Here is a 57,671-nt window from a genome sequence, read left to right on the forward strand (position 1 = left end):
CCGCAAGACCTGCGCTCGGCCTCCTGAAGTCGCAATCGGCGGCGCCTGATCTACCGTGCGCTTAGAAGCAAAAGCAAAAGCAAAAGCAAAAGCAAAAGCAAAAGCAAAAGCAAAAGCGCCAGGGCTTCGCTTTAACGTGGTTTCAGGTCCAGCCTGCGTAAATGGCACGTCACTTCCTCACGGTCGTGATACAGCTGTTTACAGGCAATCGACACCCTGACTTTACGCGCCTTGAACGTCGCCTCCATGCGATCCAGCAACCGCCGTACTTCAGCGTAACGCTGCTTCATCGGCAACTTCAGGTTGACCACCGCCTCACGGCACAACCCCTCCCCCAGCCACGTCTCGATCAATGACGTCGTGCGCGCCGGCTTCTCGACGATGTCACAGACCATCCAGTCCACCGGCTGCTTCGGCTGCCAGGTAAAACCATCGGCCATCAAGTGCTGCACAAGCCCCGTGTCCATCAGGCTCTCGGCCATAGGGCCATTGTCGATAGCCGTCACCAGCATGCCTCGACGCACCAGCTGGTAAGTCCAACCACCCGGCGAAGCCCCCAGGTCCACCCCGGTCATGTCGTCACCCAGGCGCTGTTCCCACTGCTCGCGCGGGATGAACTGGTGCCAGGCCTCCTCAAGCTTGAGGGTCGAGCGACTCGGCGCCTCCCGCGGAAACTTCAAACGGGGGATACCCATCGGCCACAGCGCGCTGTTGTTCGCCTCGGCCACGCCCGCAAAAACCCGCCGGCCGCTGATGAAGGTCAGCAACAACCGAGGCAAACTCGCGTTGTCGACCAGCCGCCCGCTCTTTTCCAACGCCTTGCGCAATGGCACCTCGAATTTACGGCAGAACGTCGACAGCTCCTTGCCCTCATTGCTGTCGAGCACCTCAAGCCACAGGCTGCCAAACACCGGCTGCCCCGCCAGGTGTTCAAGCAACACACTGATGCGATCGCTTTCCGGTAACTCGATGTAACTGCCACGCGCCCACTGCCGCGGGAAGATCAGCTGCGCAAAGCGCAGTTGCGCCATCAACCGTTCGGCACCTTCGGCATCGGCACAGACAAACTCGGCGCAGGCACTCTGCGGCTTGCCTTTGGCATAGCCAGCAACACCCAGGCGCGCGGCATGTTCGCTGATCTCGGCGCACACCTCGCCCTCGAACCCGGGCCGGCAATGCATGAACAGGGTATTCATCTCTCACTCCACTACGGCTGGCGCGCCAAGGGCGCCGGCAGGGCGGCGATGATAAAGGAAGATCGGAACCTGCGACATGCCCCGCCGGTCCAGAATAGGGTCAGGGCCGCCAAACCGGTCTAACCTGACCATTCAGCCAGGTCCGTACCGTGCGGGCCGAAACAGAGCGGTGATACCGGCATCCTTCCAGCAAATGCCGGGCACCGGTGCAAAAGGAGTAGGCAATGCCCTCGCTCGATAGCCTGAACACCCTCAAAACCCTCAAGGTAGCCGATCACACCTACCACTATTTCAGCCTCCCCGAAGCTGCCCGGCAGCTTGGCGACCTGCAGCGCCTGCCCATGTCGCTCAAGGTGCTGCTGGAAAACCTGCTGCGCTGGGAAGACGGAGAAACCGTCAAGGGCGAAGACCTGCGCGCCCTGGCCGGCTGGCTACAGGAGCGTCGCTCCGATCGCGAAATCCAGTACCGCCCGGCGCGAGTACTGATGCAGGACTTCACCGGCGTACCAGCGGTGGTCGACCTGGCGGCCATGCGCGCGGCAATGGCCAAGGCCGGCGGCGACCCACAGCGGATCAACCCCCTGTCCCCGGTGGACCTGGTGATCGACCACTCCGTGATGGTCGACCGCTACGCCACACCCCAGGCGTTCAGTGAGAACGTCGATATCGAAATGCAGCGCAACGGCGAACGTTACGCCTTCCTGCGCTGGGGCCAGAGCGCGTTCGACAATTTCCGTGTGGTGCCGCCGGGGACCGGCATTTGCCACCAGGTCAACCTGGAGTACCTTGGGCGCACCGTGTGGACCCGCGAAGCAGACGGCCGCACCTATGCCTTCCCCGATACCCTGGTCGGCACCGATTCACACACCACCATGATCAACGGCCTGGGCGTGCTCGGCTGGGGCGTGGGCGGCATCGAGGCGGAAGCCGCCATGCTCGGCCAGCCAGTATCGATGCTGATCCCGGAAGTGATCGGCTTCAAGCTCACCGGCAAGCTGCGCGAGGGCATCACCGCCACCGACCTGGTGCTGACCGTGACCCAGATGCTGCGCAAGAAAGGCGTGGTGGGCAAGTTCGTCGAGTTCTACGGTGACGGCCTGGCCGACCTGCCCCTGGCCGACCGCGCCACCATTGCCAACATGGCGCCAGAATATGGCGCCACCTGCGGCTTTTTCCCGGTCGATGAGGTGACGCTCGACTATTTGCGCCTGTCGGGCCGCCCCAGCGAGACCGTGCAACTGGTCGAGCAGTACTGCAAGGCGCAAGGCCTGTGGCGCCTGCCAGGCCAGGAGCCGCTGTTCAGCGACACCCTGGCCCTGGACATGGGCCAGGTCGAAGCGAGCCTGGCCGGGCCGAAGCGGCCTCAGGACCGGGTCGCCCTGGGCCAGGTCAGCCAGGCCTTCGACCACTTCATCGAGCTGCAACCCAAGCCACTGGCCAAAGAAGTCGGCCGCCTGGAAAGCGAAGGCGGCGGTGGCGTGGCAGTCGGTAATGCCGACCAGGCGGGCGAGATCGACTACAGCCATCAAGGCAAGACCTACACCTTGCGCGATGGCGCCGTGGTGATCGCCGCGATCACCTCCTGCACCAACACCTCCAACCCCAGCGTGATGATGGCGGCTGGCCTGGTCGCCAAGAAAGCCCTCGAAAAAGGCCTGCAACGCAAACCATGGGTCAAAAGCTCACTGGCCCCAGGCTCCAAGGTGGTCACCGACTATTACAATGCTGCCGGGCTCACCCGCTACCTGGACGAACTCGGTTTCGACCTGGTCGGCTATGGCTGCACCACATGCATCGGCAACTCCGGGCCACTGGACGAAGCCGTCGAGAAAGCCATCAGCAGCGCCGACCTTACCGTGGCCTCGGTGCTTTCGGGCAACCGCAACTTCGAAGGCCGGGTCCACCCACTGGTCAAGACCAACTGGCTGGCATCGCCCCCCCTGGTGGTGGCCTACGCCCTGGCTGGCACCGTGCGCCTGGACCTGACCCAGGACCCGCTGGGCACCGGCAAGGACGGGCAGCCGGTGTACCTGCGCGACATCTGGCCCAGCCAGCAGGAAATTGCCGAGGCGGTGGCCAAGGTCGACACCGCCATGTTCCACAAGGAATACGCCGAAGTGTTTGCTGGCGACGCCCAGTGGCAAGCCATCGAGGTGCCGCAGGCCGCCACCTATGTGTGGCAGGATGACTCCACCTACATCCAGCACCCGCCCTTCTTCGACGACATCGGCGGCCCGCTGCCCCAAATCGAGAACATACAGGGCGCGCGCATCCTCGCCCTGCTTGGTGACTCGGTCACCACCGACCACATCTCCCCGGCCGGTAACATCAAGGCCGACAGCCCGGCCGGGCGCTACCTGCGCGACAAAGGTGTTGAACCCCGTGACTTCAACTCCTACGGTTCGCGGCGCGGCAACCATGAGGTGATGATGCGCGGCACATTCGCCAATATTCGCATCCGCAACGAGATGCTCGCTGGCGAGGAAGGCGGTAATACGCTGTACGTGCCCACAGGCGAGAAGCTGTCGATCTATGATGCGGCCATGCGCTATCAGGCTGAAGGCACACCGCTGGTGGTGATCGCCGGGCAGGAGTATGGCACCGGTTCAAGCCGCGACTGGGCCGCCAAAGGCACCAACCTGCTGGGGGTCAAGGCGGTGCTGGCCGAGAGCTTCGAGCGCATCCACCGCTCCAACCTGGTGGGCATGGGCGTGCTGCCGTTGCAATTCAAGGCCGGGAATGATCGCAAGCAGCTGGGGCTGACCGGCAAGGAACGCATCGATGTGCTGGGGCTGGCGGGCGTGCAACTGAAACCGGGCATGAGCTTGCCACTGCGGATTACCCGCGAGGATGGGCAGCAGCAGGAAATCGAAGTGCTGTGCCGCATCGATACCGTCAATGAAGTGGAGTACTTCAAGTCGGGCGGGATTCTGCACTACGTCTTGCGTCAGTTGATTGCCAGCTGATTGCAATGACCCGGGGCGCCTTGCGCCCCGCTTCCACGACCAGAGGCTGGCTCTTGGCCAGCCGATGAGTCATGATCTGACTTTCACGTCATGTGTTAGCAAAAAAACGGTCATAATGACGCCTACATCAGTAAATGGACGGTGCTGCTAACGCAACGCCGGTGGCTAGCTATTGCCCCAGATCAAGCAAGTTAAATATTCATTCAATAAAAACACTGGCTTGCCGATACCTGTGGAAAGCCTTGCGGATTACTCAGCCCATGCGTAACAACCAGCCGATTACCCAGAGAGAACGGACTTTCCCTGCCCACCAACGGTTGATCTCCACCACCAATGCCAAGGGTGTGATCACCTACTGCAACGATGCCTTCATCGAGATCAGCGGTTTCACCCGCGAGGAGCTGACTGACGCGCCGCACAACCTGGTGCGCCATCCCGATGTGCCATCGGCGGTGTTCGCCCATATGTGGCAAACCCTCAAGCAAGGCCAGCCCTGGATGGGCATCGTCAAGAACCGCTGCAAATCGGGCGACCATTACTGGGTCAACGCCTACGTCACCCCGATTTTCGACAACAACCAGGTGGTCGGTTTCGAGTCGGTGCGGGTCAAGCCTACCGCCGAGCAGATCCGCCGCGCCGAAGCCCTGTACCAGCGTATCAATCAGGGCAAGACCGCCATTCCGCGCCGTGACAAGTGGCTGCCGGTGCTGCAGGACTGGCTGCCCTTCATCCTGGTCAGCCAGATTGGCTTCCTGATTGGCAACTGGCTGGGCCACTCCTGGGGCTTCGCCCTGGCCGCCGCCCTGTCAGTGCCCCTGGGCCTGCTCGGCCTGGGCTGGCAGCAACGCGGCCTCAAGCGCTTGCTGCGCCTGGCCGAACAGACCACCTCCGACCCGCTGATCGCACAGATGTACACCGACAGCCGCGGCGTCCAGGCACGCCTGGAAATGGCCATGCTCAGCCAGGACGCGCGCATGAAGACTTGCCTGACCCGCCTGCAGGACAGTGCCGAGCACCTCAGCGAACAGGCCCGGCAGTCTGATGTGCTGGCCCACAAGAGCTCTTCGGGCCTGGAGCGTCAGCGGGTCGAAACCGAACAGGTTGCAGCCGCCGTCAACCAGATGGCCGCCACCACCCAGGAAGTGGCCAACCACGTGCAGCGCACTGCAGACGCCACCCAGGAAGCCAATCGCCTGACCAGCCAAGGCCGCCAGATCGCCGGGGAAACCCGCGACGCCATCGAACGCCTTTCGGCTGCCGTGGGCGAAACCGGCGAGACTGTGACGCAACTGGCCAAGGACAGTGACGAGATCGGGGGCGTGGTCGATGTGATCAAAGGCATTGCCGACCAAACCAACCTGCTGGCACTCAATGCCGCCATTGAAGCGGCCCGCGCCGGGGAAATGGGCCGCGGCTTTGCAGTGGTTGCCGATGAAGTACGCCAACTGGCGCAGCGTACCGCCGAGTCCACAGGGCAAATCCATGGCCTGATCGCCAAATTGCAGCAAACTGCCAACACCGCCGTACTGACCATGGAGACCGGTCATCGCCAGGCCCAGGAAGGCGTCGACCGCGTCATGCAGGCGGACCAGGCACTGGTCGGTATCAGCGAAGCCGTGGCCAATATCACCGATATGGCCACTCAGATTGCGGCGGCCACCGAAGAGCAGACCGCTGTGGCCGATGAAATCAGCCGCAACATCAGCACCATCGCTGAACTGGCCGACCAGACCGCAGAGCAGGCCCAGCACTCGGCACTGCTGAGTGAAGAGCTGACCACTACTGCGGGTGGCCAGTACTCGCTGGTGGAGCGTTTCAACCGTTAAGGCCGCCTGGCCTCACTGCCGGTAACCCGGCGATGAGGCCAGATGCCCTACCAATCCAGGCTCAAACGGCTCTCGAAATAGCGCCCCTCACCCGTCAGCGGGTCAGCAAAACGCAAACTGTGCGCCAGCAACTTCAACGGCCGCTGATAATCATCCTCTTCGTTGCGCAAGTCAGGATAGAACGGGTCATTGCAGATCGCCGCCCCCAACGCGGCCATGTGGACGCGTAACTGGTGGGTCTTGCCGGTCACCGGCGATAAGCCATAGCGCCACAGCTCACCGTTCTTCTCCAGCACCTCGGCGAGGGTTTCGCTGTTGTCGGCCCCCGGTACTTCCTGCATTCGGAAAAACGGTTCGCCATGTACCAAGCGGCTGGTATGCACCAGGGGAAACTCACGCTGGGGCAACGCAGCGGCAATGGCTTGATAACGCTTGTCGATGCGCCGTTCAGGAAACAGCCGTTGGTAAGCGCTACGCGTTTGCGGGTTGGCAGAGAACAACACCAGGCCTGCGGTATGCCGGTCGATCCGGTGCAGCGGCACCAGGTGCGGGTTGTCCAGGCGGCGAATCAAGCGGCGCAGCAGTGTCTGCTCGACGTACTCGCCGGTCGGCGTAACGGGCAGAAAGTGGGGTTTGTCGGCCACCACCAAGTGCTCGTCCACATGCAGGATGGTTTCCTGTACCGGGATGGGGCGTTCGTTGGGTACTTCGCGAAAGTAATGCAGGCGCATGCCGCGGCGGTAGGGCAAATCGGCGCTGATGGCCTTGCCGGCAGCGTCGAGCACGCGGCCGCGTGCAAAGCGGTCGAGCCACTGCGCACGCTCGATGGCCTTGAAATGGTCGCACAGGCAATCGAGAACCGTTGCCCAGTTGCCGGGGGGCAGGCAGACCGTGCTGGCTTGCTGGTGGGCAGGATCGAAAGGCGTGGTCATGGCAGGCTCGGAACACTCAAGGCTGCGTATTATCCCCCAAGCCCAACAGCTCAGCCAGCCTGCACTACCCGCTCACTGCGCTCTTTCAGCCAGCGCAGTACCTGTACGGCCTCCCAGCGCCCGGGGTCGTAGAGCGCGTAGAGCAAACCCTGATAACCCACCACATCCAGCCCGCGGTGGTATCCCGCCCGCTGGAACAGCGCCTCGATCTCGGCGAAACAGGTATTGAAATGTACTTTGCCAAAAGGCGTACGATCATCGGTAACCAGGCCTTCGAGGCGCAGTTCCAGCACCGCATCGTAGACCCGCTCCACTGGCATGCGGTTGACGCTGTACTTGAGTTGCTCGACGTTGAGCATGAACCTATCTCTATACTGTATTTATATACAGCATACGAGCATACCTGCCCCTGCGTCAATTCGCCGACCCTTCACTTCAGCCCCGACATGTAGCCAGTACCTCTGCGAATGGTCAGCACCTCCCGGCGCGGCGCGCTGGGCGAGACCGAGAGATGAACCCAACTGTCGAACTCCAGGATCAGCTGGTCGAACTCCACATTGCTTTTACTGATCCGATGAACCACCTCGCGATGGCTGATGCCCACCACACCGAAATCCGCAGCCAGCCCTGTCATGTGCTGGCTGCGGGACGAACCGCCGATGCGCGCGTTCAACTCCGCGCTGCGGTAGCCGCTACTGACGATGACCGGCCGGGCGAACAGCGCACGCACCTGCTCAAGCGCCTGGCATAACAGGTGCAGGTTGGTGATGACCTGCGGCGTAGGTGTATTGATCAGCCCTTCTCTGGAAGCGATTTGCGAAACGATCATTTCTTGCAGGGTGAAATGTGGGGTAATGCGCATGGCTACAATCTCGAAAACGATGATGAGGTGGTGGTGGCTGTGACCAGCACGGCATCATCGTTCAGCAACACAGCTAACGCAGTCAGGCGATGTTTCCCTGGGCCCTCACTGCCCCAGAAAGGCAACCACCTGTTCTGCATCGAACGGCCAGTGCAGTTCGGCGGCGGTATCGCAGCGACGCAGTATGGGGATGATCAGGCCATAGCGCTCGAACAGCGCCTCGCTATCGGCGATATCCACCAGTTCGACCAGCAAACCATGATCGACAAACGGCATCAGGACGGCTTCGGCCACTTCGCACAAGTGGCACCCGACAGTGCCGAAGAGTTGGCATTCAGGCAGCATGGGGCAGGACTCGGTTTGGCTGTGGGAAGAAACCTATTCTAGGCCCCTCCCGCACGCCGTGCACCCCGCCTGCTCAGTCCTGGCTGGTGGCGCCGATACGGTGCAATGACAGGTCGGCCCCTTGGAACTCCTGCTCATGGCTCAAGCGCAAGCCGTGCACTGCGCGGATCAGGCCATACACGGCGAAGCCACCGAGCAACGCGACTGCCACCCCAGCCAGGCTGCCGAACAGCTGGCTGACCAGGCTGACGCCGCCCAAGCCACCGAGCGCCAGCTGACCAAAGATGCCACAGGCAATACCGCCCCATACCCCGCATAAACCGTGCAGCGGCCACACGCCCAGGACGTCGTCGATCTTCCAGCGGTTCTGTGCGGCGGTGAAGCTCCAGACAAACAGCACCCCCGCCACCAGGCCGGTGGCCAGCGCGCCAATCGGGTGCATCAGGTCAGAGCCCGCGCAAATCGCCACCAGGCCTGCCAAAGGCCCGTTATGCAGGAAGCCTGGGTCGTTGCGGCCCGCCAGCAACGCTGCCAGGGTGCCGCCTACCATGGCCATCAGCGAGTTGACCGCCACCAGACCGCTGACGCCTTGCAGGGTCTGCGCGCTCATCACGTTGAAGCCGAACCATCCGATGATCAGAATCCAGGAGCCCAGCGCCAGGAACGGAATGCTCGACGGTGCAAAAGCCACCAGCCGCCCATCACGGTAGCGCCCGCGCCGCGCGCCCAGCAGCAGCACCGCCGCCAAGGCCAGCCAGCCGCCCATGGCATGCACCACCACTGACCCGGCAAAGTCATGGAACGGCGCACCGAAACGCGCCTGCAGCCAGCCCTGAATCCCGAGGTTGCCATTCCACACCACCCCTTCGAAGAACGGGTAGATGAATGCCACGATCAAGGCCGTGGCGCACAACTGCGGAACGAACCGCGCACGTTCGGCAATGCCGCCAGAGATGATTGCCGGGATCGCGGCGGCGAAGGTGAGCAGGAAAAAGCACTTGACCAGCGCATAGCCATGGTCGGCGGCCAGCTGCGATGCCGGATGCAAAAAACTCACGCCGTAGGCGATCCAGTAACCGATGAAGAAGTAGACCAACGCTGAAATGGCGAAGTCGCTGAGGATTTTCGACAAGGCATTGACCTGGTTCTTGTGACGCACGGTACCCACTTCCAGAAACGCGAAACCGGCGTGCATGGCCAGCACCAAAATGGCGCCCATAAGGATGAACAGAGTGTTGGAACCGTGGACCAGGGAGTCCATCGCGCTGTGCATGTTTTCCATGAAATAGGCAGACCTGCTGAAAAGGCACCAGGACAGTTCAAAAACCTGCATCCCTGCACCGAATCGGTGCCAGCCGCGACCCCGCTGCAACGAGCGGGGCGGAGCCTGCGTGGTTTTTTCTTGGTTTGTCGTGGATTGGGTTAAGGTTTATTCGTATCCGCCGGGGTTTTCGCCCTTGATTGGCGCAACGTCCCGGTCTGCGCCCCGCGTTGTGGCACGCTTCATTAGCAAGCCTCATACCAGCGTCGCAGTGAACCTTCAGCGAACCGGGTAACTCGAATCACCTACACACCTACACAGGGAGAGCCACACATGGCGAGCAAAACCGCAAAGACTGCACAAGAGATTTTGATGGCTGACTTCCAGGCCTTGGTGCGTGACACCGAGAAACTCCTGGCTGACACCGCCAACCTCGCCGGTGACCAGGCTGACGAGCTGCGCGAACAGATCCACGACCGCCTGACCCAGGCCCGGGAGACCCTGCAGCTTACCCAGGACTCCGTGCGCGAGCGTGGCCAGGCAGCCCTGGGGAGCGCTGAGCAGTACGTTCAGAACAACCCTTGGCAAGCCATCGGTATCGCCGCAGGCGTAGGCCTGTTGATCGGCCTGCTGGCCAGTCGGCGTTGAGGAGCCCCCATGGAGAATGAAGCCATTGGCACCAGTGCCTCGGGCAAGCGCCTGGGTGCAGCGCTGCTGGGGCTGCTGCACAGCCATATCGAACTGCTCGGCATTGAGCTGCAGGAGCAGAAAGGTCGCACCCTGAGGCTGTTGCTGTTCGCCGGCCTTGCCCTGGTGTTTGCCCTGTTGCTGCTGACCGCCTTGTCGGGGCTGCTGTTGGTCTTGCTGTGGGACAGCTACCGCCTGGCCGGTATCGTTGGCTTGTGCGTGTTCTATGGCCTGGCTGCGCTGTACTGCGGATTACGGCTCAAAGCTGCAGTGTTCGATGAGTCGTCGCCGTTCAGTGCCACCCTCGAAGAACTTGCCAAGGACCGGGAGCGCCTGACGCCATGAGCCTGCCTGAACTGCCAAATACGCGTAACCCACGGGAGCTGCGCAAGGCGCTGCTGCGCCTGCGCATGGAAATGCACCGCCAGCAGATCCGTCACGAGTCGGGGCAACTGCTGCAACCCCTGCAGCGCTTGCGCGGCATGGGCGGCTCGCTGCACGACGGGCTGGGCATCAAGCACGCACCGCTGTGGGGCATTGGTGCGGTCGTCGCGCTGGGCTTTCTTACCGGCAAAGGCGTGCGCAGTGGTAACCTGGCGCGCCTGGTGCGCCTGGGCACCAGCCTGCTGCCGCTGGTGAAGCTGTACTTCCAGGGCTCGCGACGCCCCTGAACGCTTCGGCACCTGCTGCGGCCCTGTTGCCGTCCTGGCGGCGACAGGGCCGTATTGACTTGCCGCTTGCATAGCCTGCCCCGACACCTGAAGCTACGCCCATCGATCGACAGGAGAACACGCCTTGGACTGGCAAACCCTGCTCACCCGAGAGCGCCTGGGCAAAGCGTTGTACAGCCCCGAAGAACTGGGACGCAGCCCGTTCCACAAAGACCACGACCGGATCATCTTCTCAGGCGCATTCCGCCGCCTGGGTCGTAAGACCCAAGTCCATCCGGTCTCCAGCAACGACCATATCCACACGCGCCTGACCCATTCCCTGGAGGTCAGTTGCGTTGGCCGCTCACTTGGCATGCGTGTGGGCGAAACCCTGCGCGATAGCCTGCCCGAATGGTGCGGCCCCAGTGACCTGGGCATGATCGTGCAGTCCGCTTGCCTGGCCCATGACATCGGTAACCCACCGTTCGGCCATTCCGGCGAAGACGCCATCCGCCACTGGTTCCAACAGGCCGCAGGGCGCGGTTGGCTGGACGACATGAGTGATCACGAGCGCGCCGACTTCCTCAACTTCGAAGGTAATGCCCAGGGCTTTCGGGTGCTCACCCAACTCGAGTACCACCAGTTCGATGGCGGCACCCGGCTGACCTACGCCACCCTGGGCACTTACCTCAAGTACCCGTGGACCGCCCGGCATGCCGATGCCCTGGGTTACAAGAAGCACAAGTTCGGTTGCTACCAGAGCGAACTGTGGCTATAGTAAACAGCCAAAAATGATATTTTTTGAAAATCAACAGCCAAAAAGTTATAAGTGCAACTATTTTGGCATGAGAATTAAATTTGATAATCAAAAAAAGAATAAGGAGGGCTTTGCTGAACTTGAACATACCACCATTGGCGAGAGCCAATCCACCTAAATTCGCTCACCGCCCATACCACTAAACTGTCGAGCCAAATGCACGGCGTAGTTATCAGTCATGCCACTCACGTAGTCCAGAACCTGCATAATCGCGGAGTAGTCCTTTGAAACATTTTCGCGAGCGTTTATAGCAACCAAGTCAAGTCCCATTAAATCGACTACTCGCTTGGTCTTTGAATCAGCGACTCCGCCATTCCTAGCAAAACTTAGAGCAGCCGAACAGCTAACTTGCAACAACGTTGATATCGTGCTGTAAGCCCCTATTTCAAGCTCAACTTTACGCGGATGTTGGAAAATTTCCTCGCGTGCAAGAATTTTGGCAGAGTTTACGCAATCACGCACATTACTACTACACAGTTCAAATATACCAAGAGCCTTCCCAGCCATAATTTCATCATAATTACTCATAAAAGCAGCCACCCCTGCATCTACGAATGCAGAGATAACCTTACCGCGAGCCATAGATAATCTACGCCCTAGCTTCATGCCTTGAGTTTCTTTTGCCAACTGGTCCCGTTGTTGCTCACCGAGAACGAGGCACAAAATATCAAAAACCTTATCCCATTCGAGAATACCCATCTCCACACCATCCTCCAGATCAAGGATGGCGTAGCAAAAGTCATCTGAAATCTCCATCAAGTTAGCTAATGGATGGCGGCAACGCCAGCCATTACCAAGCTTTAACAGCCCCGTCGCATCCGCCACCTCATCGAAAAAACCAAGTTCCGAGCAGTAAACACCATATTTATTTTTAACAGGTCGCAACTGATTAACTGCATCACCTGCCATCCATGGATACTTTATAAAAGCCCCCAACGATGCATAAGTTAGACGCATACCCCCATCATACGGATGATACTCTGAAGTTGTTAACACTCGGAACCCTTGGGCGTTCCCTTCAAATCTACGAAAGTCAGTAGCCTCATTGAAAGGCAAGCACTCAATCATCTTCGCACCTACGTCATTAGTGAACCAATGACGTATTGCCTCTTCACCAGTGTGTCCAAAAGGCGGGTTACCAATATCGTGAGCGAGACATGCCGTTTGTACGATATCGCCAATATCAGAAGCTGAATAGTAATCAGGTATTAGCTTTTCCTTCAAAAGCTCCTGCCCAACTCGGACTCCGAGCGTCCTACCTACACAAGCCACCTCCAAACTATGGGTCAGGCGATTATGCACATGGTCATTGGTCGCCAGAGGATGTACCTGAGTCTTTCTTGCAAGGCGTCTGAACGCACCTGAGAAAATGACTTTATCGTGGTCCGAATGGAAGGGGGAACGACCAAGTTCCGACTTCGGGGGGCGTCCACCTAATCGAGTAGTATTCAACAACTTATCCCAACTCATTCTGTCCATAGCACCTCCGGGCGAAGGAACAACACACAAAAAATCACAAGCCATTGACATCAGCAAAACACAAACTCACAAGACCAATCAGTTACCCAACCTATTAGCAAAACGCTCTACCGCCTCAACCACTTGTTGAGCCCCCTCCTGAATTTCACATATAACATTTCCTGCCTCAGCAGAAAGCTCAAGACCTTGTACCGCATGCATTTTACCCTGCTCTATGATTCGAACAGCCTCTTCCGCCATTTTTTGGTTTTTAGAAACCACATCGACAATTTCTTTCGTCGCCTTCGTAGTTCTGGATGCAAGCTGTCTTACCTCATCAGCAACTACAGCAAACCCCCGTCCCTGCTCACCAGCCCTTGCCGCTTCAATCGCAGCATTGAGTGCAAGCAAATTAGTCTGATCAGCAATCCCCCCAATACTTTTTACAATCCCACCAACCAATTGAGACTGTTGATCTAGTGCACGAATACCCTCTACAGCCGCTTCCATTTGAGCAGCCAACTCCTGCATTACCCTCATTGTATCCTGAACCACTCCGCTACCACGCCGTGCACTTTCATCAGTATTCCTCGAAGTACCATAAGCTATATCAGCCGCCTCAGACACTGCCTGCTCGCGGTTAACTTGCTCAGTAATGACAGTTGCAAACTTAACCACCTTATATAGTCTTTTATAAGAGTCCGAAACTGGACTATACGAGGCTTCCAGCCACACAACCCGACCATAGCTATCTATACGCTTAAAGCGACCCGCCAAAAACTCTCCCCTTCGGAGCCTCTCCCAAAAACCCTCATATTCTTTAGAGGATGACTCTGCAGGCTCACAGAAAATCCTGTGGTGCTTTCCTTTTATTTGCTCTGAGCTGTAACCCATTGCACTTAAAAATCTATCATTTGCAGTTAAAACCATACCATCTAGATCAAATTCAATAACTGCAGTTGAACGTTGCAAAGCCCCAATCAAATTCTCATGCTCACAGGACTCCTCGATAGTTCGGGTAAGGTCAGTGGCATACACTGAGAGATGAGAAAGCACCCCCGTTGAGCTTCTAATTGGCTGAATAATCACACGCAACCATGCCTCCTCCCCATTCCCCCTACAAGCTTGAAGAGCACCAACCCAATGCTTCCCAGACTGAACAGCATTCTTCATGCGGTTAAAATGATCTGTATTCCGAGCAAAATCTGGAACCAAGTCAAAAATTGGCCTCCCAGCCAATTTTTCAGCCGAATACATCATTTCACGTAAAAAATTACCATTACCCTCTATAATAACACCTTGAGAACCCAATCGAAGCACTAACATTTCATCATCAAGACTTTTCCTAACCTGCTCCAACGAAAAAAGCTTTTCACTAACTTCCTCAAGCTTTTCTTTTAAATCCTTACCCTTGAAAAACATATCATCACCCACGTGAAAACTAAATTAGTTACAGAGATTGGAAACCCATTCTTCTAATTCTCTGGGAGCAAGCGGCTTTGAAAGAAAGTACCCTTGAGCAACATGATAACCCTGCTCCTTGAGAACCTTGTATTGCCCCAGCTCTTCAACGCCTTCAGCGACAACTTTTAAACACAAACTATCACCTATCCTAAGCACAGCCTCACTAAGTGCTCTACTTGTCTCATCTGTTTCCAATTCAAGAACAAAACTCTTATCTAGCTTTAGCTCTTGAATCGGAAGCTTCCTAAGATAGCTTAAACTAGAGTAGCCCGTACCAAAATCATCCATCGCCAACTTAATCCCTTTTGAGCTGACATCACCCAACACCTTCATAGTATTAGGATTCGTATCAAGCAAAACACTTTCCGTTAGCTCCAAAGTCAAATCGCCAACCTTTAAATCATGCTGCGATAGAGTCCTCAGTATCATCCCACCAAGATCTAAATTATGAAAATTACTTGGCGACAAATTCACAGAAACGGCAGGTATTTTCAGCCCTTTTCGCCTCCAGCTTGCAAGCTGACGACAAGCTTCCCTTACAGCCCAAGCACCTAAGTCCCCTATCAGGCCACACTCTTCAGCAAGAGGAATAAACCTCGAAGGAGAAACTTCTCCAAACTTTGAGTGCCGCCACCTAGCCAAAGCTTCAACACCATAGAGCGTCCCGTCACCCACATTAATTTGCGGCTGATAGTGCAACTTAAGCTCACCGCCATCTATTGCCAACCGCAATGCACTTTCCAACTCCTGCCTTTCTAGAGCCAATTGATTCAGTTCAGGACTAAAGAAACTAAACCTACCTCTCCCGCTTCCTTTTGCTTGATACATGGCCATATCAGCACGATGTATCAAAGTCGCCATATCATGACCGTCTTGCGGATACACACTAATCCCTATGCTGGCGGACGGCGACAAAACAACCCCACCAATACTAATCGGCCTTGATATAGACTTCTTTATTTCCTCAACAATCTCAGTAACATGTTCACTACCACAGTTTGGTAGAGCCACAACGAATTCATCTCCAGACAGCCGCCCTACGATATCAGACGCTCGGCGATTGCATAATAATCTTTCAGCAATAGCCCTAAGCAACACGTCACCCGCAGGGTGCCCAAGCGAATCGTTAACTTGCTTGAACCGATCCAAATCTATAAACAGGACCGACATTGAGCTTCTTGATCTCCTTGCATCAACCAAAGCATGGTCTGCTTTAGCGTGCAATAGACTGCGATTGGGGAGTTCGGTAAGGCTATCATAAAACGCTAACTGTCGTATGTTCTCCCTATCCTCTTCACGCTCCATCGCAAGAGCACAAAGCGGCGAAGCAACCTCCATCATCATTTTATGAAGACCTGAAGGAACCCGACGCACTGAGTAATAAAAAACAAGTACACCAATAACATTTCCCTTTGTATTCTTGACAGGCGTAGACCAAGAGCTTTTAATCCCCAACCTCAAAAAGTCTTCTGACAAGCCATCCCATATTGGATCTTGCTCAATATCTTCCGTAACAATAGACTCACCATAGTAAGCAGCCTTGCTGGAAGAACCGACACAATTCTTTACCTGCATCCCCTCTAACAGCCTTGCATACTCAACCGGCAGACTCGGGGCCGCCAGCGGATGCATGACCCCATCCTCATCAACCTGTATAACAGCTATCTTTATATCAGGCTCAACCAATTCAATTTCCCTACATACCAGATCCATTACCTCCTCTAGAGGATTCTCCCGCACCATGGCATCCAGTATAGTACTTTGAATAACCTCGTGTATCTTTGACCCCGTCACATCAGCAAGCACAGTGACAGTATTAACAAGCTCGCCACCAGCACTCAAGATAGGACTAATTGCAATATTCGACCATATACGCTCACCACTTTTAAGACGCGTCAACTCCTCAACTTTAAAAGACAACCCGGCCTTCAACCTAGAGTGGACCTCCTCAATTCTCGCCTCACTCAAATGCGGTACTATCAGAGCAGCAGGCCTTAAGCCATCAACCTCGTCAGATGAATAACCAAAAATACGCTCAAACCCTTTATTTACAAAGACAATCTTCCATTCATGATCGGTAATAACAATTGCATTGTCCGTCTCATTCGCAACCATTGATAGTAGCTTGGTGCGTTGACGCTCTTTACGCCTATCAGTAACATCTTTCACAAAAGCAGTATAAACAACCAGACCTTCACTTTCGACGCGAGAGATCGACATAGCTCCCCAACGCTGAGAGCCATCCTTTCTATGAATCGGGACTTCTCGCGTACTGCCAACAATTTTATTGACACCCGTCCGACGATTTTCATTTATGTAATCATCGTGATCAGATTGCATCCCTAAAGGAACGAGCATCTTCACATTACGCCCTAGCACTTCATCCCTGCTATAACCCCACAGAGTTTCCGCCGCACGATTAAAAAGAACAACATTGTTCTCAGTATCAATAACAACAACACCATCTACAGCTTGCTCAAGTGTCTGAGTAAATATCTTTGAAAGATTATGTGCAATAGGCATTTAGATACTACCGATGAGCTACTCAAAAAGCATCCTAGCAACGGAGTTCTAGCAGGCTTAGCCCGCAGCCCCCCCCACAATGCACTCATAGCTTAAGGCCATTAAAATTACAAGTCATCAAATGCTCTCGAACATCTATACCTTGCCAATCAAATCCTGACCACATGGACAGAAAAAGCATTTGGCAAAATCTTACCCACTGAAGCATCAAACCCTAAGAAACTGAATCCAAAGAAAAATCTGCCGGAAAATACCTATTTATGTGTACCCCGCAATCAATATAAGAAGTGGTTGTGTAATTACCAAGAGCGAGTTGCCTTTACTGGAGCAGATCGCTCACAAGCTTGGCCTGCCGCTGCTGGAAGAGCAGCGTTGGGCACGCCACCCCCTGGTCTACCTGATGGAGGCAGCAGACGACATCTGCTACGGGCTGATCGACCTGGAAGATGGCCTGGAGATGGAGTTGCTGGAGTACGCCGAAGTAGAAGCACTGCTGCTGGACCTGGTGGGGGATGACCTGCCCGAAACCTACCGTCAGCTCGGCCCTTCGGACTCCCGCCGGCGCAAACTGGCAATCCTGCGGGGCAAGGCCATCGAGCACCTCACCAATGCCGCTGCGGGCGCTTTCGTCGAACAGCAGCAGGCACTGCTCGCCGGGCAACTGAGTGGTGACCTGGTCGAGCACATGCACGGCCCCGCCCAGCGCTGCGTGCTCCAGGCCAAGGCCATGGCACGCAACAAGATCTTCCAGGACAAGCGCAAGACGCTGCATGAAATTGGCGCCTACACCACCCTGGAGATCCTGCTCAACACCTTCTGCGGCGCCGCCCTCGAGCAACATGGCGGGCGCACCCCGTCGTTCAAGAGCCGCCGCGTGCTGGACCTGATCGGCAACAACGCGCCTCACCCTCATGACTCCCTCTACACGGCATTCCTGCGCATGATCGACTTCATCGCCGGCATGACCGACAGCTATGCCAGCGAGATGGCCCGGGAAATGACCGGGCGCTCCAGCCCGACCTGAACTGAGCGATGCCGCATGCCCCGGAGCATGCGGCATCGCTCATTGAAAGAAATTTCCTACACACCTCGTTTACCAACTAAACATCCAAACTAACGTAACCAATAAAAAGTTACCAAAACACCTCTAACACCCTGTTCAAGGGCGGTGCTTCGTGGCTCAAATTGTTATTTCCTGTAAGCCATTTCCCATATACGGCTAATCGTCGTTCCTCGCATCCCGCACGCGTTCCAACTGGGTTAAGGTGCCACTGCCTTTATCCGCCGCAGGGAAGTTGAACATGCACTCCGTATTTATTGTCGATGACCATCCAGTCATCCGTCTGGCTGTTCGTATGTTGCTAGAAAACCAGAACTACAAGGTCGTCGGCGAATCGGACAATGGCGTGGACGCCATGCAGATGATTCGCGAAACGCTTCCGGACCTGGTCATCCTCGACATCAGCATTCCCAAGCTGGACGGCCTTGAGGTGCTCTCCCGCTTCCAGGCCATGGCCCTGCCACTGAAGGTGCTGATCCTCACCGCACAGTCACCAGCGCTGTTTGCCGTGCGCTGCATGCAGTCGGGTGCCGCAGGCTATGTGTGCAAGCAGGAAGACTTGAGCGAACTGCTCAGTGCAATCAAGGCCGTACTAGCCGGTTACAACTATTTTCCCAGCCAGGCTATCCATAATGGCCACGAATCGTCCGACGCCGATCTCAGCCTCTTCCGCCAGGTCAATGATCGCGAACTGATGGTGTTGCAACTTTTCGCCCAGGGGCGAAGCAACAAGGAAATCGCCAAAGGCATGTTTCTGAGCAACAAGACGGTCAGTACCTACAAAAAGCGCCTGATGCAAAAACTTCAGGTCGACACGCTGGTCGATCTCATCGAAATGGCCAAACGCAACGCGCTCGTCTGAGGTTTTCAATGGCGCGATTCCTTGCCTGGCTGGCCCTCATGCTGATAGTGGCCAGCGGTGCGCAGGCCACCGAACAGGAGGCTACGCCTTACACACTGCTCGCCCGTTCATCGACCACCCTGTTGCAACCCCAGTTGAGTGCGCAGCAACGGCAATGGCTGCAGGGCCGTGAATACCTGACCTTGGGCACCTCGGCACCGGACTATGCACCGTTTGACATCACCAGTGGTGGCCGCGACTACCAAGGCCTGACCGCGGAATACGCCAACTTGATCGGCAAAGCCCTGCAACTGCCCATACGGGTTCTGCGCTACCCCAACCGACAAGCCGCTGTTCAGGCCTTAAAAGACGGGCACATCGACCTGCTGGGCAGCGCCAACGGTTTTGAAGCGGCAATCGATGGCCTGGCGCTATCGCACCCCTACGCCGTAGATCAGCCCGTGCTGGTTACCCGCGAGGATGAAAACCGTGCGCTTAACCGCGGCCTGGAAGGCATGCGCCTGGGTATGCTTTATCACTACTTGCCCAACCAGGAAGTCAGCGCGATCTATCCCAAAGCCGAACTGCTGGCCTTCGGCTCTCCAACCCAGGCCCTCAATGCCGTAGCGTTCGGGCAGGCCGATGTGTTCATCGGCGACACCATCTCGACCCACTACCTGCTCAATCGCGGCCACCTGCCACGCTTGCGCATGGCCAGTTTCGGCAAGCACGAAAACGTGGGTTTCAGTTTTGCCATGCGGGCCCAGGACATCCATCTGCGGGCGTTGGTGAACACCACGCTCGAGCGCCAGTCCAGCGCTGTGCGCACCAGCATCTTCAAACGCTGGGGGGCCGGCGGCGACCTGCTGCTGACCGACCGCAAACTGCAGCTGACACAGGAAGAGGCGCAATGGCTGCAGCGCCATCCGGTCATGCAAGTGGCCATCGACGAGACCGCTGCACCGCTGTCCTACTTCGACAGCAATGGCCATTTCCGCGGTATCACCGCCGACCTGCTCGATCTGATCCGCCTGCGTACCGGCCTGCGCTTTGAGGTGCAGCGAGCCAACGGTATCGCCGAGATGATCGCACGCCTGCAAGACGGGCGCGTGAACATGATTGCCGCGCTTGCCGTGGACGACATGGGCAACGAGCGCTTGCACCTGAGCCGCCCTTACCTGGAAAGCGCCTATGTGCTGGTGACCCGTGCCGAGACTGCGCAGTACACCTCGCTGGACAAACTGCGGGGCCGCCGCATCGCCGTCACCCGCTACAGCGCGATGGCCAAAATGCTGGCCACCCACTATCCGCAAACCGGCTGGATCGAGACCGAAAGCCCCTTCTATTCCATGGCCCTGCTGAGCAGCGGCGCCGTTGACGCCGTGATAACCACGCTCATCGATGCCAGCCACGCGCTGGCCGGCAATGCCAACCTGGTCATTCGCAATACCGTTGGCATCGAACCTGCCAACTTCGCCATGGCCACGACCGACCAGGCCAGCGCGCTGGCCTCGATCCTGGACAAGGCACTGCTGAGCATCTCGCCAGAAGAACTGGGCGTGATCAACAATCGCTGGCGCGGCTACAGCGCGCACGAGGACAACAGCTGGCAGAAGGTTCGCCGGCTGGTCCTGCAGGTGTTGCTGGGCACCGGGCTGCTCCTGCTGTTGGCATTGATCTGGAACGCCCGCCTGCGGCGGCAGATCAAGCAGCGTCAACGCGCCGAACGGGCGCTGAACGATCAATTGGAATTCATGGGCGCGCTGCTCAACGGCACCCCCCACCCGATGTATGTGCGCGACCGCGACGGCTGCCTGAAAAGCTGCAACGCCAGCTACCTGGAAGCGGTTCAGGCAAACCTCGATGAGGTGCTTGGCAAGCGCCTGGAAGATAGCCTGTTCGCGGGCGCCGAAGCCACCCGCCAGATCCATGCCGACTATCTGCAGGTAATGGCCGCCGGCGTACCGCTGATCATCGATCGCCCACTGCGGCTCAAGGACCGCGAGATCACCCTCTACCACTGGATCTTGCCTTACCGGGACTCCCTGGGTGAGGTACAGGGCATCATCGGCGGCTGGATCGACATCAGCGAACGGCGCAAGTTGGTGCAGGAGCTACGCGAAGCCAAGCAACTGGCCGACGACGCCAACCGTGCCAAGAGCACCTTCCTGGCCACCATCAGCCACGAGATCCGCACGCCGATGAACGCCGTCATCGGCATGCTGGAACTTGCAGTCAAACGCGCCAACCAGGGGCAGATCGACCGCACCTCGCTGGAAGTCGCACACCATTCGGCCAAGGACCTCCTGGGCCTGATCGGCGATATTCTGGACATCGTGCGCATCGAGTCCGGCCACCTGTCCCTTGCACCGGAACCGGTTGACCTGGCCAGGCTGGTCGAATCGGTGGGCCGCGTGTTCGATGGCCAGGCGCGGCAGAAAGGCCTGGCGCTGGAGATCATCATCAGCCCCGACGCCCGCTGCCATGCCCTGCTCGACCCACTGCGTTTCAAGCAAGTCCTGTCCAACCTGATCAGCAACGCCATCAAGTTCACCGAGCACGGCCAGGTGCGCATCAGCCTGAGCCTGCGCGATGAAGGGCCAGATGCAGCGCCAAGCCTGGAGCTTGAAGTGCGCGACAGCGGCATCGGCATTCACGACGATGACTTGCAGCGCCTGTTCAACCCCTTCGTGCAAGCCAACCCACATAGCCAGGGCGCGCGAGCGGGCACCGGGCTTGGCCTGGCCATCTGCCGCAACCTGTGTGAAATGATGGGCGGCGACCTCAGCATCAAGAGCATGCCGGATTTCGGCACCCAGGTTCGCCTGGTCATGCCGTTGCAATGCGTTGACGCACCGCCGCCGCAGGCACTGGGGGCAGAAGATGTCGAGCGGCCCGATCCGCACCTGAACGTGCTGGTGATCGATGACCACCCGGCCAACCTGCTGCTGATGGAGCAGCAATTGGGTTACCTGGGCCTCACACCCACCAGCGCCAGCGACGGCCGCGAAGGCCTGAGCAAATGGCGCAGCGGGCAATTCGACGTGGTGGTGCTCGATTGCAACATGCCGCACATGAACGGTTACCAACTCGCCGCTGCGGTGCGCGCCGAAGAACGTCAAGGCGCTCGCCCTCGCTGCATCATTCTGGGCTACACCGCCAATGCCCAGCCGGAAGTCAGGCAAAAATGCCTCAGTGTCGGCATGGACGACTGCCTGCTCAAACCCATCAGCCTGCGCACCCTGAGCCAGCGCCTGGCAAGCATTGCCGCCCACCCACAGGAGGCTGACACCTGCCCACTGTTCGACCTGAAGGGCCTGGCCGGCATCGTCGGCAACGACCCCAACGACCGTGACCGGTTTCTCACCGCCCTGCACCTGAGCCTGCAACAGGACCTGGCCCAGCTCATGCGTATGGACCCCGAACATGCGGCACCGGCCATCCACGAACAGGCGCACAAGATCCTCAGCGCAGCACGGATGCTCGAAGCGCGGAACATGATGAAGGCTTGCGAGGCTCTGGAAGAAAGCGGCTTGCCAGCCTCGCAGGTGAAATTGCGACGGCAGGCGTTGGCGCGGCATATGCGCCGCGTAGAGAAAGCCCTGGCCAGGCTGCTGGCCAGGGCTTGAGGAAGCGGCGCGCGGGCGGGCTGCCGCTTCAGGCGTGGATCAGGAAGCCGAGTTGATCGGCTTTTCCGGATACCAGGCGTCCAGCAGCGGGCTGACTTCGATGGTGGTCAGTTCGCTACGGCCTTTGAGCCAGGCTTCGACAGTGGCGCGTTGCTCTTCGCTGACCGAACCACGGTTGGCCAGGCAGACCAGGCCGAAGTCATCGCCGCCGACGTAGTCCAGGCCGTTGGCATCCATGGCTTCAGCCAGGAAGGCGTCGAGGAAGGCATCGATGGCTTCGTCAGACAGGTCTTCCTTGAAACCCAGGTTCAGTTCGAAACCCAGCTCCTGGAATTCATCGACGCACAGCTTTTTGCGCAGACGACGGGAACGGTTGGTAGCCATGAAACAATCCTCTTAAGTAATAACGCGCGGCACTTTAACAGTTTCCGCAGGGCAACGGCGCTTTTCCGTCGAACGTGGCGCATCAGGGCTGCGCTTGGGGCATAATGCGCACTATATTTCGTCGTGGGTCATCATCTCTTACAGCCCCCGTTTCTTTTTCCCTCGTCTGCAGGGTCTTAACCTCCTATGATCAAAACGCTCCGTCCTCTCGTTCTCGCCGGCCTGCTCCTTCCATTCACCCTGTCGAGCCAGGCCGCCGCCGTCAATACCAGCCTGCCACCCAAGGTGCAGCAAGCCCTCAAGGCCAACAAACTGCAGGACACCGCACTGTCGCTGGTGATGCTGCCGCTGGACGGCCCGGGCAATGCCACGGTGTTCAACGCCGATGTATCGGTCAACCCGGCCTCGACCATGAAGCTGGTCACCACCTATGCGGCGCTCGAACTGCTCGGCCCGACCTTTCAGTGGAAGACCGAGTTCTACACCGATGGCACCCTGAGCAACGGCGTGCTCAACGGCAACCTCTACCTCAAAGGTGGTGGCGACCCGAAGTTGAACATGGAGAAGCTCTGGCTGCTGATGCGTGACCTGCGTGCGAACGGGGTGCGTACCGTTACCGGCGACCTGGTGCTGGACCGCAGCCACTTCGTGCAGCCCAACCTGCCGCAGTTCGACGATGATGGCGGCGATGTCAACAAACCCTTCCTGGTCAAACCCGACGCCTTGCTGGTCAACCTCAAGGCCCTGCGCTTTGTCGCCCGCAACGATGGCGGCAAGGTCACCATCGCCGTCGAGCCGCCGATTGCCAACATCCGCATCGACAACCAGGTCAAGGCAGTGGCCTCCAAACAGTGCAGCGGCGACGTGCGCTACAACCCGGTGCCGCAGCCGGACGGCATCAGCGTAGTGGTCAGCGGCCAACTGGGCGATGGCTGCAACTCACAGACCTATCTGTCGCTGCTCGACCACCCGACCTACGCCGCCGGGGCAGTGCGTGCGATCTGGAACGAGCTCGGTGGCAGCATCCAGGGGCGTGACCGCGTCGAGAACGTCCCCAAGAGCGCCCGCCTACTCGCCCGGGCCTTCTCCCCCGACCTGGTGGAGGTCATCCGCGACATCAACAAGTACAGCAACAACACCATGGCCCAGCAGCTGTTCCTCAGCCTGGGTGCACAGTTCCGTACCGACGCCGACGGCGACGACGCCCGTGCGGCCCAACGTGTGGTGCGCCAGTGGCTGGCGAAAAAAGGCATCACCGCGCCGCACCTGGTGATGGAAAACGGTTCAGGCCTGTCACGTGCCGAACGGGTCAGCACCCGCGAAATGGCAGCACTGCTGCAGGCCGCCTGGAAGAGCCCCTACTCGGCCGAGTTCATCAGCTCCATGCCGCTGGTGGGCATGGACGGCACCATGCGCAAGCGCCTCAAACGCACCGCCATGACCGGTGAAGGGCATATCAAGACCGGTACCCTGAACACGGTACGGGCCATTGCCGGCTTCAGCCGTGACAGCAACGGCCATACCTGGGCGGTGGCGGCGATCCTCAACGATCCAAAACCGTGGGGGGCCTCGCAGGTGCTGGACCAGGTACTGCTGGACCTGTATCGCCAGCCGAAAGCCGGTAACAGTACGGCGGCGGTAGCCCCCTGATTTTGACGGGCCAGTACCCGCCTCATCTGCCGGCAAGCCGGCAATGAAGCGGGTACTGGAGCACGCCAACCTCAGCCCGGCTCACCCTCCACGCGGTCCCTGCCCGCCTGCTTCGCCGCGTACACCCCGGCATCGGCCCGCAGCAGCAAGGCGTCGACCCCCTCGCCCGGGCGCCAGCCGGCCACGCCAAAGCTGGCGGTCACCTTGCCTACCCCCTCCACCGGCACGCAGCGTACCCCCTGCCACAACTCCATGGCCAACAACCGCGCCTGTTCGACGCTGCTGGCCGGGCACAGCACAATGAACTCTTCGCCCCCCAGCCGACAGAACACATCGGTGCGCCGCAAGCGCTGCACAATGCGCTGGCACAGGCTGCGCAATACACGGTCGCCCACCGCATGGCCGTGCTGGTCGTTGATCCGTTTGAAATGGTCGACGTCGAGCATGATCACCGCCAAGGCCTGGCCTTCACGCTGGGCACGGTCCAGTTCAACCCTCAGCCGCTCCTGAAAATAGCGCCGGTTATGAATGCCGGTGAGAGAGTCGGTCACCGACAGGGCACGCAAGTCTTCCTCCACACGCTTGAGGTCGGAGATATCGGTCAGGTAGCCATGCCACAAGGTGCTGCCCTGCTCACCGATCTCCGGTGTCGCTTCGCCACGCACCCAGCGCAAGCCCGCACGTGGCAGGCAAACCCGGTACTCCTCGCGCCAGGGCGTAAGGTGTTCGGCCGAGTCCCTTATCGAGCGTCGCACCCGCTCGAGGTCCTCAGGGTGGATACGCTCGAACGCGGCCGAGGCGTCTTCATGCAACTGCTGCAGGTCGATCTCGTAGATGTCGAACAGTCCTTGGCTGGCGTAAGGGAAGCAAGAGTGGCCATCCGCTTGCAGGCAATACTGATAGATACCGCCGGGCACCTCTGCGCTGAGCTTCTCCAGCAACCGGTCACGCAGCTCAAGGGCCTCGTGCACACGGCGCCGCTCAGTGACATCGATGCAAATCGCCAGGTAGCCCACCCACAGCCCCTGCTCGTCAAGCATGGCGGTCACCAGCATGTTGGCCAGCAACTGGCTTGCATCCTTGCGCACCAGTGTCCACTCGCCAGGCTCCGCCCCTTGCGCCTGTATGGTTTCGGCGAACATCGCCTGACCGCCGACGATGGGTCGCCCGTAACGCAGGCTCAAGGCATGGGCGCGCCGCTCGAGCTCTTCGGGCAACACCAGTGCCTCAAGTTGCAGATGGCCAACCGCCTCGCCCATCGAATAGCCCAACATGCGTTCGGCACCGGCATTGAAGGTGCTGACCACGCCTTTGAGGCTGGTCGCGATGATCGCTACCTGTGTGGCCGCATCCAGCACACTACGCAACTGGGCATGCGTTCCGCGCAGCGATTGTTCGCTGATGCGCAGTTCTGCAGTGCGCTGATCGACCAAGGTCAAGGCGCGTTGCCGCTGGCTGAAAAGGCTGTAGAGCAGAGCACTGAGCAGCAGGCTCAGCAAACCGCCGAGCAACCCCACTGCCAGCGCCGCTGAAGAGCGGTTACCCTGCATGAACACCTGGCTTGGACGGATGTCGAGCCGAAACGGGTGGTCAGCCAGTTGCAGCAGTTGTGTGCTGACCAATGCCAGGGGCGCGACCTGGTTCTGTGAATCGAACAGCACTTCATGGCCGTTGCGCCCGCTTGGGTCGGTAATTTGAACCACCAGGTTGTCTTCGGCAGCGGTCGGCAAACCCTCGGTGATCAGTTGGCGCAGGTTCAGCAGCGCCATCACGTAACCTGCTGCCGGGCCATCAGCCTGCGCGTCGGAAAATACTGGCGCGACCATCAGCAGCCCACGGGAATAGTCCGCAACCACATTGATCATGTCCAATGGCTCAGACACCGCCATGCTGCCGGGCAGGACGGCACGCTGCAGGGTTTGGGCACGTTTGGCCTGGCCACGCAGGTCCAGCCCGTAGGGCTGCCCCTGCAAGCGGGTAGCCTGGGTGTAGAGCACCGGGAAGTAGTAATCGCGAGGTGGCGCGGCATGCCAGTTGCCCTGGTCATCGAGATCGCGAATCGCATAGGGCTGCCCCAGCCAGGCACTGGCCTGGCGTTCGAACTCGCGCCGCTGGGCGTGCTCGACCCGCGGTGCCCAGGAATAGGCCTGGGTGCGGCGTAACAAGGGCCGGGCATAGCCGTCGAATTCGCGAGGGGTGATTTCATTGGAGAAGCTGAAGTAGCGCCGCAAACCATCGAGGCGCTGCTGCTGATCATCGAAACGCTCGGCTATACGGCTAAAGCGCTCACTGGCCAACAGCTCGAAGCGCTGGCGCAACTGCTGCATGTAGAACGCCTGTGTGGCCAGCGCCAAGGCTACCGACAGCATGCCACCGGCCACCAGTGCCACCAGGGCCACCCCCCAGGCAGCCATCGCCTCGCTGCCCAGGCCCAGTACCTTCGCACGCACGCCATACTTCGACATAGATTGATCTCGTCAACGTCAGCGTCCTGCGAACATTCTGGCCCTGTGCTGAGTTATAGCTATTGGCCATTAGCCCTGCAACGCAGCTGGTCGTTTCACCGCAATTGCAGGCGCCAGGCGCGGTGAATGCGATTGTTACGGGCAAAGTCCGGGTCCAGGGTCTGGGCGGTGATTTCCTCGACCACATAGCGCGCCTGCAAGTGCTCATCAAGCTGGAACTTGCGGAAGTTGTTGGAAAAATACAGCACCCCTCCGGGCGCCAGGCGTGCCATCGCCAGGTCGAGCAGTTGCACGTGATCGCGCTGAACGTCGAACACCCCTTCCATACGTTTGGAATTGGAGAACGTTGGCGGGTCGATGAAGATCAGGTCATAGCTGTCGCGGTTGGCTTCCAGCCAGGCCATGACATCCCCCTGCTCCAGGCGGTTGCGCTCGGAGAAGCCGTTGAGCGCAAGGTTGCGACGTGCCCAGTCCAGGTAGGTCTTGGACAGATCGACGCTGGTGGTGCTGCGTGCCCCCCCTTTGGCGGCATGCACGCTGGCGGTAGCGGTATAGCAGAACAGATTGAGGAAACGCTTGCCCGCCGCTTCGCGCTGGATGCGCATGCGCATCGGGCGGTGGTCGAGGAACAGCCCGGTATCGAGGTAGTCGGTGAGGTTGACCAGCAGCTTGACGCCACCTTCGTTCACCTCCTGGAAACGCCCCTCGGTGGCCTGGCGTTCATACTGACGGGTGCCACTTTGCCGCTCGCGGCGCTTGAGCACCACACGCTGCGGGTCAATGCCCAGCACCTGGGGGATCGCTGCCAACGCATCCAGCAAACGTGACTGGGCCTTTTCCGGATCGATCGAGCGGGGCGCAGCGTACTCCTGCACGTGTACCCAATCCTGGTAGAGGTCGACGGCCAGGGCGTACTCGGGCATGTCAGCATCGTATAGGCGATAGCAGTCGACCTGTTCCTTGCGCGCCCACTTGCCTAGCTGCTTGAGGTTTTTCTGCAGGCGATTGGCGAACATCTGCGCGCCTTCGGACAGGCGTGCCGGCTCATTGGCCACCGGCACCTGGCGTCGCGTGTCAGTGTGTTCAGCCTGGGCCTCGCGGCGCTCGCCAGTGACGAACTGGTCAGGCTGCACCTTGAACAGCAGCAGCTTGCACGGCAATGCGCCGTTCCAGAACGCATATTGCTTGTGGCTGCGGATGCCCATGCGCTTGCCCAGCTCCGGCGCACCGGTAAACACTGCCGCCTCCCAGCCCATGCACGCCTGGCGCAGGCGTTCGCCGAGGTTCTGGTAGAGGTACAGCAAGCTGGCCTCGTCGCCCAGGCGCTCGCCATACGGCGGGTTGCTGATGACCAGGCCCTTCTGGTTCTGGTCCGGACGTGGTTCGAAACTGGCGACTTCACCCTGGTAGATCTTGACCCAGTCACCCAGGCCGGCGCGCTCGACGTTGTTGCGCCCCGGCTGGATCAGCCGAGGGTCGGCCTCGTAGCCACGGATCCACAGGGGTGGCTTGGCCAGGCCAGCGTGCGCGCGGGCCTGTGCCTGCTCGTGGACCTTGCGCCAGGTGGCCGGCACATGGCCCAGCCAGGCGCTGAACCCCCAACGCTCACGTTTGAGGTTCGGGGCGATGTCGGCAGCCATCATCGCCGCCTCGACCAGGAAGGTGCCCACACCACACATCGGGTCGGCAAGGGCGCCGCCTTCAGCGGCAATGCGTGGCCAGCCGGCGCGGATCAGCACCGCCGCCGCCAGGTTTTCCTTCAGCGGCGCAGCGCCTTGCTGCAGGCGGTAGCCACGCTGGTGCAGGCTATGGCCGGAGAGGTCCAGCGAGAGGATCGCCTCGCCACGGTCCAGCCGCAGGTGCACGCGCACATCGGGGTCGATCTTTTCCACCGATGGGCGCAGGCCTTCGCGGTTGCGCAGTTTGTCGACAATCGCATCCTTGACCTTGAGCGCGCCAAAGTGGGTGTTGTCGATGCCCGAACCATGGCCGCTGAATTCCACGGCCAGGGTCCCGTCGGCGGCCAGGTGGTCAGCCCAATCAACCGCGTGGACGCCATCGTAAAGGTCGTCGGCGTTCTTCATGTTGAAGCGCTTTAGCACCAGCAACACGCGGTTGGCCAGGCGCGACCAGAGGCACAGGCTGTAGGCGGTTTCCATGTCGGCCTCGCCGCGGATGGCCGAGGTGTGCTCACGCACCTCTTCGAGGCCCAGGCCTCTGGCCTCTTCGGCAAGCAGGCCTTCCAGGCCTTTGGGGCAGGTGAGATAGAGTTCGAAACGGTCCGACATGTGTTTTCCAGAGCCTTGGGCTATTAAAGTGACGAGGCGACGCATCGCCCCGCCGATGTTTGCCCGAACGCCCTTCCAGCAAGCGTCCGAGTGGCCGCCGCTGCCAACAGGTGGGCAGCGGACGGTCCGGGCCGCCTGATCGATCCGTGCTCGCCCAGTGGCAGAAACAGCTTAGATCATCAGGCAGTACTAAAAATTTCCGTCGACATCAGGGCGCATGTGACCCTTCGTCGCATTTCAAATTATTTCTGTCATCACGCTGCAGCGCTGGCGAAATGACGTCAAGCGTCAGCAAACCCCGATCATAGCGGCCTCAACAGCAAATAAGGTTGAGTCGCATTTATTTACTTATCCCTTCACCCTCGGAAAGGTTACGTGCTTATGACAAATCGATCATTCCCAGCGTGACTCGCATTCGTTAGAACTGGTCTTAGGCCGCTTCGCAACGAGGCGGCACTTTCAGCCCGCCACGCCGGCAGCGGGCGCACACCGGCAGAACGACTCTGCCCGGCCTCGGAGAGGCCGACGGGACATTACAGTCAACAAGTGAGGGCAACACCCTATGAGAAGACTTAAGCGTGATCCGTTGGAAAGAGCATATTCACGTGGCTACCAATACGGGGTCACCGGCAAATCCCGCGAACTTTGCCCTTTCAATCTTCCTTCAGTTCGCCAAGCCTGGATTAACGGCTGGCGCGAAGGTCGCGGTGATAACTGGGACGGAATGACTGGCACCGCTGGCATCCATAGACTCAACGAAAATCACGCCGTTGGCTGAACGAGGACACTGAATTCGAGTCACCATGCACGCCCCATCCGGGCGGCGGGCTAAGGCCCAGGGGCCCCTTCAAGGGGCCCTTTTTTATGCGTGCGGTTTATCCGCGGGGCATGGCCGCGATCGCATCCACGGCTTCACGGATCAATGCGGGCCCTTTGTAGATGAAGCCCGAATAGATTTGCACCAGGCTGGCGCCGGCAGCAATCTTCTCGGCGGCGTGTCGGCCTTCGGTAATGCCGCCGGCCGCAATGATCGGCAGCTTGCCACCCAGCTCACCTGCCAGCACCTTGACGATATGGGTGCTCTTGCTCAGCACCGGCGCCCCCGACAAACCACCCGCTTCGCCCCCATATGGCAGCCCTTCAACGCCCTCACGGCCCAGGGTGGTGTTGGTAGCGATCACCGCGTCCATCCCCGACGTCATCAGTGCAGCGGCCACCAGTGCGGTTTCCTCGTCGCTCATGTCCGGGGCAATCTTGATCGCCAGCGGTACGCGCTTGCCCTGTTCACCCGCCAACTGCTCGCGGCGCTCGGCCAACGCATCGAGCAACTGCTTGAGCGAGTCGCCGAACTGCAGGCTGCGCAGGCCTGGGGTATTCGGTGAACTGACGTTGACGGTGATGTAACTGGCCTGGGCATAGACCTTGCTCAGGCAGATCAGGTAATCGTCTACCGCGCGCTCGACCGGGGTATCGAAGTTCTTGCCAATGTTGATACCCAGCACACCGTCATAGCGCGAAGCACGTACCCGCTCGAGCAGATGATCGACGCCCAGGTTGTTGAAGCCCATACGGTTGATGATCGCCGTGGCTTCTGGCAGGCGGAACAGCCGCGGCTTGGGGTTGCCCGGTTGCGGTCGCGGGGTGACCGTGCCGATCTCGACGAAACCAAAGCCCAGCTGGGCAAAGCCATCGATGGCCGCGCCATTCTTGTCCAGACCCGCAGCCAGGCCAACCGGGTTGGCAAAGTTCAAGCCCATCACGCTCACCGGCAACGCTGCGGGCTGCTTGCACAGCACACCGTTGAGACCAAGGCGGCCACCGGCGCCGATCAGGTCCAGGGACAGGTCATGGGAGGTTTCCGGAGAAAGCTTGAACAGCAGCTGGCGGGCCAGGGTATACATGGGCGGGCAAGGCTCAGGGGTGAATGAGGCTGCGATTATAGCCAGCGTGCGGCTGGCATGACAGCAAATCCTGGGAGCGCCTTGGCACATGGGTTGCTACATCGCTTGCACAGTGCCTATTCAGTACAGGCGGGGATATTTGTGACTACATCAGCCCTGGCATGGGTAAACGGCAGCGATGCCCCGGAGAAACCCAGCCTCAACATCGGCTTCATGGCCCTGACCGATTGCGCCTCGGTGGTGGTTGCCGCCACCCAGGGCTTCGCCCAGCAACAGGGGCTGTCCCTGACCCTCAAACGCCAAGGTTCATGGGCCGGCCTGCGCGACAAGCTGGCCACTGGCGAACTGGATGCCGCGCACTGCCTGTACGGCCTGGTGTACGCCGTGCACCTGGGCATAGGTGGCGTGCCGGCCAGCGACATGGCGGTGCTGATGGGGCTGAATCAGAACGCCCAGGCCATCAACCTCTCCCCTGCCCTGCAGCGCCAGGGCGTGACCAGCCCTGAAGCACTGGCTCGCCTGGTGCACCAACAAAGCGCACGACTGACCTTCGCACAGACCTTCCCCACCGGCACCCATGCCATGTGGCTGTATTACTGGCTGGCCAGCCAAGGCATTCACCCCTTGCACGATGTCGACAGCGTGGTGGTCCCTCCCGCCCAGATGGCAGCGCACGTTCAGGCCGGGCGAATCGACGGGTTCTGTGTCGGCGAGCCTTGGGCAGCGGCGGCCGTGGCTCAAGGCCAAGGGTTCACCCTGGCCACCAGCCAGACGGTCTGGCCCGACCACCCCGAAAAGGTTCTGGCCAGCGCCCGCGCCTTCGTCGAACAGTACCCCAACAGTGCGCGCGCCCTGGTCAAAGCCATCCTCGCTGCCGGCCGCTTCATCGAACAGAGCCCAGAGAACCGTCGCAGCACCGCGCAGTTGCTCAGCGGCAGCGCTTACCTGGACACCGCCCTGGGCACCATCGAACCACGCCTGCTCGGCGACTACCAGGATGGGCTGGGCAACCACTGGCACGACCATCACGCCCTGCGCCTGTTCGACCAAGGCCGGGCCAACCTGCCTTACCTGTCCGACGGCATGTGGTTCATGACTCAGTTCCGCCGTTGGGGCCTGCTGCGTGATGACCCCGACTATCTCGGCGTCGCCCGCCAGGTCCAGCAATGGGCCTTGTATCGGGAAGCGGCGCAAGCCCTGGGTGTGCATTGTCCGGACCTGCCGATGCGCAGCAGCCTGTTGATCGATGGTATCCGCTGGGATGGCAGCGACCCGCACGGCTATGCCCGCAGCTTCAGTCTGCATGCGCTGGGCGAACTGCCCGATGCTCGTATCGGTCTGTGAGGGCCATCACCATGCTGCGCATCCTGCTGATCGACGATACCCAGAACAAGCTCGGCCGCCTCAAGGCCGCCCTGCGCGAAGCAGGCTTCGAAGTAATCGAGGCGCCGGACCTGACCATCGACCTGCCCGCCTGCGTCGAATCAGTGCGCCCCGACGTGGTGTTGATCGACACTGACTCCCCCGATCGCGACGTGATGGAACAGGTGGTGCTGGTCAGCCGCGACCAGCCTCGCCCGATCGTGCTGTTTACCGACGAGCATGACCCTGGGGTGATGCGCCAGGCGATCCAGGCGGGTGTCAGCGCGTACATCGTCGAAGGCATCCACGCCGCTCGGCTGCAGCCGATTCTGGATGTCGCCATGGCCCGCTTCGAAAGCGACCAGGCACTCAAGGCGCAGTTGCTGGCGCGCGACCAGCAGCTTGCCGAGCGCAAACGCATCGAGCAGGCCAAGGGCTTGCTGATGACGATGAAGGACTGCAACGAAGAGCAGGCCTACACCCTGATGCGCCGGCAGGCCATGAGCCGACAGCAGAAGTTGATCCAGGTGGCTGATCAGATCATAGCCATGCACGAGATGCTGGGCTGAAGCCCCAGGCGCGCCAGCTTGGCCCAGCTTTTGCTGGATAAAGTGCACCGGTAGCCAACGGCGGTTGCCCACAGACCCTCGACAAAGACGTCGCTCCCCCTCCACGCCAGTGGGTCGGGTAGCGGCGTCTTTTCGTTTCCGTTGCATTGCCCAATGAGGTGTTCGATGAGTACCAGCTTCTGGAAATCCGGGCATGTGCCCACGCTGTTCGCCGCCTTTCTGTATTTCGACCTGAGCTTCATGGTCTGGTACCTGCTTGGCCCCCTGGCGGTGCAGATCGCCACCGATCTGCAACTGAGCGCACAGCAACGGGGCCTGATGGTGGCGACACCGATTCTGGCGGGGGCAGTGCTGCGCTTTGTCATGGGCCTGCTGGTCGACCGTCTTTCGCCTAAGACTGCCGGGCTGATCGGCCAGGTGATCGTTATCGGTGCCCTGGCTGGGGCCTGGTACCTGGGTGTCCATAGCTATGAGCAGGCCCTGTTGCTCGGCGTGTTCCTTGGCGTTGCCGGCGCCTCGTTCGCCGTTTCATTGCCGCTGGCCTCGCAGTGGTACCCGCCACAGCATCAGGGCAAGGCAATGGGCATCGCCGGTGCAGGCAACTCCGGCACCGTTTTTGCCGCCTTGCTGGCGCCTGTGCTAGCCGCAGGTTTCGGCTGGAACAACGTGTTTGGTTTCGCCGTTATCCCCTTGACCCTGACCTTGGCATTGTTCGCCCTGCTCGCGCGCAATGCACCCCATCGGCCAACGCCAAAGGCCATGGCCGATTACCTCAAAGCCCTGGGTGACCGCGACAGCTGGTGGTTCATGTTCTTCTACAGCGTCACCTTCGGCGGCTTCATCGGCCTGGCCAGTGCCCTGCCCGGTTATTTCAGCGACCAGTATGGCCTCAGTCCGATCACTGCCGGCTACTACACGGCTGCCTGTGTCTTCGCCGGCAGCCTGATGCGCCCGTTGGGCGGCGCACTGGCCGATCGCTTCGGCGGTATCCGCACGCTGCTGGGCATGTACAGCATTGCCGCCATCTGCATCGCAGCCGTGGGCTTCCACCTGCCCAGCGCCCCCGCAGCACTGGCTTTGTTCGTCAGTGCCATGCTTGGCCTCGGGGCAGGTAACGGCGCGGTGTTCCAGCTGGTACCGCAACGTTTTCGCCTGGAAATCGGTGTGATGACTGGGCTGATCGGCATGGCCGGGGGCATAGGCGGCTTCCTGCTGGCGGCCGGCCTGGGCGCCATCAAGCAGCACACCGGCGATTACCAGTTGGGGCTGTGGCTGTTCGCCAGCCTGGGCCTGCTGGCCTGGTTCGGCCTGCATGGGGTGAAGCGACGCTGGCGTACCACCTGGGGCTCGGCGGCGGTCACTGCGGCCCGAGTATGAGGCCAGGCGATGAGCCTACAACTGAGTTTTGCCCAGGCCAGTGCCACCGGGCCACGTGCAGAGAACCAGGACGCCCTGCGCCTGGTCACCCCGGCGCCAGAGCTTGCCGCCAGCAAGGGCTACCTGTTCGCCCTTGCCGACGGCGTCAGCCAGTGCGCCGATGGCGGCCTGGCAGCACGGGCCAGCCTGCAGGCGCTGGCCATGGACTATTACGCCACACCCGCCACCTGGAGCGTGACGCAGGCGCTTGATCGGTTGCTGCTGGCACAGAACCGCTGGTTGCGTGCGCAAGGCGACCAACCACTGCTGACCACGCTCAGTGCCCTGGTCCTGCGTGGGCGCCGTTTCACCCTGGCGCATGTCGGCGATTGCCGTGCCTACCGCTGGCACGACGACCGCCTGCAGCGCCTGAGCGAAGACCACGTGTGGGACCAGCCGGGCATGCAGCACGTGCTCAAACGGGCGCTGGGCCTCGATCAACACCTGTTGGTGGATTACCTGGACGGCGAGCTGCAACAGGGCGAATGCTACGTGCTGGTGAGCGACGGCGTCTGGGCCAGCCTGGGCGACCAGCATATCCAGGCGGTGCTACGCGAGCAGCCTGACCTGCAGTTGGCCGCCGACACGCTGGTCGCCAGCGCCCATTACAATGGCAGCCGGGACAATGCCAGCGCCCTGCTGGTACGGGTCGAGCAACTGGGTACAGCCAACCTGGGCGATACCCTGGTGCAACTGCAGCAATGGCCGCTGCCCGGCCTCCTGCGCGACGGCCAGGCGATCGATGGCTGGCAGGTCGAGACACGCCTGGCGCACAGCCGTCAGGCCTTGCTCTACCGCGTGCGCGACAGCCTAGGCCAGCCATGGCTGTTGAAAACCTTGCCGTCCGCTAGCGCGCACCTGCCCGACGCCGCACAAAACCTGTTGCTTGAGGAATGGTTCCTGCGCAGGGTGGCCGGCCGCCATTTCCCCGAGCTGCACACCGCCAGCCAGCGCCAGCACCTGTATTACGTGATGCGTGAGCATAACGGGCTCACACTCGCAGCCCAGTTTGCCGAACAGGGCCCATTACCGCTGGCTCAATGGCTGGAAGTGGCCCGCCAACTGCTGCAGGCAATCGGCATACTGCACCGGCGCAACCTGCTGCACCGTGACATCAAGCCCGACAACCTGCACCTGGGCAAGGATGGCCAATTGCGCCTGTTGGACTTTGGCCTTGCGTACTGCCCTGGCCTGAGCGAAGACCCACCGCATGCGTTGCCCGGCACACCGTCGTACATTGCTCCGGAAGCTTTCGAAGGCCACCCGCCAAGCCCGCGCCAGGACCTGTATGCGGCAGGTGTCACGCTCTATTACCTGCTGACTGGGCATTACCCCTATGGTGAGGTGGAAGCGTTCCAACGCCCGCGCTTTGGCCAGCCTGTCAATGCCGCGCGCTATCGCCCTGACCTGCCGCAATGGTTGCAGCACAACCTGCAACAAGCTGTGGCGGCGGACCCGTTGCGTCGCTTCGAAACCGCCGAACAGTGGTTGCTGCTGCTCGAACGCGGCGAGCGGCAGGTGCTCAGTCGCCCATTACCACTGCTCGAGCGCGAGCCGCTGAAGGTCTGGCGGACCCTGGCCCTGCTGTCGTTACTGCTCAACCTGATACTGCTATTGAGCCTGCTCAAAAGCTGAGTGCACTTGCCAATGAGCAACGCTGGGTGAGCAAGCACTTGCGATTGGTCTGTGCCGCCCCTGGTTCGCTGCGCAACGGCACAAACGCCAGGCAAAGAAAAACCCGGCCGAGGCCGGGTTTTTCATTGAAGCTTCAAACCAATTACTTGGCCTGGGCTTCTACCTGAGCTTCAACGCGACGGTTGATAGCACGGCCTTCTTCGGTGGCGTTGTCAGCAACCGGACGGGTTTCGCCGTAGCCAACCGAGTCAACACGGCTCGACTCTACACCGTACTGCTGGGTCAGAACCTGCTTCACAGCATTGGCACGACGCTCGGACAGCTTCTGGTTGTAAGCGTCTGGGCCAACGGAGTCAGTGTGACCTTCAACCACGGTGGTGGTTTGTGGGTACTGCTTCATGAAGTCAGCCAGGTTCTTGATGTCGCCGTAGCTGTTTGGCTTGACGACCGACTTGTCGAAGTCGAACTTGACGTCCAGCTCAACGCGAACGACTTCGGCAACAGCCGGGCAGCCATCAGCGTCAACGGTAACGTTGGCTGGGGTGTCAGGGCACTTGTCGACGTTGTCGCAAACACCATCGTTGTCGCTGTCGGAGCAGACTTCAGCAACGGGAGCCGGAGCGACTGCCGCTTGCTTCGGGCTACCGCCGAAGTTCAGGCCAACGCCAACGCTCGGGGCCCACTCGGTGTCGCCCTGGTCGATGTTGTACTGAGCTTCAACGCCGGCACGGGCGTAGAACATGTCGGTGATGTACCACTTGGCACCCGCGCCAACGTTGGCGAAGGTGGAGTGGTCACGACCGCCACGGCCGGTCTGGCCCAGGGACTGGTGCGAGAAACCAGCGGAAACGTACGGACGGATGGCGTCGTACGGGTTGTTGAAGTGGTAAACGGCATCCAGGGCAGTGTTCGAACCCTTGATGTTCTTGCCGTCGTCGCCACGAGCGTTGTGAACTTCGTCGTAGCCCAGACGCAGCTCAACGTCGTCGGTCAGGAAGTAACCGATCGAACCGCCGAACAGGTTGCCGTCGTTCTTGAAGTCGCGCTGGCTGTCGAAGAATTCCTTCTTGTAGAAGATTTCAGTCTCGACGGCGCCTTGACCTTGTGCCATAGCGCCAATCGAAGTGGCGGCTACAAGCGAACCAATGGCCAAGCCCAAGGTGTTTTTCAATTTCATCCGTTAAATCCCCATCTGGTGATAGTTAAGCAGTCCCACCAAAAATCCGGGGGACAACTCGACGGCAAGTCTAGCAGAACTCGCCGGTTGGTTAGAGATATTTCCGATGGACTAAGTTTCATCCATCCCTGCAAATTTCTCTCTAAGCTTGTCTAGCGCGCGCTTGTAGCGCATTTTCGTGGCGCTCAGGCCCATGTGCATGATATCGGCGATTTCCTGGAATTCCAGTTCTGCGACAAATCGCAGCACCAGAATTTCCCGGTCGATCGGGTTCACATGCACCAGCCACTTGTCCAGCCCACCCTTTTCTTCGGGTTTCGGAGCCTTGTCTTCTGACGCCTCTTCAACAGGGTCAAGACTCAAGGCATCCATCAACCGACGTTTGCGACGCTCCTTGCGGTACTGGGTAATGCACTCGTTGTAGGTAATGCTGTAGAGCCAGGTCTTGAACTTGGATTTGCCCTCGAAGTTCTTCAGACCATACAGCACCTTCAGCATCACTTCCTGACAGACATCATCGGCATCCCGGTCGTTCCCCAAATAACGCGCACAGACGTTGAACAGGGTCCGCTGGTAGCGCCGCATGAGTTCCTCATAGGCGCGGGTAACGTGATACAGCTCTTCATGCGAACGCGCCACCAACTCCTCGTCGGTGAGCTCGCGGGGGTCATAACGCATGGGCGGCGAATGCACTTTATTCAAAACGGATCTGGCCGACAGTCAGGTCAATGTCGCCGCTCGGCCCGTGGGTCGATTTTTGCGGCGGCATACATTAACAGCTTTTGTGCGGTTAGCGGCTATTGACGCGCTGCTCGAGCAGCACGCGATTCGACAACGACACCAGTTCGCCATCGTCGGTCAGCAGCGTCGTCTTGACCGTGCCAATCTCCTCAATCTGCCCTTCGACCTCTCCAATCCGCACCTGCTGGCCAACTTGGTAGAGTTCGCGAACGTAGATACCGGCCAGAATCTGCCCGGCAATTTCGCGACTGCCCAGGCCCATGGCAAGCGCAACGGCCAGACCAACGGTAATCAAGCCAATCACGATGACGTGGTTGAGCAGGTCGGTCTTGACCTCCAGCTGGCTGATCGCCACCGAGATGCTGATGATGATGACCAGGCCCTGCGTGATGCGCCCCAGCCCCGCGGAATACTCAAGGCCGATACCTTCGGCGGCACCGCGCACCAGGCCATTGGCCACCTGTGCCAGCAGCACACCCGCCAGCAACACCAGCGCGGCGCCAAACACCTTGGGCAGGTACAGGGCAAGCATGTCGAGGGTTGCCGAGACCCGCTCGAGACCGAGCGATTCAGCGGCCGATACAAGGAATATAAGCAGCACGAACCAATAGACGATCTTGCCGATCAGGGTTGAGATCGGCACCTGGATACCAACCCGGCCAAGCATCTTGGTCAGCCCGGTACCCGCCATCAGGCGATCGAGGCCGAACTTGGCCAGCAGCTTGGACAGCAGTGTATCGAGCAGCTTGGCGACCACGAAACCGAGCAGCACCACGACCAGCGCGCCGAACAGGTTGGGGATGAAGTTCGCCACCTTGGTCCATAGGGCAGTCATGGCAGTGACCAGGCTCTGGGTCCAGAGATCGAGTTCCATATTCAATCGGCCTTATCAGCTTTGCTGCCAGTGGCAGCGTTACGGGCAGAATTGCGGCGCACCGGCGCCACATGCGCCGAGCCATTGTTCACGGCGATCAGCAGCGCCTGGCTCCAGCGGCCAAGCAGGCTGAACAGATCACCCGCGCCGACCTGACGGTTGGCGGTTTTCAGCACGCGACCCAGACAGGCGGCGTCGTCCCGGTCCTTACCGGACGGCGACGCCTTGAGCAGGTCACGCAGGGATTCTTCAAACGGATCGTGCATGTGCACCTCGCGCAGTGTCAGTCAGAGACGAGAGCGCCGGGCGATGGGTCACACATCGCAGTGGGACGAATGTTTCAAGATGGCTCGCCCCCCTCACACCCAGCGCAGCCGCCGGAACAGCCACCACTGCCCCACCGCCAGCCCCAGCACGACGATGCAGGCGAACAGGAAGCCATAGGGGTTTTCAGCCCCCGGAATACCGCCGACGTTGATGCCCAGCAGCCCGGTAATGAAGCTCATGGGCAGGAAAATACAGGTGATGATGCCAAACCGGTACATGGTCCGGTTCATCCGCTCGCTACGCCGCCGGTCTTCGCTTTCCAGCACCAGCGCGGCCCGTTCGCGGGTCAGCTCCAATTCTTCGAGGTAGCGGATCAGGCTGTTGTTGAGTTCGTTCCAGTAGTCGGCGTCGGCATCGGCGAACCAGCTCCACTTGCTGCGCGAGAGCTGTGCGTAGATCTCCCGCTGCGGCGCCAGAAAACGCCGAAGGCCAGCAGCCCGACGGCGGATCTGCTGCAAGCTGCCTTGCTCCGGAGTATACCGTTCGTCGGATTCGACCTTTTCCTCTTCCAGGTCGACCAGTTCCGACAGGTCGCTGACCAGCCCTTGCACCTTTTCGGTCAGTAATTCACCCATGAGCAGCAAAAGCGCGGAGGCCGATTTCGGCCCCCTGCCCTCATCCAGTTGCTGAAGAATTTCGTCGCTGGCGCGCAACGGCCGCAAGCGCAGCGAAATGACCCGCCGCGCCTGGGCGAAGATACGCACCGAAACCATGTCTTCGGGCTCAGCACCCGGGTTGAGGTTGACCCCGCGCAAAAACAGCAGCAGCTGTTCCTCGGCCAGCGGCAGCAGGCGCGGACGGGTGTTCTCTTCCAGCAACAAATCACAAGCGAATTCAGTCAGGCCGCTGTGGCGCAGCAGCCAGGTTCGGGTTTGCGGATGACTGCGGTCCCAGTGCAGCCACAGGCTTTCCTGTGGCTGCAACTGCAGGTCGTCCAGCTCAGTCCGGGCGATCGAGCGTGCGCCGCCTTTACCATCGAGCACCAGGGCATGCACCAGCCCCCACTGCGCGTTGTCTTCCTCGAACATCAAAGCTCCATCAGCGCGCGCGGCGCGTCACTCCGGCATCTTCAGCGGGCTTGGCGAGACGATCACGCCGTTGTTGTCGGCATACACGTACTCACCCGGGCGGAAAGTCACCCCGGCGAAGGTCACGACCACGTTCAGGTCACCGATACCACGCTTGTCGGTCTTCATCGGATGGCTGGCCAGTGCCTGCACCCCCACGTTGGTCTGGATCAGCACATCGACGTCACGTACACAGCCATAGATCACCAGGCCTTCCCAGCCATTGCTGGCGGCCTTCTCCGCCAGCATGTCGCCCAGCAGCGCGCGGCGCAGCGAACCGCCACCATCGACCACCAGGACCTTGCCCTTGCCGTCGAGCTCGACCTGCTCCTTGACCAGCGAGTTGTCTTCGAAGCATTTGATGGTGACGATCTGGCCGCCGAATGAATCACGGCCACCGAAGTTGCTGAACATCGGCTCCAGCACCTGGACCAGGTCTGGATAGGCGTCGCACAAGTCGGGCGTTACGTAATGCTGCATGGGAAGCTCCTGTCAGTCACAACGAAAAGCGGGTATCGGCCAAGGCTACACCGGGGAGGCTGTTGCAGTCATCCGGGACTGATCGGTCATAGCTATTTCGTCTGCTCCGAAGACAGGGCCCGCACAGGCAGCAGAACATCAACCGACTGGCACAGGCTCCACCCTCACAATCGATGCATGCACCGGTGCCAGAGGCGCGCGCAACCAGCGCTCTACCAACGGCCACACCTGTACCTGCGCCGCCTTGCTCACCAGCATGTCGACATGCCCGAACGCCTCGAAGCCTTCCTCGCGGCCCAACCTGAGGAACTGCTTGCGTTCCCCGCCCAGTTGCTCGAACAGCTTGCGACAGGCCCACACGGGGTCCTGGAAATCGCCCGCGCCCGCGACTGCCAGCACGGGCACGTCGACGTCCGCCAGGCCAGCCCACCAATCGCTGTCCTTGTCACCAAAGCGGCCAAACAGACCATGCCAGCGCATGCTCTCCAGAGCCAGGCCAATCGGTTCATCTTCAGGCCCGCGCTTGAAGCGTGGCCCGGAAATCTGCCCCCAGCGCCTGAGCAGCAGCTTCGCGCCCCAGGCCACTGGCGGCACCTTCAACGGCCAATACACCCGGCTGACCTGCGTGCCGAAAAACGCGGCACTGGCGACCTGCTCGGCACGCAGAAAACCACCGCCCAGGGCCGCCGCCAGGGTGGTCCCGCCCAACGAATGGCCGACCCAGTGCGGCGCTCGGCCTGACTGCTCTTCAACGAAGGCTGCGATCAACGGCAGGTCATGGCGGGCATAATCGGCAACCCGGTTGTGCCGCCAATTGCGGTTACGCGGTGACAGACCATGGCCGCGCATCTCCGGGATCCACACATCGAAACCCGCCCGTGCCAGGTAGGCGCCCAGGCCAATGCCCTTGGGCGAATACCAAAAGCGCCGGTTGGAGAAACTGCCATGCAGGAGTATGACCGGCACGCCCTGGGCCCGGCCCTGGTCGGCCACACCCAGGCGGGTAACGGCCAGCTCAACGCTAGGGTCAGGGCTGTTGCCAGCCTTGATCCGGTACACGTCTTCGCTGAGGTCGCCGCGGCGCTCGGCACTGAGCAAGGCCACGGGAAATAGATTGCTGCTGCTTTGCATAGGGTTTGGTGCACAAAAAAGGGCGGGATCCATTGCTGGAACTCGCCCTGAAAAAAACCAGGCGCAGGCGCGTCAGGCACGCCTGCGCATTCACTCCATCAGGCCGCGCCCTGACCTTCGGCCAGGAAGAACCAGGTTTCGAGTACCGAGTCCGGGTTCAACGACACGCTCTCGATACCCTGCTCCATCAGCCATTTGGCCAGGTCCGGGTGGTCCGACGGGCCTTGGCCACAGATACCGATGTACTTACCAGCCTTGTTGCACGCCTGAATGGCGTTGGCCAGCAGCTTCTTCACCGCCGGGTTACGCTCATCGAACAGGTGGGCGATGATGCCGGAGTCGCGGTCCAGGCCCAGGGTCAACTGGGTCAGGTCGTTGGAGCCGATGGAGAAGCCGTCGAAGTACTCGAGGAACTCTTCGGCCAGGATGGCGTTGGACGGCAGTTCGCACATCATGATCACGCGCAAGCCGTTGTCGCCACGGGCCAGGCCGTTCTCGGCGAGCAGGTCGATCACCTGGCTGGCTTCGCCCAGGGTGCGCACGAATGGCACCATGATCTCGACGTTGGTCAGGCCCATCTCGTTGCGCACGCGCTTGAGGGCGCGGCACTCAAGCTCGAAGCAGTCGCGGAACGACTCGCTGATGTAGCGCGAGGCACCCCGGAAGCCCAGCATCGGGTTTTCTTCTTCCGGCTCGTACAGCTTGCCGCCGATCAGGTTGGCGTATTCGTTGGACTTGAAGTCCGACAGGCGCACGATGACCTTTTTCGGGTAGAAGGCCGCCGCCAAGGTGCTGATACCCTCGACCAGCTTCTCGACGTAGAACCCAACCGGGTCGTTGTAGCCGGCGATGCGCTTGTCGACGCTTTCTTTCAACTCCGGCGGCAGGCCGGCATAGTTCAACAGCGCCTTGGGGTGCACGCCGATCATGCGGTTGATGATGAATTCCAGACGCGCCAGGCCGACACCGGCATTGGGCAACTGGGCGAAATCGAAGGCGCGGTCCGGGTTGCCGACGTTCATCATGATCTTGAACGGCAGCTCGGGCATGGCGTCCACCGAGTTCTGGCGGATGTCGAAGCCCAGTTCGCCTTCGAAGATGAAGCCGGTGTCGCCTTCAGCGCACGATACGGTCACACCCTGGCCGTCCTTGAGCAGCTGGGTGGCGTTGCCGCAACCGACCACTGCCGGAATACCCAGCTCACGGGCGATGATCGCCGCGTGGCAAGTACGCCCACCGCGGTTGGTAACGATCGCGCTGGCGCGCTTCATCACCGGTTCCCAGTCCGGGTCGGTCATGTCGGACACCAGCACATCGCCTGGCTGCACCTTGTCCATCTCGGACACATCGTTGATCACGCGGACCTTGCCAGCACCGATGCGTTGCCCGATGGCACGGCCTTCGACCAGCACGGTACCCTTCTCTTTGAGCAGGTAGCGTTCCATGACGTTGGCGCTGGCACGGCTCTTCACGGTCTCAGGACGAGCCTGAACGATGTACAGCTTGCCGTCGTCACCGTCCTTGGCCCATTCAATGTCCATCGGGCGCTGGTAGTGCTGCTCGATGATCATCGCCTGCTTGGCCAGCTCATTGACTTCGTCATCGCTCAGGCAGAAACGCGCACGCTCGGCACGCTCGACTTCGACGGTCTTGACCGAGCGCCCGGCCTTGGCTTCGTCGCCGTAGACCATCTTGATCGCCTTGCTGCCCAGGTTGCGGCGCAGAATCGCCGGGCGACCGGCCTGCAGGGTGCTCTTGTGAACGTAGAATTCGTCAGGGTTGACGGCGCCCTGCACCACGGTTTCGCCCAGGCCGTAGGCGCCGGTGATGAACACTACATCACGGAAGCCCGACTCGGTGTCGAGGGTAAACATCACACCGGCTGTGCCAGTTTCCGAACGGACCATGCGCTGCACGCCCGCCGACAGGGCTACCAGCTTGTGGTCGAAGCCCTGGTGTACGCGGTAGGCGATGGCACGGTCGTTGAACAGCGAGGCGAACACTTCCTTGGCCGCGCGGATCACGTTGTCGACGCCACGGATGTTGAGGAAGGTTTCCTGCTGGCCGGCGAACGAGGCATCCGGCAGGTCTTCGGCAGTGGCCGAAGACCGCACGGCAACGGCCATGTTCGGGTTGCCCTTGGACATTTCGGCGAACGCCGTACGGATTTCCGAATCCAGACGGGCCGGGAATTCGGCTTCCATGACCCACTGACGGATCTGTGCGCCCGTCTTGGCCAAGGCATTGACGTCATCCACGTTCAGCGCATCGAGTGCGGCGTGGATGCGGTCGTTCAGGCCACTCTGGTCGAGAAAGTCGCGGTACGCCTGAGCCGTAGTGGCAAAGCCGCCCGGTACCGACACACCGGCACCTGCGAGGTTACTGATCATCTCGCCCAGGGATGCGTTCTTGCCCCCCACATGCTCTACATCATGGACGCCGAGCTTATCGAGGGAAACTACGTACTCTACCAAGGTGATCTCTCCACTAACTGTATTGGAAAAGCTCAAGGGCACCCGCCTGCCTTCATTGACTGGGCCGGGCGCTTGTGGCCTGTACCTGGAAAATAAGTGAGAATGCCGACAGCCGCATTCGGCAAACCGAACTTATCATATCCAAGAAACGTCATCAGCTTAAGGCCCAGATCGCAAATGAAACGAACCGCGTTCTTCATCTCCGATGGCACCGGTATCACTGCCGAAACCCTGGGCCAAAGCCTGCTCGCTCAATTCGAAAGCATTCCGTTCAACAAATTCACCCGTCCGTACATCGACACGCCGGACAAGGCGCGGGCCATGGTGCAGCAGATCAATGCCGCCGCCGAACGCGACGGCATGCGTCCGATCATCTTCGACACCATCGTCAATCAGGACATCCGCGAGATCCTGGCGACGTCGAATGGCTTCATGATCGACATCTTTTCGACGTTTTTATCCCCGCTCGAGCAGGAATTGACAGCCCATTCGTCGTATTCCGTCGGCAAGTCGCACTCGATCGGCGGCAACTCCAACTACATGGAGCGCATCGAGGCGGTCAACTTCGCCCTGGACAACGACGATGGGGCGCGTACGCACTACTACGACAAGGCCGACCTGATCCTGGTGGGCGTATCGCGCTGCGGCAAGACCCCGACCTGCCTGTACATGGCCATGCAGTTCGGCATCCGCGCCGCCAACTACCCGCTGACCGAAGACGACATGGAGCGCCTGCAACTGCCGGCTGTGCTCAAAAAGCACCACAACAAGCTGTTTGGCCTGACCATCGACCCGGACCGCCTGACCGCCATCCGCCATGAGCGCAAGCCCAACAGCCGCTATTCGAGCTTTGCCCAGTGCGAGTTCGAGGTTCGCGAGGTCGAGAGCCTATTCCGCCGCGAGAACATCCCCAACATCAATTCAACGCATTTCTCGGTGGAAGAGATCTCAGCGAAGATCCTGGTGGAAAAAGGCGTGGAGCGCAGGTTCAAGTAAACCTGCACTGGCCCTGTCGCTGGCCGGCTGGCTTCCACAGGTGCCTTGCCGACGGTAGGCCAGAACAGACATGAAAAAGCCCCGGCATCACTGCCGGGGCTTGTTCATTTCACCGAGCGATCAGGAGGGTACCACCGCCGCCTGCCCGCTCATCGCCAGGTCGACCAGCTCGCGGTTGGCCACCGCATACATCGCATAGTCGTTGCCGGTGGCATTGCGCAGGTCGTCGAGCATCGCGCGCCAGCGCTCGACCATCACCCGGTGCTGCTCGGCCCACAGCGCGACGCGTGCGTCCATGTCCTGCGGGGCATCGGCCATCTGCAGGACCGAAATAGTGATTGCCCGCTGCTGCAGGTCGATATCGTCGCGGAACGCCTCGCGGGCCAGGGCCTGCCAGTTGTTCTCCACCGGCAGGTTGCTGATCTCTTGCAGGTACCAGGTCAGGTCCAGCGCGCTGCCCACGGCGAAGAACGCCTTGGCCACCTGAGCCGGTTCGTGCCCGGTCACGTCGGCAGCCTCGATGATCGGCAACAGCGTGTACAGGTGGCTGGTGCCCGCCACCATGCGCGCCAACAACTCCGGCACACCGGCATCGACGAAGCGCTGGTAACGCACCATCCAGCGCTCGCGGGTCGGCCCCTCCAGCAGCTCATCGAGCTTGAGGCCCAACTGCGCGATTTTCGGCCCGAAGTGCGCGGTGTCACGCCCAGCGTCCTGTTCGTTGCGCCGGCTGCGCAAGAACCAGCGGGTGGCGCGGCGGCCCAGGCGCATCAGCTCGTCCATCAGGGTCAACTGCACCTCGGCCGGCACCTGATAGTCCAGTGCCTCGATCTGGCGGAACCAGTGCGGCAGGTGGAAGATGTCGCGCACGATCACATAGGCACCGGCAACATTGGCCGGGCTCATCCCGGTGGACTCCTTCAGGCGCTGGACGAAGGTAATGCCCATGTTGTTGACCAGGTCGTTGGCGATCTGCGTGCTGACAATCTCGCGCTTGAGGCGGTGGCGGCGCATGGCGTCGGCAAACTTGCTGACCAGCGACGGCGGGAAGGCGGTTTCCATGTCCCGGGTCAGGTAGTCGTCATCCGGCACCAGCGATTTGAGCAACTGCTCCTTGAGGTCGATCTTGCTGTAGGAGATCAACACCGACAACTCGGCGCGGGTCAGGCCGTGGCCTGCGGCCAGGCGTTCGGCCAGTTGCTCCTCGGTAGGCAGGAACTCGATGGCGCGGTCAAGTTTGCCGCGGCTCTCGAGGTCGGCCATCAGGCGCTTGTATTCGGCAATCCGCTCGCGGGCGCGGCGAGCCGCCAGCGACAGCGCCTGGGTCTGCTTGTAGTTGTTGCCCAGCACCAGGCCGGCCACTTCATCGGTCATGCTGCCCAGCAGTTGGTTGCGCTGCTTCTCGGTCATGTCACCGCCCTGCACCACTTCGTTCAGCAGGATCTTGATGTTGACCTCATGGTCGGAGCAGTCCACGCCCCCGGCGTTGTCGATGAAGTCGGTGTTGGTAGCGCCACCGTGCAGGCCGAATTCGACCCGGCCGAGCTGGGTCATGCCCAGGTTGCCACCCTCGCCTACCACCTTGCAGCGCAATTCATTGCCGTTGACCCGCAGCGCGTCGTTAGCTTTGTCACCGACATCGCCGTGGCTTTCGCTGCTGGCTTTGACGTAGGTACCGATACCGCCGTTCCACAGCAGGTCCACCGGTGCCTTGAGCAGCGCATGCAGCAACTCGGTCGGGGTCAGGCGGTCGGCCTCGATGGCGAAACGTTCCTTCATCTGCGGGCTGATGGCGATGCTTTTGGCACTGCGCGGGAAGATCCCGCCGCCTTCGGACATGATGCTGCTGTCGTAGTCGCTCCAGGCTGAACGCGGCAAGTCGAACAGGCGCTTGCGCTCGGCAAAGCTGGTGGCCGGGTCCGGGTTGGGGTCGATGAAGATGTGCAGGTGGTTGAACGCAGCGACCAGTTGCAGCTTGTCAGACATCAGCAGGCCGTTACCGAACACGTCACCGGCCATGTCACCGACACCGATCACAGTGATCGGGTCTTGCTGCACATTGATGCCGCGCTCACGGAAGTGGCGCTGCACGCCCACCCAGGCGCCACGGGCCGTGATACCCATCTTCTTGTGGTCATAGCCGGCCGAGCCGCCCGAGGCGAACGCATCGCCCAACCAGAAGCCGTAGTCGATGGCAATACCGTTGGCAATGTCGGAGAACGTGGCGGTGCCCTTGTCGGCGGCCACTACCAGGTACGGGTCATCGTCATCATGGCGTACCACGTTGGCCGGTGGCACCACGCCGCCGTCCTTGAGGTTGTCGGTGATGTCGAGCAGGCCTGAGATGAAGATGCGGTAGCAAGCCACGCCCTCGGCGGCGATCTCGTCGCGGGTGCCACCCAACGGTAGACGCCGGGGCAGGAAGCCGCCTTTGGCGCCGACTGGCACGATCACCGAGTTTTTCACCTGTTGGGCTTTCACCAGGCCGAGCACTTCGGTACGGAAGTCTTCTTCACGGTCTGACCAGCGCAGGCCACCACGGGCGACATTGCCAAAGCGCAGGTGTACACCCTCGACCCGCGGCGAATACACGAATATCTCGAACTTCGGCACCGGTTTGGGCAGCTCGGGGATCAGCTTAGGGCTGAACTTGAAGCTGAAGTACGACTTGTTCTGCCCGTTAGCGTCAGGCTGGTAGAAGTTGGTGCGCAAGGTGGCCTTGATCAGGTCCAGATAGCGGCGCAGGATGCGGTCTTCGTTGAGTACCTGAACATCGTCGAGGGCCGTGAGGATTGCCTGTTCAAGGCGCTGCTGCTTGTCTTCCAGGTCATCGGCGGTGAGCTTGCGCGCCAGGTAGAAGCGGGTCTTGAACAGCCGGGTCAGCTCGCGGGCGATATCGGTGTGGTTGTTCAGGGTGCTGGCGATGTAGCCCAGGTCGAAGCCCAGGCGGATCTGCTTGAGGTAGCGGGCATAGGCGCGCAGCAGCGCCACATCACGCCAGGGCAGGCCGGCGGTAAGCACCAGGCGGTTGAACGCGTCATTCTCAGCGTCACCCTGGACGATGTGCACGAAGGCATCCTGCAGTACGTCGTTGAGCTGCTGGATATCCAGGCTCAAGCCTTCGCTGTAGGTGAAGGCGAAGTCGTGGATCCAGTACTCACGACCGCTGGCGTGACGCAGGCGATAAGGGAACTCGCCCAGCACGCGCAGGCCGAGGTTTTCCAGAATCGGCAGCACGTCCGACAGCGCCAGCGGGGTGTCGGCATGGTACAGCTTGCAGTGCAGCAGGCGTTCGCCCAGGCGGGTCAGCGGCTGGTAGAAACTCATGGCCAGCGGCTTGCTTTCGGACAACGCCAGCACGTGTTGCAGGTCGACCACCGCCGAGTGTGCGGCAAAACGCTCGCGGTAACCGGCCGGGAAGCCTTTGGGGAAATCGGCGAGGATGTTGGTGCCTTGGGCCTCGCCGAAGTTTTCCACCACCAGGGCCGAGTAATCGTCCTGCCAGGAGCGGCAGGCCTGGATCACTTCGTTTTCCAGTTGTTGCGGGTCGATGTCGATGCGGTTTTTCGGGTCGACCCGCAAAATCAGCTGCACCCGCGCCAGCACCGACTCGGAGAAGAAGGTCCAGAACTCGCAGTCGCTGGCCTTCAGGCGCTCCATCAGCACCTGCTGGATCTTCTGCCGTACCTCGGTGGAGTAGATCTCCCGCGGCACATAGGCCAGGCAGTAGCAGAAGCGCCCGTAGGGGTCCTTGCGCAGGAACACGCGGATCTTGTTGCGTTCCTGAATCTGCACGATCGACATCACCGTGCTGAACAGCTCGTCGATCGGGGTCTGGAACAGGTCATCGCGTGGCAGCACTTCAAGCACCTGCGCCAGCTCCTTGCCCAGGTGCGCCTTGGGGTCGAAGCCCGAGCGACGCTCGACTTCTGCGACCTTGATACGGATGTAAGGGATGGCATGCACGCTTTCGCCATACACCGACGAGGTGTACAGGCCCATGAAACGGTGTTCCTTGACCACCTTGCCGTCGGCGTCCAGCTGGCGGATAGACACATAGTCCGGGTAGGCCGGGCGATGCACGCGGCTGGGCAGCGCCGCCTTGGCGAACGACAGCAGCAGCGGTTCGGCCAAGTAGGCCACGGCATAATCTTCGATGCGCAGTTCTTCAGGCGTCAGCCCCACCCGCAGGCGGCGCGGCAGGCCAAGGAAGGACTGTTCGTCGTAAACCATCTGGCCGCCGTCACTGTCGCCCTGAACGGTGAACTCTTCATAGCCGAGGAAGGTGAAATGGTTATCCAGCAGCCACTCGAGGAAGGCCTTGACCTCGCCCTTTTCGTGCTGAACCGGAGCAAACGGGGTCTGTTCCACCTGCGCCACGACTTCACGCAGCTTGGCTTTCATCGGCTCGAAATCAGCCACCGCCACGCGGACTTCAGCCAGCACCTGTTCGATCTCGCGGGTGAGCACCGACAGTTCGGCGGCATTGGCACAACGGTCGATTTCCAGGTACATCAGCGACTCATGGCGCACCCCTTCGCCCTGGGTACCCTTGGGCAGCAGCTCGAGCAACTCGCCTTTGGCGCCACGGCGCACGCTCAGCACCGTGGTCTGCAAGGTGTGGATGCTGTAGCCACGGCGGTTGAGTTCGGTACGTACCGAGTCGACCAGAAACGGCAGGTCATGGTGCAGCACCTCGACAACCGTGTGGGTCGACTGCCAGCCATTGCGTTCGTAATCGGGGTTGTACACCCGCACTTGCGGTTGCTCGGGGTCGAAGCGCTCGATGATGCGCCAGGCCGATAGCGTGCAGCCAGCCAGGTCAGAAAGCCTGCGCTGAGTGAGTTCGTCCAGAGAAATGATGCCGAAGAACTGCTCGGCGAACAGTGCCACTTGTGGCAGTGACTGTTCGCTGATGTGCTGCGCCAGGGCCGCTTGCAGTTGGTGCTGGAAGTCGGCTTTGCTGGCTGCGGTGAAAAACGCCATCTGTGGTACTCCGCTTGGGCTTTGTAATAGTTGAAGCGTCGTGTACGCCCGACGATTACGGATCAACGATAGCCAACCCGTGGCAAGCCGGACGGTTAAAACCAGGCGTTGAACGTGAAGGCACGTTCAGGGCTCGCCGAAGCTTAACGACTGATCGGTCATTGCCGCTTGCAGCGCTGCGACAATTTCGGTCAAGGGGCGGTAACTTTACGTTTATGGATGCCCACAACACTGTCAGAATTCCCTTTCATTTCCTTGACCCGAGCCCGCCATGCAAATCCACACCGCCCTGCTCTTCGCCACCCCTTGCGATGACGAGGAAGACAACATGGCGACCCTGTGCTGCCACAGTGACAAGGGGCAGATGTTCCTGCTGACCCGTTACCCGGACGAGGACACTGTCGATTTGACCCTGGACGATGAGCCTTCGACGCTGGATGGCTTGAAAGTGACCTTGAGTGCCCAGCGCTTGCTGATCGAGGTGGCGGCTGGAGACCGTGATGCGTTGAAGGGGGACGAGGCGCTGGAGATCGTACTGACGTCGGCGGGCACAGACCTGGACGAGGTCGAGCAGACCTTGCGCAATATTCTGAAAGACACCGGCACCTTCGTCAGCGAGCTTTGAGGCCACGCGAACCCACAACCCCCCTTGAAAATATTGACAGCCCAGCCCCACCACAGGCATTGTCTGACAACCTGACTACTAGGCAACCGCTTCCATGCTAGAGCTCCAGCGCCCCGACACCTTGGTCGAACGGGTTGTCAGCGCCATTCGCGCAGAGATCGACTCCGGCCGCCTGGCCGCCGAATCGCGCCTGCCCACCGAACAGCAACTGGCTGAACAGCTGCATGTCAGCCGCTCGGTGGTGCGCGAAGCGGTAGCGCAGCTCAAGGCCGATGGCGTGCTGATTGCGCGCCGGGGGCTGGGTTCCTATATCTCGCAAACCCCCAGCGGCACGGTATTCCGCTTCCCCGGCAGCAACGGACGCAAGCCGGACCTGACGCAGATGTTCGAGATGCGCCTGTGGATCGAAACCCAGGCCGCGGCCATCGCCGCGCGCCGCCGCGACGCGGCTGACCTGGCAAACATGGCCAAGGCCCTGCAGGAAATGCTCGACAAGCGCAGCGACTTCGCCACCGCCTCGGCTGCCGACGTGGCCTTTCACCGGGCCATCGCCGAAGCCAGCAAAAACGATTACTTCGTGGCGTTCCACGACTTCCTCGGCGGCCAGCTGGCCAGCGCACGGCGCACCGCCTGGGAAAACTCCGCCGCCCACTCGGTGGGCGGTTCGGCCGACGCCAGCCGCGAGCACCAGGCGCTGTACCAGGCCATTGCCGACGGTGATCGCCAGGCCGCCGCAGCCTGTGCTGAAGCCCATCTGCGCGCCTCGGCCAAGCGCCTGAAGATCGACCTCCCCGCCCTCGACTGATCCGGAGCCCTTATGACGCCCGTGAGGGCTTTTTTCACGCGCTACTTAGTCTGACAACCTGATAAGCAGATCCACCGACAAGAACACCAAGGTACCCCTGCATGACCTACGACTACTGCATCATCGGCGGCGGCATCGTCGGCCTCGCCACCGCGATGGCCCTGCTCCAGCAGCGCCCGGGCGCGTCATTGCTGATCCTGGAAAAGGAAGCCAGCCTCGGCCGCCACCAGACCGGCCATAACAGCGGCGTGATCCATGCGGGCATCTATTACGCCCCCGGCAGCCTCAAGGCCGACCTGTGCAAACGCGGCGCCCAGGCAACCAAGGACTTCTGCAGCGAACACGGCATTGCCTTCGATGTCTGCGGCAAACTGCTGGTGGCCTCCAACCCGCTGGAGATGCAGCGCATGCAGGCGCTGTACGCTCGCTCGCAGCAGAACGGCCTGAAAGTCGAGCAGCTCGATGCCCATGAGCTCAAGCGCCGCGAACCGAACATCGCCGGCCTCGGTGCACTGTTCGTCGACGCCACCGGCATCGTCGATTACAAACAGGTGTGCGACGCCATGGCCAAGGTCATCGAACGGGCTGGCGGCGAAGTGCGCCTGTCCACTACTGTGCGGGCCATTCGCGAGCTTGGCGAGCACGTTGAAGTGCGCGACGACAGCCAGACCTGGCGCGCCCGCCAACTGGTCGCCTGCGCCGGCCTGCAGTCCGACCGCCTGGCGCGCCTGGCCGGGGTCAAGATCGACCACCAGATCATCCCTTTCCGCGGTGAGTACTACCGCCTGCCAGCCAGCAAGAACCAGATCGTCAACCACCTGATTTACCCGATCCCCGACCCGGAGCTGCCGTTCCTCGGTGTGCACCTGACGCGGATGATCGACGGCAGCGTTACCGTCGGCCCCAACGCGGTGCTGGGCTTCGGTCGGGAGAATTACCGCAAGTTTGCGGTGAACTGGCGCGATGTCGCTGAATACGCACGCTTCCCCGGCTTCTGGAAAACCATCTGGAACAACCTGGGCTCCGGTACCGCCGAGATGAAGAACTCGCTGTTCAAGCGCGGCTACCTGGAACAGTGCCGCAAGTATTGCCCGTCGCTGCAAGTCGAAGACCTGCTGCCCTATGAAGCAGGCATCCGTGCCCAGGCCGTGATGCGCGACGGCACCCTGGTCCACGATTTCCTGTTCGCCGAGACCCCGCGCATGGTGCATGTCTGCAATGCCCCGTCACCGGCTGCCACCTCGGCCATCCCCATCGGCCAGATGATCGCCGAAAAGATCCTCAAGGCCCGCTGAACCCTGCTGCACACCCAACTACAAAGACAATAAGGAACATCAGATGTCGGTACACGAGGCGGCCCTGGCCGCGAGCGAAACCCCGCAACAGCAACGCAAGCGCCTGCGCAAGGTGGCGGCGGCGACCATCTTCGGCTCGATGCTGGAGTGGTATGACTTCTACCTCTACGCGACCATGGCAGCGATCGTGTTCTCGAAGATCTTCTTCGATGCCAGCAACCCGGCAGTCGCCTCGCTGCTGGCGTTCTCCACGTTCGCCATCGGCTTCATCGCACGCCCGTTCGGCGGCATCCTGTTCGGCTACCTGGGCGACCGCTTCGGGCGCAAGCATGTCCTGGTGATCACGTTCTGCATGATGGGTGTGTGCACCGCGCTGATCGGCCTGATCCCGAGTTATGCCTCGATCGGCATCTGGGCACCGATCCTGCTGGTGGCGATCCGCATCATCCAGGGGCTCGGTGCAGGTGCAGAGCTGTCCGGCGCAGCCGTCACCTCCTACGAACACGCGAGCGAAGGCAAACGCGGCAGCCAGGGGGCCTGGCCGGCACTGGGGCTCAACCTGGGCTTGCTGCTGTCGTCGCTGACCGTGTACCTGCTGACCATGAACGGCAATGAATTCCTGCTGGCCGGTGGCTGGCGCATTCCGTTCATCGCCAGTATCGCCCTGGTGGCCATCGGTTTGTGGGTGCGCAAGAGCATTCCCGAAACCCCTGACTTCAAGGAACTGGACAAGGCCGACGACAAGCCACAGGTGTCGCCGCTGAAACTGCTGTTCAAGAATGACCTCAAGGGCTTGGCCGTGGTGTTCTTCGTGGCCATTGGCTACAACGCCCTGAGCTATATCTTCAAAACCTTCTCGCTGGCCTACCTGACCCAGTTCAAGGGCGTCGAGGCGCATGTCACCTCGCTGTCGGTGACCATTGCCAGCCTGGTGGCGATCTTTGCCGTACCCTTCTTCGGCTGGCTGTGCGACCGCTGGAGCAGCAAGACCGTGCTGGTGTGCGGTGGGGTGCTCTCGGCCTTGTTCGCCTACCCGTTCCTGCAGTTGCTGAGCAGCGGTGAGCCAACCCTGATCTATGTGGCCATTGCTATCGGCACCGGCATCCTCGCACCGATGATGTTCGCGCCGCAGGGCTCGTTCCTCAGCCGCCAGTTCCCAACCCAGACGCGCTCTTCGGGCTTTGGTACCGGCCGTGAGATTGGCACGGCGGTGGCCGGTGGCCTGGCGCCGCTGGGCGGCCTGGCCCTGGTGGCCAACTCGGCGACCCACTCCACCGATGGTGTGGCGTTGATCCTGGCGATCGCCGGGGTTTTGGTGGTGGTGTTTGCCCTGTGTGACCAGGGGCGCAAGCATTCAAGCTCGAAAAACTGACCGACTGAGGCCTTACCACCCTGTCTTCGTGGGCCACGCCTGCGAAAAGGGTGGTAAGACCGACATCCATCCTGCTCAGCCAGCCGGGTTCTGATGCATCACCCTGCCCCCCACCGCCGGCCGGTCGATGTACATCATGTCCAGCGCGCTGTTGTGCAACCCCTTGACGGCATTCCAGTGCGCGGAAGTATGCACATACTTGGCCAGCAACAATGCCTGCTCCTCTGTCGTCAGCGCCGCTTGAGCGCTGCGCCCCAGGGCAAAGTCATGGAGTTTGCTGCTGATTGCCTGCAACTCATCCGGCACGTGATGGGCCTCATCGCCGCCCAGCGCCGCGAAGGGCACCCCGCCGCGCACGGCCAGCTCACGCATCACGCTCAGGTACACCCGCGACAGATGCCCGCTCACCTCACGTTCACGGTAGACCGCGGCAAACACTTGCTTCTCGGGGGTGTCCCGCCTGGCCCTGCTGCCTGCGATCGGCACCTCCCACGTCATCAGCCGCGCTCGAGGCCCCACCAGGCTGGCGAACGCCGAGCCCAGCAGGCCAGTGGCCAAGGCGTAGGCGCGAGTGCGCTCGACCGGCGTCGTCTGCGCCACGCGGCTGGCGTGCGGCTTGCACAGCAGCACCTTCTCTTGCATGCGCTCCAGGTAGCCGCCGCCGATGTTCGAATGCACACCCGGCACGACAATGTCATTGTCACTGCGTAGCAAGGGGAAGTTGTGCCGCAGCTCATCGCCCGCCACCAACTGCACGACCTGCCGGGCAAGGCCTTTGCGCAGACCAAGGCGCAAACCATGGTATTGACTGTTGGCGGGGCTGAAATCGCCCTTCAGGGGCGCAACCAAGGCCGCGACCGTGTCGAACAGACCAATGAAATTGATCTGCCTGTCACCCTGCAACGCCACCGGCAAACCTGATGCCCCCTTAGCCAGGCGGTTAGCCAGGTGCCTGGCGGCGGCAGCGCCCCGACTGAACCCGAACAGGTCAAACTCGATGCAAGCCGGTTCAACGTCCGGGTACCCGTGCAATTGTTCATCCAGCCTCATCAACGCCTGTTCCACCCGGGCTTCGATACCGGTTTCACCACAGCCGGTCGCCTTCCCGTAGGTAGAATCCGCCGCGCCCTCAGTGGTCCCGATACCTTGTACATAGTGTTTCAGGTACAGGTGGCCGTCCACCGGCCCGCTGGGGTAGAGGGCATGCAACAGGGCAACATTGCTCCGTGCATTGCCGTAGCTGCCGCCTTCCCAGCCGCTGCCCAAGGGGCTGAAAGAAGCGTTGCCTTGATTGTTGCCGGTGCCGTCGAAAAAGACGCCCATGCGCACAATGACCGGACGGGGTGAAGCGGGTGTAGCGTGCTGCTGGCTCATCGTCATGCTCCTTCATGCGTCGAAGGGCACAAGCAGGCGCCAGATCAATGCCACGAAAAATCAGCGAACGCCTAAACCGCAGACGCCGATTTCGACGCGACACAGCGCATAAAAATCCGGGCCCGCATTGGTCGGCGCACCCCCGGATAGATTAAAGTATCCCCCCTGCCAGGTCCGACGCCCCCCGCGAACGCCCTGGCCCAATTCCAGGAACCGTCGCCGATGGAACACCGTGAAGCGCTGATCGCGCTACGCACCTTTCTTTCTACCCAGATCCTAGGCCAGGAGAAACTGGTCGAGCGGCTGTTGATCGTGCTCCTGGCTGACGGCCACATGCTGGTCGAAGGCGCGCCTGGGCTGGCCAAGACCAAGGCGATCAAAGAGCTGGCCGAAGGCATCGAGGCGCAGTTCCATCGCATCCAGTTCACCCCCGACCTGCTCCCGGCCGACATCACCGGTACGGAAATCTACCGCCCGGAGACCGGCAGCTTCGTGTTCCAGCAAGGGCCGATCTTCCACAACCTGGTGCTGGCAGACGAAATCAACCGTGCGCCTGCCAAGGTGCAATCGGCGTTACTCGAAGCCATGGCCGAGCGCCAGGTCAGCGTCGGCCGCAGCACGTATGACCTGTCTCCGTTATTTCTGGTCATGGCCACGCAGAACCCGATCGAGCAGGAAGGCACCTACCCCCTGCCCGAGGCGCAGCTCGACCGCTTCCTGATGCATGTGAAGATCGGCTTCCCCGATGCTGCGGTGGAGCGGCGCATTCTGGCTCAGGCGCGCGGCGAAGCGCTGGGTGGAGAGGTCAAGCCCGAGCGGCGGGTCAGCCAGCAGGCGATCTTTGCCGCCCGCAAGGAAATTCTCGGCCTGTACATGGCCGACGCCGTGGAGGAATACCTGGTTCAACTGGTCATGGCCACCCGTACCCCGGCCAAGTTCGATGCCGAGCTGGCCGACTGGATCGCCTACGGCGCCAGCCCCCGGGGCTCCATCGCCCTGGACCGTTGCGCACGGGCCCACGCCTGGCTGGCCGGGCGCGACTTCGTCAGCCCCGAGGATATCCAGGCGGTGCTGTTCGATGTGCTGCGCCACCGTATCATTCTGTCCTTCGAGGCCGAAGCGGCGGGGATCGACCAGGACCGCGTGGTCCAGCGCATCCTCGACGTCGTCGCCGTTGCCTGAACCCATGCCCAACGCGCAGCAGGCCGAACCCGGCATTCGCATCGGTCTCTCCGAGCTGATTGACATGCGCCACCGCGTGCGCGAGATCCAGCTGTTTTCCCGGCCCGGCCAGCGCAGCCCGCTGGTGGGCCTGCACCATTCCAAACTGCGTGGCCGCGGGGTGGACTTCGACCAGGTACGCGTCTACCAGGCTGGCGACGACGTGCGCAACATCGACTGGCGCGTCACTGCCCGTACCCAGGAACCGCACACCAAACTGTTCCACGAGGAGCGTGAACGGCCGATCTTCATCCTTGTCGAGCAGAGCCAGCGCTTGTTCTTCGGCTCGGGGCTGATGTTCAAGTCGGTACTTGCGGCCCAAGCCGCAGCGCTGTTCGGCTGGGCCGCACTGGGCCACAACGACCGCATCGGCGGGTTGGTGTTCGGCGACAACGAGCACCACGAAATCAAGCCCCGGCGCAGCAAACAAAGCCTTCTGCAGTTGCTCAACCGCCTGGCGAAGGTCAACCAGGCGCTGCACACCGAAGCGGTGCCCCAAGCCGACAGCCTGGGCCTGGCCCTGCGCCGCGCACGGGAAG

General features: G+C 60.7%; 43 protein-coding genes and 3 pseudogenes (1 of these 46 running past the window's edge). 22 read left to right on the plus strand and 24 right to left on the minus strand.

Annotated elements, in window-relative coordinates:
- Nucleotides 1-131 precede the first annotated feature (131 nt).
- A complete protein-coding gene (rlmM, locus tag APH34_RS18025; protein WP_054902308.1) occupies nucleotides 132-1,196 on the minus strand; it encodes a 23S rRNA (cytidine(2498)-2'-O)-methyltransferase RlmM in 1,065 nt (354 codons plus the stop codon).
- 224 nt (nucleotides 1,197-1,420) lie between these two features.
- Here rlmM and acnA point away from each other — a divergent pair, with 224 nt between their 5' ends.
- Both acnA and APH34_RS18035 read left to right on the plus strand, forming a co-directional pair.
- Nucleotides 1,421-4,162 (plus strand): aconitate hydratase AcnA, encoded by a 2,742-nt coding sequence (acnA, locus tag APH34_RS18030; protein WP_054902309.1) that lies wholly within the window; start codon nucleotides 1,421-1,423, stop codon nucleotides 4,160-4,162.
- A 260-nt stretch (nucleotides 4,163-4,422) separates the two neighbouring features.
- Nucleotides 4,423-5,988, plus strand: a complete 1,566-nt coding sequence (locus tag APH34_RS18035) for a PAS domain-containing methyl-accepting chemotaxis protein (RefSeq protein WP_054902310.1) — start codon at nucleotides 4,423-4,425, stop codon at nucleotides 5,986-5,988.
- A 47-nt stretch (nucleotides 5,989-6,035) separates the two neighbouring features.
- Here APH34_RS18035 and APH34_RS18040 read toward each other — a convergent pair whose 3' ends face one another.
- The 5 genes from APH34_RS18040 to APH34_RS18060 form a co-directional block, all read right to left on the minus strand.
- On the minus strand, nucleotides 6,036-6,920 hold the full coding sequence (locus APH34_RS18040) for a pseudouridine synthase (protein ID WP_054902311.1): 885 nt from the start codon (nucleotides 6,918-6,920) through the stop codon (nucleotides 6,036-6,038).
- A 50-nt stretch (nucleotides 6,921-6,970) separates the two neighbouring features.
- The gene (locus APH34_RS18045) at nucleotides 6,971-7,279 is read right to left on the minus strand and encodes a hypothetical protein (protein ID WP_054902312.1); all 309 of its coding nucleotides are present in this window, start codon (nucleotides 7,277-7,279) and stop codon (nucleotides 6,971-6,973) included.
- A gap of 71 nt (nucleotides 7,280-7,350) precedes the next feature.
- Nucleotides 7,351-7,782, minus strand: a complete 432-nt coding sequence (locus APH34_RS18050) for a D-Ala-D-Ala carboxypeptidase family metallohydrolase (protein WP_054902313.1) — start codon at nucleotides 7,780-7,782, stop codon at nucleotides 7,351-7,353.
- Between the two features lie 105 nt (nucleotides 7,783-7,887).
- A complete protein-coding gene (locus APH34_RS18055) occupies nucleotides 7,888-8,127 on the minus strand; it encodes a glutaredoxin family protein (protein ID WP_054902314.1) in 240 nt (79 codons plus the stop codon).
- Nucleotides 8,128-8,200: 73 nt separating this feature from the next.
- Nucleotides 8,201-9,409, minus strand: a complete 1,209-nt coding sequence (locus tag APH34_RS18060) for an ammonium transporter (RefSeq protein ID WP_054902379.1) — start codon at nucleotides 9,407-9,409, stop codon at nucleotides 8,201-8,203.
- 312 nt (nucleotides 9,410-9,721) lie between these two features.
- On the opposite strand from APH34_RS18060, the gene APH34_RS18065 reads away from it, so the two are divergent.
- The 4 genes and pseudogenes from APH34_RS18065 to dgt all read left to right on the plus strand — a co-directional run.
- Nucleotides 9,722-10,036, plus strand: coding sequence for a YqjD family protein (locus APH34_RS18065; protein ID WP_054902315.1), 315 nt, complete (start codon nucleotides 9,722-9,724; stop codon nucleotides 10,034-10,036).
- Between the two features lie 9 nt (nucleotides 10,037-10,045).
- Nucleotides 10,046-10,420, plus strand: coding sequence for a phage holin family protein (locus APH34_RS18070; RefSeq protein ID WP_054902316.1), 375 nt, complete (start codon nucleotides 10,046-10,048; stop codon nucleotides 10,418-10,420).
- The gene (locus APH34_RS18075; protein WP_054902317.1) at nucleotides 10,417-10,746 is read left to right on the plus strand and encodes a hypothetical protein; all 330 of its coding nucleotides are present in this window, start codon (nucleotides 10,417-10,419) and stop codon (nucleotides 10,744-10,746) included. Before APH34_RS18070 ends, APH34_RS18075 begins: the two co-directional genes overlap by 4 nt.
- Before the next feature lie 124 nt (nucleotides 10,747-10,870).
- Nucleotides 10,871-11,494: pseudogene (gene dgt / locus APH34_RS18080) on the plus strand (dGTP triphosphohydrolase); the annotation flags it as partial.
- 162 nt (nucleotides 11,495-11,656) lie between these two features.
- Here dgt and APH34_RS18085 read toward each other — a convergent pair.
- The 4 genes and pseudogenes from APH34_RS18085 to APH34_RS18095 all read right to left on the minus strand — a co-directional run bounded on the left by APH34_RS18085 (nucleotide 11,657) and on the right by APH34_RS18095 (nucleotide 16,987).
- Nucleotides 11,657-13,021: a deoxyguanosinetriphosphate triphosphohydrolase gene (locus APH34_RS18085; RefSeq protein ID WP_236198584.1), complete on the minus strand. Its 1,365-nt coding sequence runs from the start codon at nucleotides 13,019-13,021 to the stop codon at nucleotides 11,657-11,659.
- Nucleotides 13,022-13,099: 78 nt separating this feature from the next.
- On the minus strand, nucleotides 13,100-13,540 hold the full coding sequence (locus APH34_RS30380) for a methyl-accepting chemotaxis protein (RefSeq protein ID WP_371263313.1): 441 nt from the start codon (nucleotides 13,538-13,540) through the stop codon (nucleotides 13,100-13,102).
- A gap of 99 nt (nucleotides 13,541-13,639) precedes the next feature.
- Nucleotides 13,640-14,422: pseudogene (locus tag APH34_RS30385) on the minus strand (PAS domain-containing protein); the annotation flags it as partial.
- Nucleotides 14,423-14,446: 24 nt separating this feature from the next.
- Nucleotides 14,447-16,987 (minus strand): EAL domain-containing protein, encoded by a 2,541-nt coding sequence (locus APH34_RS18095; RefSeq protein WP_082422835.1) that lies wholly within the window; start codon nucleotides 16,985-16,987, stop codon nucleotides 14,447-14,449.
- 289 nt (nucleotides 16,988-17,276) lie between these two features.
- Here APH34_RS18095 and APH34_RS18100 point away from each other — a divergent pair.
- From APH34_RS18100 to APH34_RS18110, 3 genes and pseudogenes are all read left to right on the plus strand, one after another.
- Nucleotides 17,277-18,011, plus strand: a pseudogene (locus APH34_RS18100) (deoxyguanosinetriphosphate triphosphohydrolase); the annotation flags it as partial.
- A gap of 277 nt (nucleotides 18,012-18,288) precedes the next feature.
- Entirely contained in the window at nucleotides 18,289-18,909 is a 621-nt protein-coding gene (locus tag APH34_RS18105) for a response regulator transcription factor (protein ID WP_054902320.1), read from the plus strand.
- A gap of 8 nt (nucleotides 18,910-18,917) precedes the next feature.
- Entirely contained in the window at nucleotides 18,918-22,517 is a 3,600-nt protein-coding gene (locus tag APH34_RS18110) for an ATP-binding protein (RefSeq protein WP_054902321.1), read from the plus strand.
- Between the two features lie 39 nt (nucleotides 22,518-22,556).
- On the opposite strand, the gene APH34_RS18115 is transcribed toward APH34_RS18110, so the two are convergent.
- Entirely contained in the window at nucleotides 22,557-22,901 is a 345-nt protein-coding gene (locus APH34_RS18115; RefSeq protein ID WP_054902322.1) for a YggL family protein, read from the minus strand.
- A 186-nt stretch (nucleotides 22,902-23,087) separates the two neighbouring features.
- Between APH34_RS18115 and dacB the strand changes: the two genes are divergently transcribed.
- Entirely contained in the window at nucleotides 23,088-24,551 is a 1,464-nt protein-coding gene (dacB, locus tag APH34_RS18120; RefSeq protein ID WP_054902323.1) for a D-alanyl-D-alanine carboxypeptidase/D-alanyl-D-alanine-endopeptidase, read from the plus strand.
- A gap of 71 nt (nucleotides 24,552-24,622) precedes the next feature.
- Here dacB and APH34_RS18125 read toward each other — a convergent pair whose 3' ends face one another.
- Together APH34_RS18125 and rlmKL are read right to left on the minus strand one after the other, a co-directional pair.
- The gene (locus tag APH34_RS18125) at nucleotides 24,623-27,016 is read right to left on the minus strand and encodes a diguanylate cyclase (protein ID WP_054902324.1); all 2,394 of its coding nucleotides are present in this window, start codon (nucleotides 27,014-27,016) and stop codon (nucleotides 24,623-24,625) included.
- A 95-nt stretch (nucleotides 27,017-27,111) separates the two neighbouring features.
- Nucleotides 27,112-29,304 (minus strand): bifunctional 23S rRNA (guanine(2069)-N(7))-methyltransferase RlmK/23S rRNA (guanine(2445)-N(2))-methyltransferase RlmL, encoded by a 2,193-nt coding sequence (gene rlmKL, locus APH34_RS18130; RefSeq protein WP_054902325.1) that lies wholly within the window; start codon nucleotides 29,302-29,304, stop codon nucleotides 27,112-27,114.
- A gap of 562 nt (nucleotides 29,305-29,866) precedes the next feature.
- Here rlmKL and rmf point away from each other — a divergent pair.
- Nucleotides 29,867-30,082 (plus strand): ribosome modulation factor, encoded by a 216-nt coding sequence (gene rmf, locus APH34_RS28770; protein WP_003248687.1) that lies wholly within the window; start codon nucleotides 29,867-29,869, stop codon nucleotides 30,080-30,082.
- 97 nt (nucleotides 30,083-30,179) lie between these two features.
- Here rmf and APH34_RS18135 read toward each other — a convergent pair whose 3' ends face one another.
- Nucleotides 30,180-31,205, minus strand: coding sequence for a quinone-dependent dihydroorotate dehydrogenase (locus APH34_RS18135; RefSeq protein ID WP_054902326.1), 1,026 nt, complete (start codon nucleotides 31,203-31,205; stop codon nucleotides 30,180-30,182).
- 141 nt (nucleotides 31,206-31,346) lie between these two features.
- Here APH34_RS18135 and APH34_RS18140 point away from each other — a divergent pair, with 141 nt between their 5' ends.
- The 4 genes from APH34_RS18140 to APH34_RS18155 all read left to right on the plus strand — a co-directional run bounded on the left by APH34_RS18140 (nucleotide 31,347) and on the right by APH34_RS18155 (nucleotide 36,187).
- Entirely contained in the window at nucleotides 31,347-32,549 is a 1,203-nt protein-coding gene (locus tag APH34_RS18140; protein WP_054902327.1) for a CmpA/NrtA family ABC transporter substrate-binding protein, read from the plus strand.
- Between the two features lie 11 nt (nucleotides 32,550-32,560).
- The gene (locus APH34_RS18145; protein ID WP_054902381.1) at nucleotides 32,561-33,136 is read left to right on the plus strand and encodes an ANTAR domain-containing response regulator; all 576 of its coding nucleotides are present in this window, start codon (nucleotides 32,561-32,563) and stop codon (nucleotides 33,134-33,136) included.
- Between the two features lie 165 nt (nucleotides 33,137-33,301).
- A complete protein-coding gene (locus APH34_RS18150; RefSeq protein WP_054902328.1) occupies nucleotides 33,302-34,513 on the plus strand; it encodes a NarK/NasA family nitrate transporter in 1,212 nt (403 codons plus the stop codon).
- Nucleotides 34,514-34,522: 9 nt separating this feature from the next.
- Nucleotides 34,523-36,187 carry a bifunctional protein-serine/threonine kinase/phosphatase gene (locus APH34_RS18155; protein ID WP_054902329.1) on the plus strand — a complete coding sequence of 555 codons (1,665 nt, stop codon included), beginning with the start codon at nucleotides 34,523-34,525 and terminating at the stop codon, nucleotides 36,185-36,187.
- Nucleotides 36,188-36,329: 142 nt separating this feature from the next.
- Here APH34_RS18155 and APH34_RS18160 read toward each other — a convergent pair whose 3' ends face one another.
- The 8 genes from APH34_RS18160 to ppsA form a co-directional block, all read right to left on the minus strand.
- The gene (locus APH34_RS18160) at nucleotides 36,330-37,364 is read right to left on the minus strand and encodes an OmpA family protein (protein ID WP_054902330.1); all 1,035 of its coding nucleotides are present in this window, start codon (nucleotides 37,362-37,364) and stop codon (nucleotides 36,330-36,332) included.
- 111 nt (nucleotides 37,365-37,475) lie between these two features.
- Nucleotides 37,476-38,042 carry an RNA polymerase sigma factor SigX gene (sigX, locus tag APH34_RS18165; protein ID WP_054902331.1) on the minus strand — a complete coding sequence of 189 codons (567 nt, stop codon included), beginning with the start codon at nucleotides 38,040-38,042 and terminating at the stop codon, nucleotides 37,476-37,478.
- A 112-nt stretch (nucleotides 38,043-38,154) separates the two neighbouring features.
- Entirely contained in the window at nucleotides 38,155-38,979 is an 825-nt protein-coding gene (locus APH34_RS18170) for a mechanosensitive ion channel domain-containing protein (RefSeq protein ID WP_054902332.1), read from the minus strand.
- Nucleotides 38,980-38,981: 2 nt separating this feature from the next.
- Nucleotides 38,982-39,245, minus strand: coding sequence for a hypothetical protein (locus APH34_RS18175; RefSeq protein ID WP_054902333.1), 264 nt, complete (start codon nucleotides 39,243-39,245; stop codon nucleotides 38,982-38,984).
- A 93-nt stretch (nucleotides 39,246-39,338) separates the two neighbouring features.
- Nucleotides 39,339-40,334: a zinc transporter ZntB gene (locus APH34_RS18180; protein WP_054902334.1), complete on the minus strand. Its 996-nt coding sequence runs from the start codon at nucleotides 40,332-40,334 to the stop codon at nucleotides 39,339-39,341.
- 27 nt (nucleotides 40,335-40,361) lie between these two features.
- On the minus strand, nucleotides 40,362-40,853 hold the full coding sequence (gene rraA, locus APH34_RS18185; RefSeq protein WP_054902335.1) for a ribonuclease E activity regulator RraA: 492 nt from the start codon (nucleotides 40,851-40,853) through the stop codon (nucleotides 40,362-40,364).
- Between the two features lie 138 nt (nucleotides 40,854-40,991).
- On the minus strand, nucleotides 40,992-42,017 hold the full coding sequence (locus APH34_RS18190) for an alpha/beta fold hydrolase (RefSeq protein ID WP_054902336.1): 1,026 nt from the start codon (nucleotides 42,015-42,017) through the stop codon (nucleotides 40,992-40,994).
- 65 nt (nucleotides 42,018-42,082) lie between these two features.
- Entirely contained in the window at nucleotides 42,083-44,458 is a 2,376-nt protein-coding gene (gene ppsA, locus APH34_RS18195) for a phosphoenolpyruvate synthase (protein WP_054902337.1), read from the minus strand.
- Between the two features lie 177 nt (nucleotides 44,459-44,635).
- On the opposite strand from ppsA, the gene APH34_RS18200 reads away from it, so the two are divergent.
- A complete protein-coding gene (locus APH34_RS18200; RefSeq protein ID WP_054902338.1) occupies nucleotides 44,636-45,454 on the plus strand; it encodes a pyruvate, water dikinase regulatory protein in 819 nt (272 codons plus the stop codon).
- A gap of 120 nt (nucleotides 45,455-45,574) precedes the next feature.
- Here APH34_RS18200 and APH34_RS18205 read toward each other — a convergent pair whose 3' ends face one another.
- Complete coding sequence (locus tag APH34_RS18205; protein WP_054902339.1) at nucleotides 45,575-50,440, minus strand: NAD-glutamate dehydrogenase; 4,866 nt, start codon at nucleotides 50,438-50,440, stop codon at nucleotides 45,575-45,577.
- Nucleotides 50,441-50,711: 271 nt separating this feature from the next.
- Between APH34_RS18205 and APH34_RS18210 the strand changes: the two genes are divergently transcribed.
- From APH34_RS18210 to APH34_RS18225, 4 genes are all read left to right on the plus strand, one after another.
- On the plus strand, nucleotides 50,712-51,065 hold the full coding sequence (locus APH34_RS18210) for a hypothetical protein (RefSeq protein ID WP_054902340.1): 354 nt from the start codon (nucleotides 50,712-50,714) through the stop codon (nucleotides 51,063-51,065).
- A gap of 94 nt (nucleotides 51,066-51,159) precedes the next feature.
- Complete coding sequence (locus APH34_RS18215; protein WP_054902341.1) at nucleotides 51,160-51,870, plus strand: FadR/GntR family transcriptional regulator; 711 nt, start codon at nucleotides 51,160-51,162, stop codon at nucleotides 51,868-51,870.
- Between the two features lie 101 nt (nucleotides 51,871-51,971).
- Complete coding sequence (gene lhgO / locus APH34_RS18220; RefSeq protein ID WP_054902342.1) at nucleotides 51,972-53,165, plus strand: L-2-hydroxyglutarate oxidase; 1,194 nt, start codon at nucleotides 51,972-51,974, stop codon at nucleotides 53,163-53,165.
- 43 nt (nucleotides 53,166-53,208) lie between these two features.
- Nucleotides 53,209-54,537: an MFS transporter gene (locus tag APH34_RS18225; RefSeq protein WP_054902343.1), complete on the plus strand. Its 1,329-nt coding sequence runs from the start codon at nucleotides 53,209-53,211 to the stop codon at nucleotides 54,535-54,537.
- A 75-nt stretch (nucleotides 54,538-54,612) separates the two neighbouring features.
- On the opposite strand, the gene APH34_RS18230 is transcribed toward APH34_RS18225, so the two are convergent.
- Nucleotides 54,613-55,911 (minus strand): DUF2235 domain-containing protein, encoded by a 1,299-nt coding sequence (locus APH34_RS18230; protein WP_054902344.1) that lies wholly within the window; start codon nucleotides 55,909-55,911, stop codon nucleotides 54,613-54,615.
- 222 nt (nucleotides 55,912-56,133) lie between these two features.
- Between APH34_RS18230 and APH34_RS18235 the strand changes: the two genes are divergently transcribed.
- Entirely contained in the window at nucleotides 56,134-57,093 is a 960-nt protein-coding gene (locus APH34_RS18235; RefSeq protein WP_054902345.1) for a MoxR family ATPase, read from the plus strand.
- Nucleotides 57,094-57,097: 4 nt separating this feature from the next.
- Nucleotides 57,098-57,671: the 5' portion of a DUF58 domain-containing protein gene (locus tag APH34_RS18240; RefSeq protein ID WP_054902346.1), read on the plus strand. Its footprint extends 371 nt past the window's final position; only the first 574 of its 945 coding nucleotides appear in the window; its start codon is at nucleotides 57,098-57,100; its stop codon lies off the right edge, out of view.

Origin of the sequence: Pseudomonas sp. NBRC 111131 (assembly GCF_001320525.1) — a bacterium.
Lineage (GTDB): Bacteria > Pseudomonadota > Gammaproteobacteria > Pseudomonadales > Pseudomonadaceae > Aquipseudomonas > Aquipseudomonas ceruminis.

Bases quoted from the DNA above. Each gene is read 5' to 3' on its own strand.
- rlmM (WP_054902308.1), bottom strand. From the start codon at position 1,196: ATGAATACCCTGTTCATGCATTGCCGGCCCGGGTTCGAGGGCGAGGTG.
- acnA (WP_054902309.1), top strand. From the start codon at position 1,421: ATGCCCTCGCTCGATAGCCTGAACACCCTCAAAACCCTCAAGGTAGCC.
- APH34_RS18035 (WP_054902310.1), top strand. From the start codon at position 4,423: ATGCGTAACAACCAGCCGATTACCCAGAGAGAACGGACTTTCCCTGCC.
- APH34_RS18040 (WP_054902311.1), bottom strand. From the start codon at position 6,920: ATGACCACGCCTTTCGATCCTGCCCACCAGCAAGCCAGCACGGTCTGC.
- APH34_RS18045 (WP_054902312.1), bottom strand. From the start codon at position 7,279: ATGCTCAACGTCGAGCAACTCAAGTACAGCGTCAACCGCATGCCAGTG.
- APH34_RS18050 (WP_054902313.1), bottom strand. From the start codon at position 7,782: ATGCGCATTACCCCACATTTCACCCTGCAAGAAATGATCGTTTCGCAA.
- APH34_RS18055 (WP_054902314.1), bottom strand. From the start codon at position 8,127: ATGCTGCCTGAATGCCAACTCTTCGGCACTGTCGGGTGCCACTTGTGC.
- APH34_RS18060 (WP_054902379.1), bottom strand. From the start codon at position 9,409: ATGGAAAACATGCACAGCGCGATGGACTCCCTGGTCCACGGTTCCAAC.
- APH34_RS18065 (WP_054902315.1), top strand. From the start codon at position 9,722: ATGGCGAGCAAAACCGCAAAGACTGCACAAGAGATTTTGATGGCTGAC.
- APH34_RS18070 (WP_054902316.1), top strand. From the start codon at position 10,046: ATGGAGAATGAAGCCATTGGCACCAGTGCCTCGGGCAAGCGCCTGGGT.
- APH34_RS18075 (WP_054902317.1), top strand. From the start codon at position 10,417: ATGAGCCTGCCTGAACTGCCAAATACGCGTAACCCACGGGAGCTGCGC.
- APH34_RS18085 (WP_236198584.1), bottom strand. From the start codon at position 13,021: ATGGACAGAATGAGTTGGGATAAGTTGTTGAATACTACTCGATTAGGT.
- APH34_RS30380 (WP_371263313.1), bottom strand. From the start codon at position 13,540: ATGAGGGTAATGCAGGAGTTGGCTGCTCAAATGGAAGCGGCTGTAGAG.
- APH34_RS18095 (WP_082422835.1), bottom strand. From the start codon at position 16,987: ATGCCTATTGCACATAATCTTTCAAAGATATTTACTCAGACACTTGAG.
- APH34_RS18105 (WP_054902320.1), top strand. From the start codon at position 18,289: ATGCACTCCGTATTTATTGTCGATGACCATCCAGTCATCCGTCTGGCT.
- APH34_RS18110 (WP_054902321.1), top strand. From the start codon at position 18,918: ATGGCGCGATTCCTTGCCTGGCTGGCCCTCATGCTGATAGTGGCCAGC.
- APH34_RS18115 (WP_054902322.1), bottom strand. From the start codon at position 22,901: ATGGCTACCAACCGTTCCCGTCGTCTGCGCAAAAAGCTGTGCGTCGAT.
- dacB (WP_054902323.1), top strand. From the start codon at position 23,088: ATGATCAAAACGCTCCGTCCTCTCGTTCTCGCCGGCCTGCTCCTTCCA.
- APH34_RS18125 (WP_054902324.1), bottom strand. From the start codon at position 27,016: ATGTCGAAGTATGGCGTGCGTGCGAAGGTACTGGGCCTGGGCAGCGAG.
- rlmKL (WP_054902325.1), bottom strand. From the start codon at position 29,304: ATGTCGGACCGTTTCGAACTCTATCTCACCTGCCCCAAAGGCCTGGAA.
- rmf (WP_003248687.1), top strand. From the start codon at position 29,867: ATGAGAAGACTTAAGCGTGATCCGTTGGAAAGAGCATATTCACGTGGC.
- APH34_RS18135 (WP_054902326.1), bottom strand. From the start codon at position 31,205: ATGTATACCCTGGCCCGCCAGCTGCTGTTCAAGCTTTCTCCGGAAACC.
- APH34_RS18145 (WP_054902381.1), top strand. From the start codon at position 32,561: ATGCTGCGCATCCTGCTGATCGACGATACCCAGAACAAGCTCGGCCGC.
- APH34_RS18150 (WP_054902328.1), top strand. From the start codon at position 33,302: ATGAGTACCAGCTTCTGGAAATCCGGGCATGTGCCCACGCTGTTCGCC.
- APH34_RS18155 (WP_054902329.1), top strand. From the start codon at position 34,523: ATGAGCCTACAACTGAGTTTTGCCCAGGCCAGTGCCACCGGGCCACGT.
- APH34_RS18160 (WP_054902330.1), bottom strand. From the start codon at position 37,364: ATGAAATTGAAAAACACCTTGGGCTTGGCCATTGGTTCGCTTGTAGCC.
- sigX (WP_054902331.1), bottom strand. From the start codon at position 38,042: ATGCGTTATGACCCCCGCGAGCTCACCGACGAGGAGTTGGTGGCGCGT.
- APH34_RS18170 (WP_054902332.1), bottom strand. From the start codon at position 38,979: ATGGAACTCGATCTCTGGACCCAGAGCCTGGTCACTGCCATGACTGCC.
- APH34_RS18175 (WP_054902333.1), bottom strand. From the start codon at position 39,245: ATGCACGATCCGTTTGAAGAATCCCTGCGTGACCTGCTCAAGGCGTCG.
- APH34_RS18180 (WP_054902334.1), bottom strand. From the start codon at position 40,334: ATGTTCGAGGAAGACAACGCGCAGTGGGGGCTGGTGCATGCCCTGGTG.
- rraA (WP_054902335.1), bottom strand. From the start codon at position 40,853: ATGCAGCATTACGTAACGCCCGACTTGTGCGACGCCTATCCAGACCTG.
- APH34_RS18190 (WP_054902336.1), bottom strand. From the start codon at position 42,017: ATGGATCCCGCCCTTTTTTGTGCACCAAACCCTATGCAAAGCAGCAGC.
- APH34_RS18200 (WP_054902338.1), top strand. From the start codon at position 44,636: ATGAAACGAACCGCGTTCTTCATCTCCGATGGCACCGGTATCACTGCC.
- APH34_RS18205 (WP_054902339.1), bottom strand. From the start codon at position 50,440: ATGGCGTTTTTCACCGCAGCCAGCAAAGCCGACTTCCAGCACCAACTG.
- APH34_RS18210 (WP_054902340.1), top strand. From the start codon at position 50,712: ATGCAAATCCACACCGCCCTGCTCTTCGCCACCCCTTGCGATGACGAG.
- APH34_RS18215 (WP_054902341.1), top strand. From the start codon at position 51,160: ATGCTAGAGCTCCAGCGCCCCGACACCTTGGTCGAACGGGTTGTCAGC.
- lhgO (WP_054902342.1), top strand. From the start codon at position 51,972: ATGACCTACGACTACTGCATCATCGGCGGCGGCATCGTCGGCCTCGCC.
- APH34_RS18225 (WP_054902343.1), top strand. From the start codon at position 53,209: ATGTCGGTACACGAGGCGGCCCTGGCCGCGAGCGAAACCCCGCAACAG.
- APH34_RS18230 (WP_054902344.1), bottom strand. From the start codon at position 55,911: ATGAGCCAGCAGCACGCTACACCCGCTTCACCCCGTCCGGTCATTGTG.
- APH34_RS18235 (WP_054902345.1), top strand. From the start codon at position 56,134: ATGGAACACCGTGAAGCGCTGATCGCGCTACGCACCTTTCTTTCTACC.